Annotated in this window: 48 protein-coding genes and 1 pseudogene (1 of these 49 cut by a window edge); 37 read left to right on the forward strand and 12 right to left on the reverse strand. The window is 58.8% G+C overall.

The window, feature by feature from the left end:
* The 3 genes from BN1189_RS09745 to BN1189_RS09755 all read left to right on the forward strand — a co-directional run.
* Positions 1-714: alanine:cation symporter family protein (locus BN1189_RS09745; RefSeq protein ID WP_040227746.1), on the forward strand; the 714-nt coding region annotated here is incomplete at its 5' end.
* A gap of 90 nt (positions 715-804) precedes the next feature.
* Positions 805-2,118, forward strand: a complete 1,314-nt coding sequence (locus BN1189_RS09750; RefSeq protein WP_040227747.1) for an NAD-dependent malic enzyme — start codon at positions 805-807, stop codon at positions 2,116-2,118.
* An 81-nt stretch (positions 2,119-2,199) separates the two neighbouring features.
* Positions 2,200-2,907: a glucosamine-6-phosphate deaminase gene (locus tag BN1189_RS09755; RefSeq protein WP_040227748.1), complete on the forward strand. Its 708-nt coding sequence runs from the start codon at positions 2,200-2,202 to the stop codon at positions 2,905-2,907.
* Positions 2,908-3,002: 95 nt separating this feature from the next.
* Here the strand turns inward: BN1189_RS09755 and BN1189_RS09760 are convergent, their stop codons facing one another.
* The 3 genes from BN1189_RS09760 to secA2 all read right to left on the reverse strand — a co-directional run bounded on the left by BN1189_RS09760 (position 3,003) and on the right by secA2 (position 7,191).
* Complete coding sequence (locus BN1189_RS09760) at positions 3,003-3,656, reverse strand: hypothetical protein (RefSeq protein ID WP_040227749.1); 654 nt, start codon at positions 3,654-3,656, stop codon at positions 3,003-3,005.
* A gap of 287 nt (positions 3,657-3,943) precedes the next feature.
* Positions 3,944-4,837, reverse strand: coding sequence for an accessory Sec system S-layer assembly protein (locus BN1189_RS09765; protein WP_040227750.1), 894 nt, complete (start codon positions 4,835-4,837; stop codon positions 3,944-3,946).
* Entirely contained in the window at positions 4,834-7,191 is a 2,358-nt protein-coding gene (gene secA2 / locus BN1189_RS09770) for an accessory Sec system translocase SecA2 (protein ID WP_040227751.1), read from the reverse strand. Before secA2 ends, BN1189_RS09765 begins: the two co-directional genes overlap by 4 nt.
* Positions 7,192-7,463: 272 nt before the next feature.
* On the opposite strand from secA2, the gene BN1189_RS09775 reads away from it, so the two are divergent.
* On the forward strand, positions 7,464-8,504 hold the full coding sequence (locus BN1189_RS09775; protein WP_040227752.1) for a glycosyltransferase family 4 protein: 1,041 nt from the start codon (positions 7,464-7,466) through the stop codon (positions 8,502-8,504).
* A gap of 924 nt (positions 8,505-9,428) precedes the next feature.
* Here BN1189_RS09775 and BN1189_RS09780 read toward each other — a convergent pair.
* Both BN1189_RS09780 and BN1189_RS09785 read right to left on the reverse strand, forming a co-directional pair.
* Entirely contained in the window at positions 9,429-10,478 is a 1,050-nt protein-coding gene (locus BN1189_RS09780; RefSeq protein WP_040227753.1) for an LCP family protein, read from the reverse strand.
* A gap of 152 nt (positions 10,479-10,630) precedes the next feature.
* A complete protein-coding gene (locus tag BN1189_RS09785; RefSeq protein WP_040227755.1) occupies positions 10,631-11,263 on the reverse strand; it encodes a YigZ family protein in 633 nt (210 codons plus the stop codon).
* Between the two features lie 126 nt (positions 11,264-11,389).
* Here BN1189_RS09785 and BN1189_RS09790 point away from each other — a divergent pair, with 126 nt between their 5' ends.
* The 18 genes from BN1189_RS09790 to BN1189_RS09875 all read left to right on the forward strand — a co-directional run bounded on the left by BN1189_RS09790 (position 11,390) and on the right by BN1189_RS09875 (position 30,698).
* Positions 11,390-12,544 (forward strand): sensor histidine kinase, encoded by a 1,155-nt coding sequence (locus BN1189_RS09790; protein ID WP_040227756.1) that lies wholly within the window; start codon positions 11,390-11,392, stop codon positions 12,542-12,544.
* Positions 12,545-12,567: 23 nt separating this feature from the next.
* Positions 12,568-13,242, forward strand: coding sequence for a response regulator (locus tag BN1189_RS09795; RefSeq protein ID WP_040227757.1), 675 nt, complete (start codon positions 12,568-12,570; stop codon positions 13,240-13,242).
* 121 nt (positions 13,243-13,363) lie between these two features.
* Entirely contained in the window at positions 13,364-13,951 is a 588-nt protein-coding gene (locus BN1189_RS09800) for a nuclear transport factor 2 family protein (protein ID WP_040227811.1), read from the forward strand.
* A 91-nt stretch (positions 13,952-14,042) separates the two neighbouring features.
* The gene (locus BN1189_RS09805; protein WP_040227758.1) at positions 14,043-14,885 is read left to right on the forward strand and encodes a DegV family protein; all 843 of its coding nucleotides are present in this window, start codon (positions 14,043-14,045) and stop codon (positions 14,883-14,885) included.
* A gap of 78 nt (positions 14,886-14,963) precedes the next feature.
* On the forward strand, positions 14,964-16,349 hold the full coding sequence (locus tag BN1189_RS09810; protein WP_257125412.1) for a DEAD/DEAH box helicase: 1,386 nt from the start codon (positions 14,964-14,966) through the stop codon (positions 16,347-16,349).
* The gene (locus tag BN1189_RS09815; RefSeq protein ID WP_040227759.1) at positions 16,327-16,956 is read left to right on the forward strand and encodes a ComF family protein; all 630 of its coding nucleotides are present in this window, start codon (positions 16,327-16,329) and stop codon (positions 16,954-16,956) included. Before BN1189_RS09810 ends, BN1189_RS09815 begins: the two co-directional genes overlap by 23 nt.
* A gap of 184 nt (positions 16,957-17,140) precedes the next feature.
* Positions 17,141-17,713 carry a ribosome hibernation-promoting factor, HPF/YfiA family gene (gene hpf, locus BN1189_RS09820; RefSeq protein WP_040227760.1) on the forward strand — a complete coding sequence of 191 codons (573 nt, stop codon included), beginning with the start codon at positions 17,141-17,143 and terminating at the stop codon, positions 17,711-17,713.
* A 381-nt stretch (positions 17,714-18,094) separates the two neighbouring features.
* Entirely contained in the window at positions 18,095-20,605 is a 2,511-nt protein-coding gene (gene secA, locus BN1189_RS09825) for a preprotein translocase subunit SecA (RefSeq protein WP_040227762.1), read from the forward strand.
* A gap of 69 nt (positions 20,606-20,674) precedes the next feature.
* Positions 20,675-21,776, forward strand: a protein-coding gene (gene prfB, locus BN1189_RS09830) for a peptide chain release factor 2 (RefSeq protein ID WP_098049714.1) whose coding sequence is annotated in 2 segments (ribosomal slippage) — positions 20,675-20,746 and positions 20,748-21,776 — 1,101 coding nt in all. Because the reading frame shifts where the segments join, the coding sequence is not laid out codon by codon here.
* A gap of 247 nt (positions 21,777-22,023) precedes the next feature.
* Complete coding sequence (cccB, locus tag BN1189_RS09835) at positions 22,024-22,410, forward strand: cytochrome c551 (protein WP_040227763.1); 387 nt, start codon at positions 22,024-22,026, stop codon at positions 22,408-22,410.
* 599 nt (positions 22,411-23,009) lie between these two features.
* The gene (ftsE, locus tag BN1189_RS09840; protein WP_040227765.1) at positions 23,010-23,696 is read left to right on the forward strand and encodes a cell division ATP-binding protein FtsE; all 687 of its coding nucleotides are present in this window, start codon (positions 23,010-23,012) and stop codon (positions 23,694-23,696) included.
* Positions 23,686-24,570, forward strand: a complete 885-nt coding sequence (ftsX, locus tag BN1189_RS09845; protein WP_040227767.1) for a permease-like cell division protein FtsX — start codon at positions 23,686-23,688, stop codon at positions 24,568-24,570. Before ftsE ends, ftsX begins: the two co-directional genes overlap by 11 nt.
* Positions 24,571-24,865: 295 nt before the next feature.
* Positions 24,866-26,233 carry a murein hydrolase activator EnvC family protein gene (locus BN1189_RS09850; RefSeq protein ID WP_040227768.1) on the forward strand — a complete coding sequence of 456 codons (1,368 nt, stop codon included), beginning with the start codon at positions 24,866-24,868 and terminating at the stop codon, positions 26,231-26,233.
* Between the two features lie 167 nt (positions 26,234-26,400).
* Entirely contained in the window at positions 26,401-27,036 is a 636-nt protein-coding gene (locus BN1189_RS09855; RefSeq protein WP_052455798.1) for a hypothetical protein, read from the forward strand.
* Positions 27,029-27,646 carry a TlpA disulfide reductase family protein gene (locus tag BN1189_RS09860; protein WP_040227769.1) on the forward strand — a complete coding sequence of 206 codons (618 nt, stop codon included), beginning with the start codon at positions 27,029-27,031 and terminating at the stop codon, positions 27,644-27,646. The genes BN1189_RS09855 and BN1189_RS09860 overlap by 8 nt, the downstream gene beginning before the upstream one ends.
* Positions 27,647-27,716: 70 nt before the next feature.
* Complete coding sequence (locus BN1189_RS09865) at positions 27,717-29,150, forward strand: S41 family peptidase (RefSeq protein ID WP_040227770.1); 1,434 nt, start codon at positions 27,717-27,719, stop codon at positions 29,148-29,150.
* A gap of 117 nt (positions 29,151-29,267) precedes the next feature.
* Positions 29,268-30,419: a PDZ domain-containing protein gene (locus BN1189_RS09870; RefSeq protein WP_040227816.1), complete on the forward strand. Its 1,152-nt coding sequence runs from the start codon at positions 29,268-29,270 to the stop codon at positions 30,417-30,419.
* 24 nt (positions 30,420-30,443) lie between these two features.
* A complete protein-coding gene (locus tag BN1189_RS09875) occupies positions 30,444-30,698 on the forward strand; it encodes a CsbA family protein (protein ID WP_040227771.1) in 255 nt (84 codons plus the stop codon).
* Between the two features lie 77 nt (positions 30,699-30,775).
* On the opposite strand, the gene BN1189_RS09880 is transcribed toward BN1189_RS09875, so the two are convergent.
* Complete coding sequence (locus BN1189_RS09880) at positions 30,776-31,087, reverse strand: AzlD domain-containing protein (protein WP_040227772.1); 312 nt, start codon at positions 31,085-31,087, stop codon at positions 30,776-30,778.
* Entirely contained in the window at positions 31,087-31,812 is a 726-nt protein-coding gene (locus tag BN1189_RS09885) for an AzlC family ABC transporter permease (protein WP_040227774.1), read from the reverse strand. The genes BN1189_RS09880 and BN1189_RS09885 overlap by 1 nt, the downstream gene beginning before the upstream one ends.
* Before the next feature lie 140 nt (positions 31,813-31,952).
* Between BN1189_RS09885 and BN1189_RS09890 the strand changes: the two genes are divergently transcribed.
* The 10 genes and pseudogenes from BN1189_RS09890 (at position 31,953) to BN1189_RS09935 (ending at position 47,139) form a co-directional block, all read left to right on the forward strand.
* Positions 31,953-32,624: a TVP38/TMEM64 family protein gene (locus BN1189_RS09890; protein ID WP_040227776.1), complete on the forward strand. Its 672-nt coding sequence runs from the start codon at positions 31,953-31,955 to the stop codon at positions 32,622-32,624.
* A 404-nt stretch (positions 32,625-33,028) separates the two neighbouring features.
* Positions 33,029-36,532, forward strand: a complete 3,504-nt coding sequence (addB, locus tag BN1189_RS09895; protein ID WP_040227777.1) for a helicase-exonuclease AddAB subunit AddB — start codon at positions 33,029-33,031, stop codon at positions 36,530-36,532.
* Positions 36,507-38,675, forward strand: a pseudogene (gene addA, locus BN1189_RS16550) (helicase-exonuclease AddAB subunit AddA); the annotation flags it as partial. The gene addB and the pseudogene addA (BN1189_RS16550), both read left to right, overlap by 26 nt.
* A 41-nt stretch (positions 38,676-38,716) precedes the next feature.
* The gene (addA, locus tag BN1189_RS09905; RefSeq protein WP_257125447.1) at positions 38,717-41,200 is read left to right on the forward strand and encodes a helicase-exonuclease AddAB subunit AddA; all 2,484 of its coding nucleotides are present in this window, start codon (positions 38,717-38,719) and stop codon (positions 41,198-41,200) included.
* Positions 41,169-42,338, forward strand: a complete 1,170-nt coding sequence (locus tag BN1189_RS09910) for a DUF418 domain-containing protein (protein WP_040227779.1) — start codon at positions 41,169-41,171, stop codon at positions 42,336-42,338. Before addA (BN1189_RS09905) ends, BN1189_RS09910 begins: the two co-directional genes overlap by 32 nt.
* A 70-nt stretch (positions 42,339-42,408) precedes the next feature.
* Positions 42,409-43,311, forward strand: a complete 903-nt coding sequence (locus BN1189_RS09915; protein WP_040227780.1) for a fumarylacetoacetate hydrolase family protein — start codon at positions 42,409-42,411, stop codon at positions 43,309-43,311.
* Between the two features lie 72 nt (positions 43,312-43,383).
* The gene (locus BN1189_RS09920; RefSeq protein ID WP_373604618.1) at positions 43,384-43,755 is read left to right on the forward strand and encodes a YisL family protein; all 372 of its coding nucleotides are present in this window, start codon (positions 43,384-43,386) and stop codon (positions 43,753-43,755) included.
* Positions 43,756-43,916: 161 nt separating this feature from the next.
* Positions 43,917-44,192: a helix-turn-helix domain-containing protein gene (locus BN1189_RS09925; protein WP_040224721.1), complete on the forward strand. Its 276-nt coding sequence runs from the start codon at positions 43,917-43,919 to the stop codon at positions 44,190-44,192.
* Positions 44,186-45,064, forward strand: a complete 879-nt coding sequence (locus tag BN1189_RS09930; RefSeq protein ID WP_052455554.1) for an IS3 family transposase — start codon at positions 44,186-44,188, stop codon at positions 45,062-45,064. Before BN1189_RS09925 ends, BN1189_RS09930 begins: the two co-directional genes overlap by 7 nt.
* Before the next feature lie 626 nt (positions 45,065-45,690).
* Positions 45,691-47,139: an alpha-amylase family glycosyl hydrolase gene (locus BN1189_RS09935; protein WP_040227783.1), complete on the forward strand. Its 1,449-nt coding sequence runs from the start codon at positions 45,691-45,693 to the stop codon at positions 47,137-47,139.
* Between the two features lie 117 nt (positions 47,140-47,256).
* Here the strand turns inward: BN1189_RS09935 and BN1189_RS09940 are convergent, their stop codons facing one another.
* The 4 genes from BN1189_RS09940 to BN1189_RS09955 form a co-directional block, all read right to left on the reverse strand.
* Positions 47,257-48,606 carry an FAD-dependent oxidoreductase gene (locus tag BN1189_RS09940; protein WP_040227785.1) on the reverse strand — a complete coding sequence of 450 codons (1,350 nt, stop codon included), beginning with the start codon at positions 48,604-48,606 and terminating at the stop codon, positions 47,257-47,259.
* A 6-nt stretch (positions 48,607-48,612) separates the two neighbouring features.
* Positions 48,613-49,629, reverse strand: coding sequence for an NAD(P)/FAD-dependent oxidoreductase (locus BN1189_RS09945; RefSeq protein WP_052455801.1), 1,017 nt, complete (start codon positions 49,627-49,629; stop codon positions 48,613-48,615).
* A gap of 6 nt (positions 49,630-49,635) precedes the next feature.
* Entirely contained in the window at positions 49,636-50,511 is an 876-nt protein-coding gene (locus tag BN1189_RS09950; protein ID WP_040227786.1) for a DegV family protein, read from the reverse strand.
* 12 nt (positions 50,512-50,523) lie between these two features.
* On the reverse strand, positions 50,524-51,348 hold the full coding sequence (locus BN1189_RS09955; RefSeq protein WP_040227787.1) for a Cof-type HAD-IIB family hydrolase: 825 nt from the start codon (positions 51,346-51,348) through the stop codon (positions 50,524-50,526).
* 136 nt (positions 51,349-51,484) lie between these two features.
* On the opposite strand from BN1189_RS09955, the gene BN1189_RS09960 reads away from it, so the two are divergent.
* The 3 genes from BN1189_RS09960 to BN1189_RS09970 all read left to right on the forward strand — a co-directional run bounded on the left by BN1189_RS09960 (position 51,485) and on the right by BN1189_RS09970 (position 55,079).
* On the forward strand, positions 51,485-52,261 hold the full coding sequence (locus BN1189_RS09960) for an alpha/beta fold hydrolase (protein ID WP_040227788.1): 777 nt from the start codon (positions 51,485-51,487) through the stop codon (positions 52,259-52,261).
* Positions 52,262-52,298: 37 nt separating this feature from the next.
* Positions 52,299-52,607: a metal-sulfur cluster assembly factor gene (locus BN1189_RS09965; protein WP_040227789.1), complete on the forward strand. Its 309-nt coding sequence runs from the start codon at positions 52,299-52,301 to the stop codon at positions 52,605-52,607.
* A 342-nt stretch (positions 52,608-52,949) separates the two neighbouring features.
* Positions 52,950-55,079: an ATP-dependent Clp protease ATP-binding subunit gene (locus BN1189_RS09970; protein WP_082194230.1), complete on the forward strand. Its 2,130-nt coding sequence runs from the start codon at positions 52,950-52,952 to the stop codon at positions 55,077-55,079.
* 59 nt (positions 55,080-55,138) lie between these two features.
* Here the strand turns inward: BN1189_RS09970 and BN1189_RS09975 are convergent, their stop codons facing one another.
* Positions 55,139-55,327, reverse strand: a complete 189-nt coding sequence (locus tag BN1189_RS09975) for a YjzD family protein (RefSeq protein ID WP_040227790.1) — start codon at positions 55,325-55,327, stop codon at positions 55,139-55,141.
* A gap of 186 nt (positions 55,328-55,513) precedes the next feature.
* On the opposite strand from BN1189_RS09975, the gene BN1189_RS09980 reads away from it, so the two are divergent.
* Both BN1189_RS09980 and fabF read left to right on the forward strand, forming a co-directional pair.
* Positions 55,514-56,446, forward strand: a complete 933-nt coding sequence (locus BN1189_RS09980) for a beta-ketoacyl-ACP synthase III (protein WP_040227791.1) — start codon at positions 55,514-55,516, stop codon at positions 56,444-56,446.
* A gap of 79 nt (positions 56,447-56,525) precedes the next feature.
* Positions 56,526-57,671 carry the 5' portion of a beta-ketoacyl-ACP synthase II gene (gene fabF, locus BN1189_RS09985; RefSeq protein WP_040227792.1) on the forward strand. 99 nt of this gene lie beyond the right edge of the window, so 1,146 of the gene's 1,245 nt are visible here — the first part of the coding sequence; its start codon is at positions 56,526-56,528; its stop codon lies off the right edge, out of view.

Raw genomic sequence — 57,671 nt, forward strand, 5'->3', positions numbered from 1 at the left:
CCCGCCATGATCAAGCTGATCTTCCAGGAAGCGTTCGGCCTCCGGGAAGCGGCCGGCGGGGCGGTCGGCGTCGCCATCATGCAGGGGGTCCGCAGAGGGCTCTTCTCGAACGAAGCGGGGATGGGGAGCGTGCCGAACGCCGCTGCGACGGCGTCCGTCTCCCATCCGGCCAAGCAGGGGCTTGTGCAGAGTCTCGGCGTGTTCTTCGATACGATCATCATCTGCTCGGCGACCGCGTTCATGATCATCCTCGCCGGCGTCTACAACACCACCGAGCAGGAGGGCATCATCCTGACGCAGGCATCCTTGTCCGAGCTCGTCGGAACTTGGGCGCCGTACTTCATCGCCGTGTCGATCTTCTTCTTCGCCTTCAGCTCGATCATCGGGAACTATTACTACGGCGAATCCAACATTGAATTCATCCGAGCGCATCCCGCCTGGCTCACCCTCTACCGGTTCGGCGTGCTGGCGATGGTCATGTTCGGTTCGCTCGCACAGGTCCAGGTCGTCTGGGACATGGCGGACCTGTTCATGGGCTCGATGGCCGTCATCAACCTCGTCGTCATCTTCCTGCTCGGAAAAGTGGCGTTCAAGGTGCTGGATGACTTCATGGATCAGCGGAAGCGGGGGCTCAATCCGGACTTCCGGGCATCGACCATTCCGGGACTCAAAGGAGCCGAATGCTGGGAGGACGAAGCACGGAACGGGAAGTGAAGTAGGATGTCGGACAACTTCTATTTACGGTCATGCTTTCAAAGTAGTACAATCAAATAGCATAGAGAGACCGCAGGAGGGAACGAATCCATGGAATATAGCATTTTACGAAATCTGATCGTTGAAATTCCGCAGATGCCGGGGAACTTTGCCAAAGTCGCTTCGGTGATCGGCGCTGAAGGAGCGGACATCGGCGATATCGAGACACTGAAGATCGGCACCCACACGACGATCCGGGACATTTCCGTCCAGTTCGAGACGAAGGAGCACGTTGACCGGGTTGTCGAAAAGATCCGCGAGATCGGCGACGGCATCGTCATCCACGCCATCTCGGACGATGTGATGAAAGCACACGAAGGCGGGAAGATCCACATGTCCAGCCGCCGCGGCATCCGGTCGCTCGGCGATCTGCGCCGCGTGTACACGCCGGGAGTCGCGAACATTTGCGAGATCATCCACCAGGACCCGGAACAGGCCGACTACTTCACAAGCATCGGCAACAGCGTCGCCATCGTGACGGACGGCACGGCCATCCTCGGACTCGGCAACATCGGCCCGGTTGCCGGCATGCCGGTCATGGAAGGGAAGGCCGTCCTGTTCGACCAGTTCGTCGGCATCAGCGGCATTCCGATCCTGCTGGATACGAGCGATCCGGACGAAGTAGTCGCAACCGTCAAGCATATCCACAAGGCGTACGGCGGCATCCTGCTCGAGGACATCGGCTCGCCGCACTGCTTTGAGATCGAAGAACGGCTGAAGGCGGAGCTCGACATTCCGGTCATGCACGACGATCAGCACGGCACGGCGGTCGTGACGCTCGCCGCCATCCTGTCCGCTTGCCGGACGGCCGGCGTGGAACTTTCCAAGGCGAAAGTCGGCCAGATCGGACTCGGCGCGGCAGGACTTGCGATCTGCAAGATGCTCATGGAGTACGGTGTCGAGGAAATGTACGGTTCCGACTTGAACGAAGCGGCAAAGGACCGGCTTCGCGAGAGCGGCGGCACGGTGCTCGATTCGATTGATGAGCTGATGGAGAAAAGCGACATCGTCGTCGCAACGACCGGCGTGCAGGGGCTCATCAAGAAGGAAATGGTCCGCAAAGGCCAGATCATCCTCGCGCTCTCGAACCCGCATCCGGAAATCACGGCGGACGACGCACTGGAAGCCGGCGCGGCATTCGCTGCCGACGGCCGGCTCGTGAACAACGTGCTCGGCTTCCCGGGCATCTTCCGCGGTGCGCTGAACGCGCGGGCGAAGAAAATCACGTATCCGATGCTGATCGCGGCCGCCCAGGCGATCGTGGACAGCACGAAACCGGGCGACCTCGTCCCGCATCCGCTTGACCCGAATGTTCACGTGGCCGTCACGGAAGCGGTAGAACAGGTGGCCGGCGACCAGCAGTGAACCGGCCCGCCGTTGTGACGGCGCTGTACATCCGGTAAAATGAAGGCAGAGAACTTATGACATCGTGAAGGACGTGAAATAATGCAAAATGTTCGGTATGTGAAGGTAGGCAGCAAGGAAGAGGCGGCATCCGTCGTCCTCGACAGAGTACGGAAAGAACTGGATGACGGCCTGAACGTTCTTGGGCTGGCAACCGGCAGCACGATGATTCCGATCTACAAGTCATGGAGCGATTCGGATCTCGACTTTTCCGGCGTGACTTCATTCAATCTCGACGAATACGCAGGACTCGGGAAAGACAATCCGAACAGCTACGCATGGTTCATGAATCATCACTTGTTCAGCCATAAGCCGTTCAAGGAGACGTACATTCCGGACGGCACGGCCGAAGACCTGACGGCGGAATGCGAGGAATACGAGGCGCTGCTCCGCGACGCGGAAATCGACCTCCAGTTCCTCGGAGTCGGCGAGAACGGGCATATCGCGTTCAACGAGCCGGGCACTCCGTTCAGCTCGACGACCCATGTGACCCAATTGACCGACTCGACACTCGGCGTGAACAGCCAGTATTTCGAAGATGAATCGGCGATTCCGAAAACGGCGCTCACGATGGGCATCGCCTCGATCCTGTCCGCCAAAAAGATCCTTCTTCTCGCGTTCGGCGAGAAAAAACGCTTTGCGCTGGAGCAGCTCGTGAAAGGGGAGCGCACGACCGAATTCCCGATCACCGCGCTGCTCGATCACCCGGACGTGACGATCATCACCGATCTGGACGGCATTACCGGATAACCAACATTAAAAAACCGCTGTGCGGGATCTGCGTGATCCCTGCACAGCGGTTTTTGGTTTGCTTCATTTAATAGCGGCGGGCGGATGTGGCTCGATCAGATCGGTCTGTGGCCGGCGTCGCCGAACGGTTCCGGCGGGCCATCGGAAGAGGTGTCATCGAGGAAGTCCTGTACGGGTTCCTGCTCCTCGTAGCGGGCTTGCCGCTCCTCCTCGTCCAGCGGATCCGCTTCGTTCCCGTCATAGCGGCCGATCGGATCGCCGTACGCGACGTCAGTTCCGCCGTTGCCCGGGATGCCTCCGGATTCCATGCTCTCCATGTCCGCTCCGTCGGCTGCGCTTTCGGTGAAGTCCTCAACCGGTTCCTGTTCTTCGTAACGGGAAGATCGGGACTCGCCGCTTGCGACGCCTTCCATCTCGACCTGGCCTGCAAACTGGTTCGGCGCCGCCGGTTTCTGTGAATCGGGGATTTGGCCGAATTCGCCGGAAGCCGGCTTTGCATCCGCCCGCACATCGGTGCCCGCGTCAAACGTCGGAATGCCGCCGAATTCCGTCATGCTGTTTTCTTTCCGTTGCGGGTTGCGCTCGTTGTATTCGTATTCCCCTGCGGCCTTTGCCCGTTCCGGCCCGTCATCGCTCTTATTCTTGTTCTCCGTTTCTTCCGCCCACTGATCGATTTTATTCATCGCCATGTCTGCAGCCTTGCCGATGGTCCCCTTCGCTTTATCGAAAAAGCCGGAGTCTTTGTCCATCATGATGCCTCCTTCGTGTATTTATCTATTTGTTCCCTCGCTTGCGAAAGGGTAAACGGGGAAGAGGCGGATCGGCAGTAGGGAAAAGGAGCGGCAGCGGGGATAAAGATAACGTTTGGTCGGATAAAGATAACGCTCCGCCGGATAAAGATAACGCTCGGCTCGATAAAGATAACGTTTCGCCCGATAAAGATCACGCTCCCGCAAAAATCAGTCCGATCCCTGTCCCGCGGGGCAAATCAAAACCGGCCGGGCATGACGCCGGGCCGGTTGGTTTCAGATGTGAATTATCTCGGAACGCGGGCCGTCCAGCGGGACAGGTCCGGATTTTGTTTCTGGACGACTTCTTTCGGGAAGACGAACGTCCACGGAGTGGTCGTGTTGGCGGATACCGTCAGAGGCGGCAGCGTGAATGTGCCTTTGCAGATGACGTCTCCCGCCGCGTCAACGACTTCAAGCGGCAGCTGCTCCAGGTTGATCTTACGGGAGTAGCCGTTGCGGACGAGCAATGCGATGGCGAGGCCTCCGTCGTCCTGCGGACGTGCCTGGAAACCAGTCATGTTGAGCTCGCGCGGACGCAGTGCCGGCAGGCTTTCGACGAGTTCCTCGAGCGCTTTTTTCTGTTCATCGTCGAGGCTGTTTTCCCATTCGGGCTTCAGTTCGAGCTTGTGCGGCGCGAGGGACTGGACGTTGAAGTTGAGCGTCCAGCCTTCCTCGGGCGCTTCTTTCAGGAACTGGTCCTGCTTGTCGAACACGAACACCCACGGACGGGCGGTTTCCGGTTCGATCGAGCCGAGTTCCTGCATGTCGAATTCCTTCGACGCGGCGAGTTTGCCGTCTTGCGTGACGAGCAACAGCTCAACAGGGCCCATCTGCACCGGCTGCGGCACGGACGAACGGAAGAACGCCTTGACGAGCCATTGTCCGTTCCGCTCGTCCACGTCGATGTCGATCCCGGCAAGCGAGAGCTGGTAAGGCTTCAGCGGCTCGAGTTCATTCGCGAGGAACCGGAATACATATTCCTGCTCCTGGGGCACCTGCCACTCGGGATGGATGCTGAGCGTCGTGTCGATGAGCTCGGCGCCTTCGCGGCCCTGGCCGCTTTCGGTCAATTCATCGGAAGAGACCGTGCTGTCGGCCCCTTTTCTGTCGGTTTTCTTGAACATGGAAAAGAAGTTCATTGTTCCGCCTCCTCTAGTTGGTTGATCAAGCTGATGAGGTCATTCAGGATGAATTTCCTCATCTCCTGGTAATGCTTGCCGAACAGTTCCAGCCCTTCCCGCTGGTAGATCCGCATCGGGTCTTCCTGCTGGTAGCGCCGGAGTCCGATGCCTTCCTTCATGCGGGTCATCGCCTCGAGATGGCGGACCCACATCGTGTCGATCCGGCTCAGCATGTTGCGCTGGGCCGCGTCGCGGAACAGTTCATTTTCAAAAGCGGTGTGGATCTGCTCCTTGAAAGAGGCGATGGTGTCCTCAAGCTCTTTCCGGACATCTTTCTGCCGGGTGAGCTCCGGATCAAATTCCGGCACGTCCGGGAGAATGGCGGCGAGCGAACGCTTCAAGGCGTCAAGATTCCATTCATCCTGCGAGCCGGAGCCCGGCGCGTAATCCTCCAGCTCAAAGGATACCGTATCGTCGACAAGCCCGTCGGCCGTTTCGGCGAGGCGGTCTTCTTCGAGCACGCGGTTCCGGAAGGAGAACACGACGCCGCGCTGGTCGTTGATGACGTCATCGAGCTTCAGGTTGTATTCGCGCTGCGAGAAGTGGACGCCTTCGACGATCCGCTGGGTCCGCTCGGTCAGCTCATCGATGTTCTTGTTCAGGACGAGCCCGTCGTCATCCGTCTGTGCGGCGGCGACGGCCTTTTCGGTTTCTTCTTTCGCAAAGCGGCGGAACATATCATCTTCCAGGGAAATGAAGAACCGGCTTTCGCCCGGGTCGCCCTGACGTCCGGATCGGCCGCGGAGCTGGTTGTCGATCCGCCGGCTTTCGTGCTTTTCGGTACCGAGCACGAACAGGCCGCCCGTCTCGGCCACGCCTTCGCCGAGCTGGATGTCGGTGCCCCGGCCGGCCATGTTCGTCGCGACGGTGATTGTGCCGTACTGCCCGGCATCCGCGATGAGCTGGATCTCCTGCTCGACGGACTTGGCGTTCAGAAGGTGGTAGGGGAGCTTGTACTTGTCGAGATACTTGACCACTTCTTCCGACTGGAGGATCGAGGTTGTCCCGACGAGCACCGGCTGCCCTTTTGCATGGCGCTCCTTCACTTCGCGGGCGACGGCTTCGTACTTGTCCTCGATCGTCAAGTACACGCGGTCCGGCTGGTCGATGCGCTGCTTCGGCCGGTTCGTCGGCACTTGCACGACCTGCATGCCGTACACTTCGCGGAATTCCTTTTCCTGTGTCTTCGCGGTCCCTGTCATGCCGCAGAGGCCCGGGTACATCCGGAAGTAGTTCTGGATCGTGATCTGGGACTGCGCCTTGTTTTCATCGGTGATCTCCAGGCCTTCTTTCGCTTCGATCGCCTGGTGGAGGCCGTCGGACAAGGTGCGGCCTTCCATGATCCGCCCGGTGAACATGTCGACGAGCGCAATCTCGTCTTTATCATTGACGATGTAATCGACGTCCCGCTTGAAGATGACGTGCGCGCGGACGCCCTGGATGACGTAATGGTAGAGGGTCTGGTGATCGGCTTCATACAGATTGTCAACGCCGAACGCCTTTTCGACTTTGTCGATCCCTTCATCGGTGAGGGAGACGGCCTTCGTTTCCGGGTCGAACTCGTAGTCCCGGTCCTGCTCGAACCGCTTCATGAGAAGGGCGGAGATCCGGTGCAGCTCTGCGGCTGGCGGCATCTTGCCGGCGATGATGAGCGGCGTCTTCGCTTCATCGATCAGGACGCTGTCGACTTCATCGATGATGGCGAAGTGGTACGGACGCTGCACTTTCTGCGACGGATGCGAGACGAGATTATCCCGGAGGTAATCAAATCCAAACTCGGTCCCGACGCCGTATGTAATATCCGCACGGTAGGCGGCCTGCTTGGCGTCCGGCTCCATCATCGGGACGTTGAGGCCGGTCGTGAGCCCGAGGAATTGGTGGATCTGCCCGATCTGCTCAAAGTCGCGGCGGGCGAGGTAATCGTTCACCGTGATGACGTGGACGCCTTCACCGGTCAGGGCCTGTACATAGGAAGGAAGGGAAGCGACGAGCGTTTTCCCCTCACCGGTCGCCATCTCGGCGATATTGCCCTCGGTCATGACGAGTCCGCCGATGAGCTGGACATCGAAATGACGCATGCCGAGCACACGCTTCGAGGCTTCTCGGACGACCGCAAATGCATCGGGAACGATGTCCGCAAGTTTCGTCCCGTCCTGGAGCCGGCTGCGGAATTCTTCCGTCATGCCGGCAAGCTCGGAGTCTGACATTTTTTCGTATTTTTCTTCCAATGCATTGATGCGGTCGGTGATCTTTGTATATTTTTTCAGCTGCCGCGGCGTGGTGGCGGCAGATTTCTTGAATATGGATAGCATGGATTGACGCTCCTTTGATAAAGTCCGTCTTCGGACACTCTCCTATTTTATCAAAAAGCTTTGGAAAAGACTACTTGTGCCGAAACTTCCCGAATCGTTGCGCGTCCCATTATTTAGAGCTGTTTCAGTTGTGCGTGTTGGGGAATGGTATGAGTACGAAGGACCGTTTTTGAAGGTAAAAGTGTTTTGTTCAATCAATCATGCTATAATACAGTAGACCAAAAATGCGGTGGACCCAAAATAGAGTAGGCAATATTGGTAGGAGGAAGGACATGACATTCCTGACGATGATCGTCGCATTCATTGCATCGATCTTGCTGACACCGATTGTCAAGCGACTGGCGGTCCGGCTCGGCGCCGTCGACCGCCCGAATCATAGAAAAGTACATTCACGCATCATGCCGCGCATGGGAGGGCTCGCCATCTACGGAGCCTTCCTCATCGGATATTTCATTCTCAGGCCGGAAAGCGAATTCGCAACGTCCATCCTGATCGGATCCGCAATCATTGTGCTGATCGGACTGCTGGATGACCTGACCGAACTCAGCGCCAAGGCGAAACTCGCCGGCCAGCTTCTCGCAGCGGGCATCGTCGTCTTCTACGGCGGGCTCGACATCGACTTCATCAACCTGCCGTTCGGCGGACAGATCGACTTCGGATACTTGAGCATCCCGCTCACGCTTCTCTGGATCGTGGGCGTCACGAACGCGATCAACCTGATCGACGGGCTCGACGGCCTGGCCGCCGGCGTCTCGACGATCGCGCTCATCACGCTCGCCGTCATGGCTTCGTTCATGGATAACATGTTCGTCGTCGCGGTCGCCGCCATCCTCGCCGCATCGTGCGCCGGATTCCTCATCTTCAACTTCCATCCGGCAAAAATCTTCATGGGCGATGTCGGTTCGCTGTTCCTCGGGTTCATGATCTCGGTCCTGGCCCTTCTCGGATTCAAGAACGTCACGATGATCTCGCTCATCATCCCGATTATCATCCTCGGCGTCCCGCTGTCCGATACATTCTTCGCCATCGTTCGCAGGATCCGGATGAAACAGCCGATCTCGGCACCGGACAAATCGCATCTTCACCACTGCCTGCTGCGGGCCGGATTCAGCCACCGGCAGTCGGTGCTGATCATCTACGCGATTGCCGCCCTGTTTGGCCTGGCCGCCATCCTATTCTCCCAGGCGACCATCTGGGGCGCCTTTCTGATCATCGGCATCCTGCTCCTCGCCATCGAGCTGTTTGTCGAAGCAATCGGCCTCGCCGGCCAAAACTACAAACCGCTCCTCAACCTGGTGCGAACACGAAAATAGCAGAAAAAATAACAACCCGCACGCCGGAAGGAAACTTCGGCGGAGCGGGTTGTTTTTTGATTGGGGGCGGGGGAGGAGATGTGTTAATAAAGGGCGAGTGTTAATTGAGGGAAGGTGAGTGTTAATTGAGGGAGTGTGAGTGTTAATCAAGGGAGGTCGAGTGTTAACCGAGAGAGGTCGAGTGTTAACATTCGAGGGATGAGTGTCAACTAAGCGAGCGGTGGGCTATTATTTGGCAGGGGCCGTCGGAGATTTAAACGATCCAACCCAGATACATAACGTCTCAACTGAGATACGCAACGTTTCAGCTAAGATCAACAACGTTTCAACTGAGATACGTAACGTTTGCGATTGTGTAGAGAGATAATTGCAGACGGTTGCCAAAAGAGGAGGGGGGGAGGGGAACTCACAGGACACGCCTCTGAATCAATGCCGTGCGCCTTTGGAATTCTCAGGCTGCGAAACGCGCCTTCGAACTCGATGATCACGGCTTTGAATCGCTCCCACACGCCTTTGAAAAAACGGGCGGCCCAATCGCGCCTCCGAAAACACACTACGCGCCTTTGAATTCCTCCTGTTCGCCTTCGAAAAACTTACTAATGAAATCGCGCCTCTGAATCGACGCCGTGCGCCTTTGAAATTATCAAGCTGCGAAACGCGCCTCCGAACTCGATGATCGCGCCTTTGAATCACTCTCACGCGCCTTTGAAAAACCCGGTTGTCCAATCGCGCCTTCGAAAACGCACGACGCGCCTTTGAATTCCTCCTGTTCGCCTTCGAAAAATATACTAATGATCTCGCGCCATCAAATCACTCTCCCGCGCTTTCGAAAAACCGGCGGCCCAATCCCCCATGTGAAACACCCCACACACTCCCGTCTCCACACACTAAAAAACCCCCGCAGATGCTCTGCGGGGGTTCGGTTCATTCTTGGTGTTCGGCTTCGGTGGCGTATTCGATCTCGCTTTCGGTTCCGGAGGCATCGGACATGTTCGAGGTGTCGCGCTTTAGGCCGAGGTGGCTTTTCAGGATGTCCTGGACGTTTTCGAGGTTTTCTTCGTCGAGGATCCAGTAGTAGATGCCGGTCGACATGTCGTCGGTTCCTTCGAGATTGATCATGTCCATCTTCGGTTTTCCGTCTTTCACGTAGCCGAGGAAGGATTTCATATCTTCAAACGTCATATTCGTTTTCATGTTTTTGCCGAGTGCGTCGATCACGTCGCCGTACTTGGAGATCGAGGAGATGTTGGTCGCTTTGTCGACGATTGCTTCCATGATCATCTGCTGGCGCTTGCCGCGTTCGATATCATTATCGAGCTTGCGGGTACGGGCGAGTGCGAGTGCGTGTTGGCCGTCCAGTTTCTGGAATCCTGGCTTCAGCTGGATCGTATATTGGTCGAACTCGTCTTTTTCGAGCCGCTCGTACGGGACATCCACTTCGATGCCGCCGAGCGCATCCACGACCTCAATGAACGCATTGAAGTTCATTTCCACATAGTAGTCGACCGGGATGTCGAGCATTTCCTCGACGGCATCGATCGATCCGCGTGTTCCGTCGAATGCGTGGGCATGCGTGATTTTATCTTTGTAGCCGACTTTGTCGATGTAGACGAGCGAGTCCCGGGGGATGCTCACAAGCTTGACGGTTTTGTCATCCTTGTTGAGAGTGGCGAGGACGAGCGCATCGGAACGGCTTTCTTCCATGCTCTCGCCGCGCGTGTCGGTGCCGTCGACGCCGATGAACAGCACGGAGACGTCATGGGTCAGCGGTTTTACTTTTTCCGCTCTCAGTTCGGATTTCTCGCGGTCGACGGATTCGAATGCGCCGTCCGCTGCCTGTTCGGCTTTTTTCATGAGAAAGACGCCGTAGGCTGCGACGAATAACACGACGGACAGGGAGAGGATCAGGGACACCTTCATGACCGTTTTCCTCTTGGCGGACTGTCTTTTCTTCCGATAGTCTGTTCTTTTCATATATACGCTCCTCCGGTACAGGGTCCGGGCCTGCTGTGGCCTCGCCCCTCTCTATGGGACGCAATGCCATTCATCAGGTTTCATATTCCCTTTTGACCACAATCCTACTCATTATACTACCTTGAGCCCGGTCCGTAAAACAGAAAAGTGTTTCATCTGTCGAATTCCAGGAACTCGGCCCTGACTTCGCCGATTTTTGCCTGTCCGTTCGTCAGGTCCGCCATCCAGTCCCGGAATTTGTCTTCTTCGGCGAGGGGGACATAGATAAATAGCGAAACTTCGTCTGCATAGTCCATATGATCAAGCGGGTAGGGCGACAGGCGCACCTCGTTTTCGACTTTTCCGAGCCATGTGTAGTCGACTGTCGCTTTCATGAGCAGATGAAGCCGCCGTTCGACGGTGCCTGTCGATTTCAATACTTCGGAAACGGCGCTTCCGTATGCACGGATGAGGCCGCCGCCTCCGAGCTTGATCCCGCCGAAATAGCGCGTCACGACGACCGCCGTGTCTTTCAGTCCCTGCTTTTTCAGGACGTCCAGCATCGGGAACCCTGCCGTCCCGCTCGGCTCGCCGTCGTCATTCGCCTTCTGGACCTCGTCATGCTCCCCGATCAGATAGGCCGAGCAGTTGTGCGTCGCGGAGTGGTGGGCCTTTTTCACTTCCGCAATGAAGTCCAGTGCCTCCTGCTCGGTCTCCGCGCGGGTGACCCGGGCGATGAACCGGGACTTCTTGATGACGATCTCCGTTTCTCCGGGCCCCTTCACTGTCCGGTAATCAGCTCGCATAGCAGAATCCCTCCTGTCTGGCTGTAATGTATTTTTAATATATTTTGCTGATTGTAATGCTATAATAAACACAGTTTAAACTCAAATGCCGGATTAACCGGACCCGGGTTGATGAGGAGATGGACAATGCCTGTAGATCGAGTGGATATTCACGCGCTGGATTCCATCTTCCATTCGATGGTCCAGTCGATGAATGAATCAAAAAATGATATTTACATTATCAATGAAGAAAGCCGGCGGCAGCTGGAGAGCCTGAGGGAAGAACTCCGGGAAACGGAAGAAAGCATTTCCCGGGCAATAACCGAAGGGGAAAATCTTCATAAAGCGGCAATCGAGGCGCGGGAGAAACTGCAGCACGTCTCCATCTATTTCTCTGATTACACGAAAGAGGAAGTCAGCGAGGCGTATGACTCCGCGCATGAAGTCCAGTTGGCGTTCATGCTGAACAGCACGAAAATCCGCCAGCTTGAAGAAGTGAAGACCCAGCTCGAGAACCGGATCGCCACTTATGAAGAATCGATCCGCAGGTCCGACCAGCTGGCGAGCCATGTTAATGTCGTCATGAAATATCTCGCTTCGGAGCTGAAGGACGTCGGCCCGGCGCTTGAGACCGCTAAGATGAGGAAGCATATGAGCATGCGGGTGCTCGAGGCTCAGGAAGAGGAACGCAAGCGGCTCGCCCGGGAGATCCATGACGGACCGGCGCAGATGATGGCGAATCTTGTCATGCAGCTAGGGCTCGTTGAACGGGTTTTCCAGGACAAGGGAATGGATCCGGGCCTCGAACATCTCGGGTTCACGAAGGAACTCGCCCGCAGCACGCTGTCCGAAGTGCGCCGGATCATCCATGACCTGCGTCCGATGGTGCTGGATGACTTCGGCCTCATTCCCGCGCTCCGTAAGTATGTGGAGCGGACCGCCACCTATAATGAGGGCATCCGTTTCAGCTTTAAGGCGGAAGGGGTCTCGGTCCGTCCGAGTCCGAACGTGGAAGTGGGCGTCTTCCGTCTCGTGCAGGAGGCGATGGCGAATGCGATCAAGCACAGCGGCGCACGCAACGTTGATGTCCGCGTGCTGACGTGCAAGGACATGATCCGGGCAACCGTGAGAGACGACGGCCGCGGATTCAATCCGTCCGAGAAGCCGGATGCTTCTTTCGGAATCCAGGGAATGTACGAGCGGGCCGCCCTTCTGCAGGGAGAGCTTGAAATCCGGACGGCGAAAGGGAAAGGGACCGAGGTGATCCTCGTCCTGCCTCACGGCCAGCAATTCGACAAGTAGACTATGAGCAGGGGGAATACGGGATGACAAACATCATTATCATTGACGATCACCAATTGTTCCGGGAAGGAGTCAAGCGGATCCTGGACTTTGAAGAGACCTTCAATGTGGTTGCCGAAGGGTCTGACGGCGACGAAGTGCTGGCACTCTATGAACAGTACAATCCGGATGTCGTGCTCATGGACATCAACATGCCGGGCAAAAGCGGGATCGAGGCGACGTCTGATCTGATCGCCGCACATCCGGAAGCGAAAATCATCATCCTGTCCATCCATGACGACGAGTCGTATGTGACCCATGCGATGAAGACGGGGGCGCTCGGCTACATGCTGAAGGAGATGGACGCCGATGCAATCGTCCAGGCGATCAAAGTCGTCGCCACAGGCGGTTCGTATCTCCATCCGAAAGTGACGCGGAACCTCGTGTCGGAATTCCGCCGGCTGAGCGACAAGGAAAACGTCGGATCCTTCCACCAGACGGAGATCCGCAGGCCGTTCCACCTGCTCACGAAGCGGGAATGCGAAGTGCTGCAGCTGCTGACGGACGGCCAGAGCAACCGGTCCATCGGGGAGTCGCTCTACATCTCCGAAAAGACGGTCAAGAACCATGTCTCCAGCATTCTCCAGAAAATGCGTGTCAGCGACCGGACCCAGGCGGTCGTGAACGCGATCAAGAACGGCTGGGTGGAAGTGCGCTGAACAAAAACGGAAAAGTCTGCTTCGGGCAGGCTTTTTCTTTCGCCCGGAAATCCTTGCGGCGAACCAAACCGTTGCAGAAACGTTCCGGTATATGACAAACTGTCACGGGAGGGAATCAATGATGAAAATGAAATGGCTCATCCCGGCCGTCCTGGCCGCGCTCGTACTCGGGGCGTGCAACGACGACGCGGGGAATAATGAAAATACAGCCGATGACGGAACGGCGCCTTCCGGCGAGAATTCCGCGGTCGGCCACGGCGTGGAAGACGGTGAATTGGAAACAGACGAAGAGGGCATCGGCTTCAGCATGTCGGACGGCTCGATCGAGGAAGCAACGGGCATTCCGGAAGAGGAAAAAACGGCGATCCTCGAAGCGTTCAACGGATATATGGAAACATTCAACAACGAGGATCCGGATGCGTATGCGGAGACGCTCGTTCCCGGCGAAGACGGCTTTGATATTGAAGCCGAAAAGCAGGCCATGCAGGAACTGTTCGCACAGTTCGATGTCGAACGATCGGCGGAAGATGAAACGATCGTTTCCTACAAAGACGGCGAGGCGCAGCTGTTTTCGAACCTGACCACGAAGATGACCGCCAAGGATTCCGGCGAGGAACATACGGAAAAGGGCCGGCAAGTGACCGTCCTGACGAAAACGGACGGAACGTGGAAAGTGAAGGAAATCTATTACATCGGAGATGCGGCTTGATATCCGGATGGCGGGATCCGGCGGAAAGGTTCCGTTTCTGATTCCTATTTGCTTCCGGATTTAGTATGATGGGAAGACGGAGGTTGATAGAATGAAAACGGCGATTGTGACCGACAGTACCGCCTATCTTCCGGAGCCGCTGCGGAACGAGCTCGGCATCCGGATGATTCCGCTCAGCGTGACGATCGACGGTACGACATATGAAGAGGAATCGGAACTCTCCGGCGGCCGGTTCTATGACATGGTCCGCGGCGGGGAGCTGCCGAAAACCTCACAGCCTCCGGTCGGAATGTTCGCCGAGTGCTACAGGGAACTTGCGGAGGAAGGCTATGGCGCCGCGATTGTCGTCACCTTGTCCAGCGGGATCAGCGGCACGTATGCATCCGCCATGCAGGCAGGAAATCTGGCCGAAGGCATCGAAGTCCGCGTGTTCGACTCAGAGATCTCCTGCATGATGCAAGGATTCTACGCCGTGCGGGCTGCGAAAATGGCGCTTGCGGGCGCCGGTCCGGACGAAATCATGGAAGAGCTTGCGGGCATGCAGAAGACGATGGACGCCTATTTCATGGTGGACGACCTCGGCCATCTGCAGCGCGGCGGACGGCTGTCCGGCGCCCAGGCGCTGATCGGCGGCCTTCTGCAAGTGAAGCCGCTGCTTCATTTCAAGGACAAGGTGATCGTGCCGTTCGAAAAAATCCGGACCCGCAAAAAAGCGATGGCCCGGATCGAGCAGCTGCTCGGCATGGCGGTGGAAGCCGAGGGTCCGCTTGAGGCGGCGATCATCCATGCCAACCGGCCCGAAGAGGCGGAAGCCTGGCGGGAAACGCTCCAGGACAAGTACCCGGATGTCGACTTCACGATCAGCTATTTTGGCCCCGTGATCGGCACTCATCTCGGGGAAGGCTCGATGGGACTCGGCTGGGTTAAAAAGTGACCGTGCTGGAAGGCGGTCGCTTTTTTCTCAACCTCTTGGTTCAGAATATTTAGTTTAAAGGAGGCGTTCAGATTAGGAGTGAATGAATCGATCCGTGACTTCTTGCAGGGGAGGCTCTGGCTGAAGGAGCTCCTTCCATTTCCGGAGGAAGAAGTGGCAGAGGGGCTTGAAAGGGGATGGATCGGCGTACTGCCCGGAATCCACCGGCAGAACAGGCGGTTTCTGCCGGACCGGCTCCGCTGCAACCGCTGCCTGTCGACGGAGTCTGCGTCGTTCGCCTCGTTTGACTGCGCCAGATGCGGGAAGGTCTGCCAATATTGCCGGCACTGCATCCGGATGGGCAGGGTCGCGTCTTGTGATGAGCTCGTTTACTGGGCAGGTCCGGAGCGGCCGTCCGATCCGCCTCCCGGACTTTCATGGGCAGGCCGGCTCACTCCCGCCCAGCAGAAGGCGTCGGAAGAGATCCTGGAAAGCCTCCGTCTCGGCAGGCCTCATCTGCTGCATGCGGTGTGCGGAGCGGGGAAGACGGAGATCCTGTTCCGCCCGGTGCATTCGCTTCTTGAGGAAGGGAAGCGGGTCTGCATCGCCACGCCGCGGACCGATGTCGTACTGGAGCTGCTGCCGAGGTTCCGGGCGGCATTCGGCGACGCGACGGTCCACGGCCTTTACGGCGGATCCGGTCCGGGGGAGGGATTCGCGCCGCTCGTCATTGCGACCACCCATCAGCTGTACCGCTTCCGGCACGCGTTCGATGTGATCTTCGTCGACGAGGCCGATGCGTTCCCGTATTCGTTTGACCGGACGCTGCGGGATGCCGTCAAAAAAGCGGCCAAACCGGGCGGATCGGCGGTGTTCGTGACGGCCACCCCGTCCGCTGTGATGCTGGCCGAAACGGAGGGGGGCGGCCGGTCCGTCATCCGCCGGCGCTTCCACGGCCATCCGCTTCCCGTGCCGAGGTTCGAAGCCCTCTGGAATTACAGAAAGCAGATTGCGGCGGGCCGCCTGCCGAAGCGACTTTCCGAGTGGATCGCAGAGCGCCTGTCATCGGGGGATCCGTTCCTCGTATTTTTCCCGTCGGTCCGGCTGATGGAACAGAGCCTGCCCCTGTTCAATGAACTCGACGGCCGGATCGGGGCGGTCCACGCTTCCAGCAGAGAACGGCGGGAACTCGTCCGGGCACTGCGGGACGGGAAGGTGCCGGGGCTTCTGACGACGACCATTCTGGAGCGGGGCATCACGATACCAGGACTCCAGGCGGCGGTGCTCGGAGCCGAGGACTCGGTGTTCAGCCGATCGGCGATCATCCAGATCGGCGGCCGGGTCGGTCGGAGCGCAGACCGGCCGGACGGTGATGTCGTCCTGTTCCATCACGGAATCACGCCTGAGATGGATGATGCAGTCCGGGAGATCCGGAAGCTGAACCGGGAGGAGGAGGTGCCGGATGGACTGCCTGCTGTGCGGTGAGCCGGCCGGGGACCGGGCCGGCTGGCGTGCGCTGTTCACGGACAGGGGCCGGCCGGTCGTCTGCAGGTCCTGCCGCGACGGATTCGTTCTTTCCAACGATCCGCCGCCCCTCTCCGACTGGGCCGGAACGCAATATGAAGGGATGCTCGATGGCGCGGTCTCGCTGTATGCCTATAATGAACCGATGAAGGACTTCCTCCACCGGTATAAATTCATGAAGGATGTGGCGCTGGCCCGGGTGTTTGCCGAGAAAGTGGCGGATGCCGTGTCTGAGGCGGGCGGGACGATCGTTCCGATTCCGGTCCATCCCGGCCGGCTGAAGGAGCGGACGTTTTCCCATGTGGATGAACTGCTCAAGTGTGCGGGCGTCCCGTTCGGGCAGATGCTCGACAAGACGGCTGCGGTCACGCTCGGCAAGATGAACCGGCGGGAGCGCATGGCTGCCGAGCCGCTGTTCCGCATCCGGGCAGGCATAAACGGAGCGCCCGGTGAGTATGTTCTTTTCGACGATCTCTACACGACCGGCACGACCCTTCACCACGCGGCGGCTGCGCTGAAACAGGCCGGCGCCCGCCGGGTCACGGCCGTGACGCTCATCCGGGCATAGAGGGGAAATCACCGGCGGCGGGCTTGCAGGACTCATTCCGCAGACGAGTGTATGTTGGCGGCTGCCGGTCCGGAGCTGCAGGGACGCAATCCGACAAAAGTTGCAAACTGCCGTGTTTTTTAAAGGGTTTTCAAGGGAAGATGAAGAAATGAACCTATAGAGTTAGATCAAAGGAGGAGTTCATATGCTGACTTTCAACATCCGCGGGGAGAACATCGAGGTAACTCCGGCAATCCGGGACTACGTGGAAAAAAAGATTCAGAAGCTTGAACGCTACTTCACTGACGAGGTGAACGCAACGGCCCACGTCAACCTGAAGGTGTACAGCGACAAGCAGACGAAAGTCGAAGTGACCATCCCGATGAAAAACCTCACCCTCCGGGCAGAAGAACGGAACTCCGATATGTACGCTGCCGTAGACCTGATTTCCGATAAACTGGAACGCCAGATCCGCAAATACAAAACGAGGGTCAACCGCAAGTTCCGAGAGCGCGAAGGTGTGGCGTCGTTCTTCAACTCATTCAGCGACGAGAACAGCGCGACCACCGAAACCGGCGCCGACCAGGACCAGGAATTTGAAGTCGTCCGGACCAAGCAGTTCAGCCTGAAGCCGATGGACCAAGAAGAAGCAATCCTCCAGATGAACATGCTCGGCCACTCGTTCTATATCTTCACCGACGCGGAATCCAACGGAACGAACATCGTCTACAAACGAAAAGACGGAAAATACGGCCTCATCGAAACCGAAATTCAATGATGAAGCCAAGCCAAGAAGCCTGCCCCTGCGGCAGGCTTCTTTTCATTTGAAAGAAGTGGGCTGAGAGAGCGGGTATTCGGAGTAAGGGAGGGGAATTCGGAGTATGGCAGAAAAAACGGTCTGGCGTTCAGTTTTCTCTGTATAAATCCATCTGCGTGTCCGCCGAAACTTTGCGTAGCCGAGGCGTTCCCCGCCCCTCTTCGAAAACAGAATCCTGCACCGCATCAGACCGATTCGCTAAACGCCGCCCTGACACGGCCCGACCCTGCCGGCAATCAGAGAAACCGGTCGCCGGGCCGGTGAGTCTCTTCCGTTTGCAAGGTTTGCAGTGAGGGTGGGGCGATGTTAAAATAGTGTGGATACCAGTGAGGAAGTGACAACATGCTAGGCGCTTTAAATAAACTGTTTGACCCGACCAAACGTGATTTGAAAAGACTTGAAAAAGTTGCCGACTCTGTGGAAGCACTGGCCGACGACATGGAAAAGCTGTCGGATGCCGAGCTCCAGGCGAAGACGGACGAGTTCCGCAACCGCATTGCAGACGGGGAATCGCTTGACCGGATCCAGCCGGAGGCCTTCGCCGTTGTCCGGGAAGCCGCCCGCCGCGTGACCGGCATGTATCCGTTCCGCGTCCAGATCATCGGTGCGGCCGCCCTCCACGACGGCAACATCGCCGAGATGAAGACCGGTGAGGGGAAGACGCTCACCTCCACGATGTCCGTCTACTTGAATGCGCTTGAAGGAAAAGGCGCACATGTCGTGACGGTCAACGAATATCTGGCCAGCCGGGATGCCACCGAAATGGGGCAGATCTATGAATTCCTCGGCCTGACCGTCGGACTCAACCTGAACTCCATGACGAAGGAAGAAAAACGGGAAGCCTACCTGGCCGATGTGACGTACAGCACGAACAACGAGCTCGGCTTTGATTACCTCCGTGACAATATGGTCCTCTACAAAGAAGACCGCGTCCAGCGTCCGCTGCACTATGCGGTCATTGACGAAGTCGACTCCATCCTGATCGACGAAGCGCGGACGCCGCTCATCATTTCTGGCCAGGCGGAGAAGAACGCGATGCTCTATATCCAGACGAACGCGTTCGTCCGCATGCTGAAAAAGGAAGAAGACTATACGTACGACGAGCAGACGAAAGGCGTCGTCCTGACCGAATCGGGGATTGAAAAGGCGGAAAAGGCCTTCTCGATCGACAACCTGTTCGATCTGACGCACGTCCGTCTGAACCATGCAATCAACCAGTCGCTCAAGGCTCATGCGAGCATGCACCTGGACGTCGACTATGTCATTGAAGACGGCAAAGTCGTGATCGTCGATTCATTCACCGGCCGCCTCATGAAAGGCCGCCGGTACAGCGACGGGCTTCACCAGGCGATCGAGGCGAAGGAAGGCCTTGAGATCCAGAACGAGTCGATGACGATGGCGACGATCACGTTCCAGAACTTCTTCCGGATGTATGACAAGCTGTCCGGGATGACCGGTACGGCGAAAACCGAGGAAGAAGAATTCCGCAACATCTACAACATGAACGTCATCGTCATTCCGACGAACCGGCCGATCGTCCGGGATGACCGGGCCGACCTCATTTACGCTTCGATGGAAGGAAAATTCAAGGCGGTCGCCAACGACATCAAGGAACGGCACGAGAAAGGCCAGCCGGTCCTCGTCGGCACAGTGGCAATCGAGACGTCCGAGATCATCTCCGATTTCCTGAAGAAGTACGGGGTTCCGCACAGCGTCCTGAACGCGAAGAACCATGAAAGCGAAGCAGAGATCATCACCGGAGCCGGCAAGCCGGGCGCCGTGACGATTGCGACGAACATGGCCGGCCGCGGTACCGACATCAAGCTCGGCGAAGGGGTCCGCGAAGTCGGCGGCCTCGCCGTCATCGGGACGGAGCGGCATGAATCCCGCCGGATCGACAACCAGCTGCGCGGACGTTCCGGACGGCAGGGTGACCCCGGCGTCACGCAGTTCTACCTGTCGCTCGAAGACGAGCTCATGCGGCGGTTCGGCTCCGACAGCATGAAGGGCATGATGGCGAAGCTCGGCATGGATGACACGCAGCCGATCCAGTCCAGGATGGTGTCCCGGGCGGTCGAATCGGCCCAGAAACGCGTGGAAGGGAACAACTTCGACTCCCGGAAACGGCTTCTCCAATACGACGATGTCCTGCGCCAGCAGCGCGAAATCATCTACGGCGAACGGAACCAGGTGCTCGACACGGATGACATGCGTGCCCTCGTCGAGTCGATGATCGAGGATGTCATCGCCCGTTCTGTGCCATCCTATACAGCGGACGAAGATCCGGAAAAATGGAACCTGAAAGGGCTGGAGGATTTCCTGAACGCCAACCTGCTGCCTGAAGGCACGTTCAGGGCGGAAGACTTCAGAGGCAAAACACGGGAAGAGATCTCCGGCATGATTTCTGAAGCCGTCAAAAAACGCTATGATGAAAAGGAAGCAGAACTCACCCCCGAACGGATGCGCGAGTTCGAAAAGGTCGTCCTTCTCCGGTCGATCGATACGAAATGGATCGATCACATCGATATGATGGACCAGCTCCGGCAGGGGATCCACCTGCGGGCATACGGCCAGACCGATCCGCTCCGCGAATACCAGAACGAAGGGTTCTCGGCATTTGAGGAAATGGTGGATGCGATCCGCGATGACGTCGCCAAGTATGCGATGAAGGCGGAGATCCGACACAACCTCGAGCGCGAGGAAGTCGCAAAAGGCGAGGCCGTCAATCCGAAGGAAGAAGGCGGCGGCGAAGTGAAGAGAAAGCCGATCCGCCGGAAAGAAACGGTTGGACGGAACGAACCGTGCCCTTGCGGCAGCGGCAAGAAGTTCAAAAACTGCCACGGAACGGCCTGAACGCCGTGACAGGACACCCGCACGCCGTGTAAAATGGAGTGCACCCAACTTGAGGAGGACATTTTTATGATGGAACTTGCAGAAGCACGCAACACGCTCGACAAAACAGCCGGGAAACTGGCGGACTTCAGGGGGTCTCTTTGACTTAGAAAACAAAGAGGCACGGATCCAGGAACTGGACGAGCGCATGCTCGAGCCGGGGTTCTGGGATAATCAGGACGAAGCCCAGAAAGTGATTTCCGAGGCGAACGGCCTGAAAGACATCGTCAATGAATACAATAAGCTGGTCGACACCCAGGAGAACCTGGAGATGACGCTCGAACTGCTGAAGGAAGAGGATGACCCCGATCTCCATGCGGAACTCGGAGACGAGCTCGACTCCTTCAGCGGCGAGCTTGCGGACTTTGAGCTGCAGCTTCTGCTGAGCGAACCGTACGACAAGAACAACGCCATCCTCGAGCTCCACGCGGGCGCGGGCGGCACCGAGTCCCAGGACTGGGCGTCGATGCTGCTCCGCATGTACACCCGGTGGGCAGAAAAACGCGGCTTCAAAGTGGCGACGCTCGATTATCTTGCGGGCGACGAGGCGGGCGTCAAGTCCGTCACGATCAGCATCAAAGGCCATAATGCCTACGGTTACCTGAAGGCGGAAAAAGGCGTGCACCGGCTCGTCCGGATCTCGCCGTTCGATTCGTCCGGCCGACGGCACACTTCGTTTGTTTCATGCGAAGTGATGCCGGAGTTCGACAACGAGATCGAGCTCGACATCCGTTCCGAGGATCTGAAAATCGATACGTACCGCTCGAGCGGCGCCGGCGGGCAGCACGTCAACACGACGGACTCCGCCGTCCGGATCACCCACCTTCCGACGAACACGGTCGTCACCTGCCAGTCGGAACGTTCGCAGATCAAAAACCGCGAACAGGCGATGGGACTGCTGAAAGCGAAACTCTATCAGCTGAAAATCGAGGAGCAGGAAAAAGAACTTCTCGAAATCCGGGGAGAACAAAAGGAAATCGGCTGGGGGAGCCAGATCCGTTCCTATGTATTCCACCCGTACTCGATGGTCAAAGATCACCGGACCGACACGGAAACCGGAAACGTCCAGAACGTCATGGACGGGGACATCGACATGTTCATCAATGCCTATCTCCGTTCCCGTCTGTCCTGACTCAGCAAAGCGTATGCATCCGCATGCGCTTTTTGCATGTGTGCTCATCTTTCATAAAAAGTCGGATCCCTATGAAAAGGTGCGGCTTTTCAAAAAAAGAGAGTAAAAAATAGAGTTAAACGAGCCTTTTTTAGCACTATTTTACATGACGATTTGTCGACAAATGCCGGTCGGATGTTTCAAAACACGAGGGTTTGGTATACTAATGGAGAACACACTACATCTGAACAATCAGGAGGGAAAGCGCATGAAGAGAAAACTCATGATGTTGCTGTTCGGTTCTGCGCTTGTCCTCGGTGCCTGCGGCGGCAACGACGACAATGCGGACGACAACACAACCGACACGGGCAACGACAATGCGACTGAAGAAACGACAGACAACAACACGGATACGGGTGGCGGCGAAACGGCCGGCGTCGATCCGGAAAAAGTCGTACAGCAGAAGTGCATTTCCTGCCACGGTGAAAATCTCGAAGGACAAGGGAACTTCCCTGAGCTTGATAATGTAGGCTCCCGTCTTTCCGAAGAAGAGATCCACGATACAATCGAGAACGGCCGCGGCGGCATGCCTGGCGGACTCATCGAAGGCGATGAGCTCGACGCAGTAGCCCACTGGCTCTCCGAAAAGAAATAATCAGCACGGCCGGCCCGTCCCGGGGGAACTTCCCTCGGACGGGCTTTTTTTGTCTGTTGAGCGTTCCGGCCCGGCTGGTGGCACAGATTCGCAACGTTTCAGCCCGGATAAACAACGTTCCCTCGCAGATACACAACGTTTCCGCGCAGATACACAACGTTCCGGCCGAGATACACAACGTTTGATGTGAATCGATCAGCCGCTTCCCTAAGTTGACACTCAACCGGCGGAAGTTCACACCCGCTTTGCGAAAGTTGACATTCATTCCACCGAAGTTGACACTCGCCGCCTCTAAGTTGACATTCGTTCTGAGGGACCCGTTGTCCATATCAAAATCCGCATAAAGAACTGGACGCTTCCACCTTTTTGTCATTATTCTGTTCTTTCTGCTTGCCCGGCACAAATGCCGCTGCATGTGTCGAAATACTTTTCAAAAGTTGCATCCTGCACGTTCTGTATTGTCGAAACACTAGGTATGTCAACGTTTCTGCTCGTAATAAAATGAAATATAACTGTAATAGTATACGAGTTTAATAATGCTATAATGGGCATGCCGGAAAAAAACAGGCCCGTATCGGGCAATCAGGTGATTTGCTTAAATGATAGAAATGAAAGATGTTTACAAACAATATGCGAATGGTGTCGTTGCGGCAAACGGCTTGAACGTGAAGATCGAAAAAGGGGAATTCGTGTATGTCGTCGGGCCGAGCGGTGCAGGCAAATCGACATTCATCAAGATGATGTACCGGGAGGAAAAGCCGACATCCGGCGACATCCTCATCAATGATACGAGTCTTCCCAAACTGAAAAACCGGGAAGTTCCTCTTCTGAGAAGGCAGATCGGCGTCGTCTTCCAGGACTTCAAGCTGTTGCCGAAGCTCACTGTCTATGAAAATGTGGCATTTGCCCTTGAAGTCATCGAGGAACCCGTCGACAATATCCGGCCAAGAGTGACGGAAGTTCTCGATCTGGTCGGCCTCAAACAGAAGGCCCGCATGCTTCCGACCGAGCTGTCTGGCGGAGAGCAGCAGCGCGTGTCGATCGCGCGCTCGATCGTGAACCGGCCGAAAGTCGTCATCGCGGACGAACCGACCGGAAACCTCGATCCGGAAACGTCCTGGGGGATCATGAACGTGTTCGAAGAGATCAACCAGCGCGGCACGACGATCGTCATGGCCACCCATAACAAGGACATCGTCAACCGGAGCCGTCACCGGGTCATCGCCATCGAAGGCGGTCTGATCGTGCGTGATGAACAGGGAGGGGGCTACGGATATGAAATTTAGGACGGTCCGCCGCCACTTCCGCGAAAGCTTCAAGACCCTCGGCCGGAACGGCTGGATGACATTCGCCTCTGTCAGTGCCGTCACAGTGACCCTGCTGCTCGTCGGCGTGTTCGTGTCCATCATGCTCAACTTGAACAAGGTGGCCGAAGACCTCGAAAAGGACGTCGAGATGAAAGTCTACGTGGAGCTGGCCGCGGATGAAGCCGCGACACGGGCGCTCGAAGATCAGATCCGGGAGACCCCGGGCGTTGCAGAAGTCGTTTATTCCACGCGCAACGATGAACTGGACAAGATGGTGAAGGACTTCGGGGAAGACTTGAAACTCTATGAGCAAAGCAACCCTTTGCGGGAAGCCTTCTATGTCAAGGCGACCGAGCCCCAGCAGACGGCGAAAGTCGCCAAGGCGATCGATGAATATCCGAATACATACGAAGTCGTTTACGGCCAGGGGAAAGTCGAAAAGCTGTTCAGCTTCCTGAACCTCGGCCGAAATGTGGGCCTCGTGCTCATCCTGGCTCTTCTGTTTACGGCGATGTTCCTCATCGCCAACACGATTCGGATCACGATCGTCGCGAGAAAAACCGAAATCGGCATCATGAAACTTGTCGGTGCCACGAACAGCTTTGTCCGGATCCCGTTCGTCCTCGAGGGAATCTGGCTCGGCATCCTCGGAGCGATCATCCCGATGATCGCCATCACCTGGGGATACATCGAGTTCTATGACTATGCCGAACCGCGGCTCCGCGGGGAAATGATCCAGATTCTCGGCCCGCTGCCGTTCCTCTACATCGTCAACGGCCTCGTGCTGTTCATGGGCATCTTCATCGGAGCCTGGGGCAGCTTCATGTCCGTACGGAAGTTCCTGAAAGTCTAAAGAAAAGCGGAGCGGGCCGTTCAGACCTGACAGGCATAAGATCGACGGCGGCGCGAAGCCTGCTTCGCAGAGCCGGCGGACTTATGATCCCGAGGGTCTGGCCCGCGCAGCTGGACAAAGAAAAGCGGAGCGGGCCGTTCAGACCTGACAGGCATAAGATCGACGGCGGCGCGAAGCCTGCTTCGCAGAGCCAGCGGACTTATGACCCTGAGGGTCTGGCCCGCGCAGCTGGACAATAAAGAAAACCATCAAAACAGATAAAAACCGTTTAGTCTCTGAAAGGGGAAATGAGAAGTTGAAGCAGTCCAAGCCACTGATCGCCTCGGTCGCTGCCACCATGCTCCTAAGCTTCGGGCTCGGTGCCGGCAATGCGAGCGCAACCGCACTGGATGATCTGAAGAATGAGCAAAAGCAACTGGAACAGAAAAAGCAGAACCTTGACCAGAACATCAATAAGACCAAAACGGAGATCCAGCTGAAGTCCGCTGAGATGGACAAGCTTCTCGGTCAAATCACAGAACTTCACGGAAAAATCGATGAAACACAAGGCAAGATCGAAGCGCTTCAAGAAGAGATCAATGTGACGAAGAGCGAGATTGAAGCTCTGCGCGCCTCGATTGCAGAACTCGAACGCAAGATCGCCGAACGTGACGCCCTTCTTCGCGACCGGGTCCGTGCGATGCAGGTGACCGGCGGTTCGACGAGCTACCTCGACGTCCTTCTCGGAGCGAACAGCTTCTCGGACTTCATTGACCGGGTTTCGGCCGTCAACACGCTGAGGGAAGCTGACCGCGAGATCATCCGCGAGCAGAAGGCGGACAAGGAACAGCTGGAAGCACAGAAGCAGATGGTGGAGCAGAAGCTCGCCGAACAGGAACAGAACAAGAAGAGGCTCGAGGAGCAGAAAGCCCAGCTTGATGCCCAGAAGAAAGAGCTTGACGGCCTTGTGACGAAGCTGGAGGAAGAGCAGTCCCGCCTCGAGAAGGAACAGGCCAGCATGGAAGCCGAGTACGATCACGTCCATGAAGTGAGCGAAGAAGTGACGCAGAAGATCGTCGCGGAACAGAACCGTCTTGCGGAAATCGCCCGCAAAGCGGAAGAAGAGCGCAAGCGGAAAGCGGCGGCTGAAGCCGAAGCCCGCCGTCAGGCAGCCGCGAAAGCTGCTTCCAGCCAGAAAGCTTCCTCTTCTTCGTCGGCATCGGGCAGCAGCTCGGCCACCCATTCGTCCAGCAGCAACACGGCAGTGAGCCAGCCGGCCGTTTCGAGCGGTGCCTGGACACGTCCGGCAAGCGGCCGGATCTCGTCGACATTCGGATACCGTCCGATCGGCTGGGCATCTTCGAACCATGCCGGCGTTGATATTGCGAACGGCATCGGCACGCCAATCGTTTCGGCTGCGGACGGCGTCGTCTCGTTCGCCGGACAGTTCGGCACATACGGCAACGTCGTCATGGTGACGCACTCGATCAACGGCACGATCTACACGACGCTGTATGCCCATATGTCCGGATTCAATGTGGGAACCGGCCAGCACGTCGGCAAAGGCCAGCAGATCGGCCGGATCGGCGTCACCGGACGGACGAGCGGACCGCACTTGCACTTTGAACTCCATATCGGAAGCTACGGCAACCCGGTCAACCCGATGCGCTATGTTCCGATTTAAACCGATTCATCCAAGCCCGCCGTTTGTCGGCGGGCTTTTCCTATGGACTGTGTCCATCGTTAAAAAACAGACACAACCTCCACTCAAACAGGTGCGGAAGTGTAGACGGGAGCGGGGTCCATCCACTACCCTTGATACAAGAGCAAGCGGGTCGGGAGGCTGCAGGAATGCCGGTGACGAAGTGGATCTTAATCTTAAATCTGACGGTGCCGTCCTCGTGGATCGCCGTGCTCGCCGCGATGGCGGTTGCCTACGGGGCAGTCCGGATCCGGAAGGGGAAGGAATCGGCCGGGCTGTATGCGGACGCGGCGTTCTGGTTTGTCCTCGTCTGGAAGTTTTCCTACTTGCTGACGCATTTCGGGATCTTCCTGAAGTCGCCGCTTTCCGTCCTTTATTACAACGGAGGTTTTTTCGGGGCTGTCCTCGGATTGCTTGCGGTGCTAGCCTTTCTTTACTTCAAGGGGGCGGGGGCCGAAGGATGGCTGCTCCTGGCGGCGGTCGTCACGCAGTCGGTGTACCAGCTGGCGATGGTCTTCCTGAACGAGGGCGGGCTGTTGCCGAAATTCGTGACGGCGGCCGGATTTGCCGTTCTTCTGCTGCTCGTCTTCCTGAAAGGCAGGCTGGAGGGGGGATGGGCGGTCCAGCTGGCGGTGCTGATGGCTGCAGTCCATCTGCTGGCAGCCGCGGTGCAGCCGGGGGGCCTTACGGGATTCCCGCTGCTTGCGACGGTTGTGTTCAGCATTTATTTCCTATCGTTAAATAGAATGACATCATTACAAAACGGGAGGCACTCGCATGAATAAGAAGGTGTTCGGTTCGGTGGTGGCGCTGCTGATCATCGGCGCGCTCGTCGCTATCATGGTCAGGGACGCGACGGGGGATGAGTTCAGCGGCCGCAAAGAGCAGTTGAAGCGGGAGATGGAAGAGTCCGCTCAGACAGAAACGGCATCGGACGCGCCTGAAGTCGGAATCGGCCAGGGCCAGCTCGCGCCGGACTTCACGCTCAAGACGCTCGACGGAGGGGAGATGACTTTGTCCGACCTGCGCGGCAAAAAAGTCATCCTGAACTTCTGGGCTTCCTGGTGCGGTCCGTGCCGTGCGGAAATGCCGCATATGGAGAAGTTCTTCACCGATGAGGCGGAGGAGGCGGGCGTCGAGATCGTCGCCGTCAACTTGTCGGCGTCCGAGCGGGGCAATGATGAAAAAGTGATGTCGAACATCACCGGGTTCGTCGAGGAGTTCGGCATGACATTCCCGGTCCTGCTCGACTCGGACGGGCAGCAGGGGGAAACGTACAAGGTGATCGCCGTGCCGACCACCTACTTCCTAGACGCGTCCGGAATCATCCGCCAGGTCGTCCGCGGGCCGATGGATGAAGCGCTGATGCGGGACGTGGCAGCGAGCATCGACTGATCGGAAATGCCGGTTCATGTGTCGTATGACCTTCCGGCCGTTCATACAATTGGACGGAGGAGGGGTGCATATGCGCATGAGCCGGTTTTTGCTGTTTGCCGCGGTTGCCGCGGCGGCCGGCGGGCTCGCTTATTTCATCTTGAACGGAAAGGAAGGGGCCGGGGAGCCGGTCAGCGAGAAGAAGCCGATCGACGAGGCGTACGGCATCATTCAGGAACGGGCGGTCCACCAGGTCGGAACGGACGAGCTCGTGGAAGGGGCGCTGAGGGGGATGGCGGATGTGCTGGGCGATCCGTACAGTACATACTTGACCCGGGAAGAAGCGGCCGAGCACGAGGAATCGCTCTCGGATGAACGAGTGGGGATCGGCGCGGAAATCACGGAATCCCGGGGCCGGTTCATCATCGTCGCACCGGTTCGGAATTCGCCGGCGGAGAAGGCGGGCATCCTGCCGTACGACGAGATCATCCGGGTGGACGAGGAGCGGATGGAGGGCCGGACGATGAAGGATCTGCTCCGGCTCATCCGTGGAAAGGAAGGGACCGACGTCTCCCTCACGGTGTACCGTCCGGACGAGGAGCGGCATCTTGAGATCACCGTGAAGCGGGCGGCGATCCCGCAGAAGACCGTCGAAAGCCGGCTGATCGAAAAAGACGGTTTCACGATCGGCTATATCGGATTGTCGATGTTCGGGGAAAAGACGGCGGAAGAGTGGGAGACCCATACGAAAAAACTGATCAAAGGCGGTGCGGACGGGTTCATCGTGGACGTCCGGGGCAATCCGGGCGGTTATCTGAGGAGTGTCGGCCAGGTCGCGGGGTCGCTGCTCCGGCCGGGGACGGTGTTCGCCTACATGGAAGACGCCGGGGGGGCGAAGGAGCCGCTGGAGACCGAGGCGCCGGAAGACGGGGCTTACGCCGAGTCGATGCGCGGCATGAAAACCGTCCTGCTCCAGGACAAGGGGAGCGCTTCTGCGAGCGAGGTGCTCAGCGGCGCGCTCCGGGACAACGGCCGGGCATTCATCGTCGGGACGGTCAGCTTCGGGAAGGGGACCGTCCAGGAGACGCTGCCGCTTTCAAACGGCGGGGAAATGAAGCTGTCGACGCATAAGTGGCTCACGCCAGCGGGCACCTGGATCCACGGGAAAGGCATCGAGCCGGACCTTGAATCCGAACAGGGACCGCTGTACGGCTTGCCTTCGATGCCGGTCGACGGTCGGTACGAGCCGGGGGATTACGGGGAGGATGTCGGCTATGCGCAGCGGGTGCTCGGCGCGCTCGGCTTCGACGTGGCCCGGTCGGACGGCTATTATGACGAGACGACGACGAAGGCGGTCGAGGAATTCAGGGACGAAGAGGACCTCGATCCGGGCCTTGCCATGGACAGCGCCTTTTTCCGGGCGCTCCGGACGAGGATCGCCGATCATCAGGCAAGCGAGGCAAATGACAAGCAGCTCCAGCTCGCCCTCGGCTACTTGAAGCACGCGCTCCGGTCGGGGAATTAAAAAAGGGTGCCCGACCCGGCCGAAAAGCGTTTCTATCCCACCCGGCGTTTGATAGAATGGAAGGAAGCTGTACGTTCTATCAGGGATGGTGAGTAGTCGATGATCCAGGAGATTTTGTTGGAATTGCTGAAAGCGGCGGGCCGGTTTTTCCTGAACCCGCTGTTCTATATCGTCCTGCTGTTCTCGGTTCTCCTCGGGTACGCCCGGGTGAAGCGCGAGCGGCGGGACTTTCGCGTGCGTGTGGATGAGGGGTTCACCGAACTGCGGAGGGTGCTGAAGGAGTCGTGGGTCCACGCCCTCGTCCTGTCTGCCGTCATCGGGCTCGCCGGGCTCACGGTTCCCCGCGGATGGCTCGTGCTGCTCTGCGCGGCGATGCTAATCGTCGTCCTGTCGTTCCAATATGCGCTCGCTGCGCCTGTCTACGCGGCCGGAGCGGCGACGCTCGCTTATTGGCTTCTCGGCCGATTCGGCGTGCCGACCGATCTGCCGGTGATCGGCTGGTCCTACGACGGTCTTCCGGACGGCATGGCGGTTACCGTGCCGCTCATTGCCGGTCTCCTGACCGCGGCCGAAGGACTGCTCGTCCGCCGGCATGCCGCCGAGCACGCTTCGCCGATGATCATGAAGACGGCGAGGGGGCTCCACGGGGCGGCTTACCGGACGAAGCGCCTCTGGCTGCTGCCGCTGCTGTTCGTCCTGCCGGGGAATGCAATCGCCGAAGCGGTTCCGTACTGGCCTCAGTTCACGCTCGGCGGGACGGCCTTCACACTGATCGTCATCCCGGCCGTCATCGGGTTCCGCCAGACGGCAAAGCACACGATGCCGGAAAACCTTCTTCCGCCGCTCGGCAACCGCATCCTCTGGACCGGGGTTCTCACGGCGGCGGCTTCATTCCTCGCCCTGTGGGAACCGGCCGCGGGCTGGATCGTGCTCGGTGCGGCCGTCGTCGTGCGCGCCCTGTTGTCCGGATGGACCGCCTCCCGGGAGAAAAAAGGCAACTTCGCCGTTTCCCCACGGAGCGAAGGCGTGACGGTCGCGGCCGTCCTGCCGGGTTCCCCCGCCGACAAAATGGGCATCCTTCCCGGCGAAACGATCCGGAAAGTGAACGGCATCTCGGTCTCCGACGAACGGGAATTATATGAAGCCATCCAGGTGAACGCCGCCCATTGCCGGGTCGAAGTCGTGAACCGGGACGGCGAGCTCCGGCTTTGCCAGCATGTCATCTTCCGCCACGACCACCACCGCATCGGCCTGCTCGTCATCCGCTGATTGCGACCACAGGAGGGACGAACCATGCTTGAATCGTATGTGATGAAAATCATCCTTGCCTTATTTCTTCCCGGGCTTCTCGTCGTATTGCTCACGCGGATCACGTACCATCATGTGGTCGGCCTCGTCCTGACCGTCGCGCTCATCGCGGCCTCGGTCTATGCGGGCTACACCCACACATGGCTGCTGTACGCGGTCGATGCCCTTTCGCTCACCGTCGGCTTTTACTATGCCGGCCGGATGATCCGGAACGCCCGGAAAGGCCCGAAGGAAGAATGAATGAAAGAATGAAAGACGCCCTGCACAACCGGTTCCGGCCGGGGATGCAGGGCGTTTTTTGTAGTCCGGCAGGTTGTTCAGCCGAACAGCAGACTGTAGACCGCCAGTATCGCAATCGTCCCGAGAACGGTCCCCATCACACCGCCGCCGAACCAGGCGATCCCCACGGCCGCCGCCAGTCCGATAGCGCCGAACAGCAGATCCGTCTCCTGCGCGTAGAGGACGGCGGGGAAGATCAGCGCGCCGAGGACGGCATACGGAATGTTTCGGAGCACGCCGGAGACAACCGGCGGCAGCTCGCGCCCTTCCAGAAAAGTGAGCGGGATGGCGCGCGGGATATAAGTCACCGCCGCCATGCCGAGGATCATCCACCAGTACCAGCTGCCCATCACGATCCCTCCTTCTGCCCGGCCGCATGCCGGATCAGGGCCCCGCGGCGGGTGTAAATCATTTCCACGATGATCGCGGAGGCAAGCGTCGACACCATGATCGCCCAGCCGGTCGACAGCAGCTTCGTCCAGAAAAAGAACCCGTTCAGCGCAGCCGCTGTCAGCGCCAGCAGGACGACTTTCCGGTTCCCTTTCATCGACGGGACGAGGAGCGCGACGAACATCGCATAAAGTGCGATCGACATGGCGGCCTGCAGGAACAGCGGCAGGTTCGCGCCGATCACATGGCCGATGCCGGTGAAGACGACCCAGCTGCCGTATGCCATGAGAATGACGCCCGCACCGAACGAAGTCTTCACGCGGCCTTCCCCGTGCGTCGAGATGACGGAAAATGTCTCGTCCGTCACGCCGAACGCATAGACCGCTTTTTTCCAGCGGGGGGCCGGCTGCATCTTTTCATTGAGTGAAGCCGTCATAAGAAAATGCCGGATGTTGACGATGAACGTGTTGAGCACGATCACGATCGGATCGACATGCTTGGCGATCAGGCCGAGTGCGATGTACTGCGAAGCGCCGGCGAACACGAACAGGCTCATTCCGACCGCTTCGATGATCGACAGGCCGGTCGTTTTGGCCAGGAGGCCGAATGTCAGGGCGATCGGAAAATAGCCGATCGCAATCATGGAGCCGGCCTTCACGCCGGCTTTGAATCCGTCTTGCTGCATATGACCCCAGCTTTCTGATTGAATAGTATGAGATATTATACTACAAGAGAACGCGACGGGGGCGGAGGATTTTCAGCAGGAGGCTAACTGTCGTAAAATAAGGGAAAGAACATATTGGACACACGGCGGAGGTTGGACTGATGGAGGACTTTTTTGATATCGATACAATAATCGAAATAAGCCGGCACTACCGGGCGCTCGGCCCGCTTCTCGGATTTTTGCTGCCGTTCGTCGAAGCGTTCCTGCCGTTTCTGCCGCTGTTTGTGTTCGTCATCGCGAACGCAACCGCTTACGGATTTTTCTTCGGGTTCCTGCTCAGCTGGGCGGGAACGGTGGCAGGTTCGTACATGGTGTTTCTGCTCATCCGGAGATTCGGGGAGACCCGGCCGTTCCGCTTCCTGACGAAAAGCGCAAAAGTGCGGAAACTGATCCACTGGGTGGAGCGCAACAGCTTCGGGCCGCTGTTCGTCCTCCTGTGCCTCCCGTTCACCCCGTCTTCGCTCGTGAACCTCGTCGCGGGTCTTTCGAATATGAAAAGGAAAGTATACCTGGTGACGCTCATGGCCGGGAAGTTCGTCATGATCGGAACGGCGAGCTTCATCGGCTATGACCTGAAGGCCCTGTTCACGCAGCCGGTCCGGACGGCCATCGTGGTCGTCGTCATCATCATCCTCTGGTACGCCGGCAAGCACCTCGAAGCCCGGCTCAACCGGAAAGTCGAAGCCGACTTCCGCGAAATCTCCGAACAGCAGGCCGCCGCGTCCGCGCAGCAGAATGCGGAGAAAAAGGACAAGCCCCGCGGAGACAAATGATGACGGAATCCCGCCGACCGAGCAGGCCCCCTCTCGTTTTCCTTCCCGCTCACCCTTCGGTACAATGAAGGAAGCGGGATCTTTTAATTTCTATTGGAGAAACGTTGTGTATCTAAGGGGAAACGTTGTGTATCTTGGGCGAAGCGTTTCGTATCTAAGGAGAAACGTTGTGTATCTAAGAGGAAACGTTAATTAGCTGAGGCGAAACGTTAATTAGCTAGGGTGAGACGTTAATTAGCTAAGATGAAACGTTAATTAGCCAAAGCGAAACGTTAATTAGCTAAGCCTAAACGTTCATTATCTCCCTCTCGCTGCCCGTTCCCGGACACGCGAAGGGGAACGTTTGTTCTAATTCGCTCTATCAATTATAATAAAGGTTCAAAGACGGAAAGGGAGGGGCAGCGATGTCATTCAGATTGATCACGGGGCGGGCGGGCTCCGGCAAGACGACGAGGATCCGGCGGGAGATTGCGGAGCGGCTGCAGGATGATCCGCTCGGGCCGCCGATTTTCGTCATCGTGCCCGACCAGATGTCATTCTCGATGGAAAAAAGCCTGTCCGCGGAGTTCGGGCTGAATGGGACGATCCGTGCGCAGGTGGCGACGTTCAAGCGGCTGGCGTGGAGGATCCTGCAGGAGACGGGCGGGATCACCCGGACCGAGGTGAACGGGTTCGGTTACCGGATGCTCATCCGGAGCCTGCTTGCGGAAAACCGGGATGAATTCAAGCTGTTCCGGCAGGCGGCCGACAAGCGCGGATTCACCGAGCAGGTGGAGGATCTGTTGAAAGAGTTCAGCCGCTATTGCCTCGACTGCACGAAAATGACGGACATGCACGGGGAGCTCGAGAAAGCCGGCGCTCCGCGGGCGCTTCTCGACAAGGCGGATGACCTGGAGCTTCTCATGCAGAAGATTGAAGACCGGCTCGGCACCGCCTACGTGGACAGCGAAGGATATTTGGCGCTTCTCGCGTCACAGATCCATTTTTCGGAGCTGATCCAATACGCGGATATTTACATCGACGGGTTCGTCACGTTCACGACGCGGGAGCTTGAAATCGTCGAGGAGCTGATGAAGCATGCGAGGCGGCTGACCGTCGTCCTGCCGATGGAGGACCCGTACGGCTCGGCGTCCGGTTCGCAGCTCTTCTTCAACGCGGCGGGCAGTGCGGCCCGTCTGTTCGATGCGGCGAAGCGCAACGGGGTGGAGAACGAGGAGACGGTCCACCAGTATGAGCCGTTGCGGTTCAAGAGCCGGGCGCTTGCCCATCTCGAGGAGGAGTTCGACCGGTATCCGGCCGGGCAGTCGTCGTCCGGCGGCGACGTGGAGATCATCCGGGCGGCCGATGCGCGTGCGGAAGTGCATGCGGTGGCGCGCCGGATCCGCAGGCTCATGATGTCCGGGATGCGGTACCGGGACATGGCAATCCTGTACCGCCAGCCGGAGGTGTATGATGAGCTCATCGAAACGGTGTTTCCGCTGTACGATGTCCCGGTGTTCATCAGTCGCAAGAAGCCGATGCTGCACCATCCGCTCATCGAGTTCAGCCGCTCAGTCCTCGAGGCAGTGGCGGACGGCTGGGAGTACGAGGACATTTTCAGGGCGGTGAAGACCGACCTGCTGTTCCCGCATGGAGCAGATATTCCCGAGTGGCGGGACCGGGCCGACCGGCTGGAGAACTTCGTCCTGGCGAACGGCATCCGCGGCGACCGGTGGTTTGACGAAGACAGATGGAAAGTGAAGCGGTACCGCGGGCTCGAGTTCCATACGAACGTCCAGACCGACGAGGAAAAGGCGATGGAGGCGGATCTCCATCTCGTCCGGAATGCGGTCCGGGAACCGCTCGCCAACTTCGAGGCCCGGCTGAGAAGGGGGCGGACCGGACGCGACGTCGCGGCCACTTTGTTCACGTTCATGGAAGACCTGGACGTGTTCGATAAGATCGTCGACCTCCGCAAGAAGGAAGAAGAGGCCGGCCGGCTGTTCGAAGCGGCGGAGCATGACCAGGCGTGGAACACATGGATCGAAGTGCTCGACCAGTTCGTCCTCATGTTCGGCGATCAGGAACGGCCGCTCGGAGAGTTCATCAAAATCCTCGATGAAGGGTTCGACACGCTCGAGTTCGCCCGCATCCCGCCTTCGGTCGATGAAGTGACGGTGACGACGATCGACATCTCCCGCCTCATGGATATCGAAGCGGTGTTCGTGATCGGCGTGAACGACGGCGTGCTGCCGAAGCGGATCGATCAGGAAGGGCTCCTGTCCGACCGGGAGCGGGAGTGGTTCATGGAGATCGGATTCGAACTGGCCCCGACGACGAAGATGCGGCTCATGGACGAGCAGTACATGGCGTACCGGGCGTTCACGACCGCTTCTTCCAAGCTGTTCATCTCCTACCCGGCGGCGGACGCCGAAGGGAAGGCGCTCATCCCGTCGCTTTACATCAAACGGATCGGCCAGCTTCTTCCGGACACTCCGGAAGAGACCGTGCTCAACGATCCGGCCGGCGTGCCGGACGAGGAGAGCTGGCGTGAATACATCAGCCATCCGAGGGCCACGCTCAGGCACGCCTCGATGCAGATGCGGCTCGCCGAACACGGCGGGGAGTTGTCCGCGCCGTGGCAGGCGATGATTGATTATTATCTCCGGGACGCCTACTGGTCGCCGATCGTCGGGCGGATCCTGCGGCCGGCGACGGGCAGAAAGCGGACGGAGAACCTGGAGCCGGACGTCACGTCCGGCCTGTACGGGGAAGAAATCGCGTCGAGCGTGTCGCGCGTCGAGTCGTATTTCAGCTGCCCGTTCCAGCATTTCGCGAATTTCGGCCTGAAGCTGAAAGAACGCGGCGAGTTCACGCTTGATCCGCCGGCTGTCGGGGACCTGTTCCACGCGGCGCTGAAGTGGATTGCGGATGAGACGGAGCGGACCGGAAAGGCATGGGGCGCGCTCAGTGCGACGGAATGCCTGACGCTTGCCCGCGACGCGGTCGAATCGATTAGCCCGTATTTCTTCAATCAGATCCTGCTCTCTTCAAGCCGCTATGACTACATCAAGCGGAAGATCACCCGGATCATGCAGCGGACGATGCTGTCCCTGTCCAGGCAGGCATCGGCATCCGGCTTCAGGCCGGTCGCAATCGAAGCGGCGTTCGGGCCGGGAGAGGCATTCCCGCCGCTCCGCATCCCGCTGCGCCGGGGACGGGCGATGCAGCTGCGCGGACGGATTGACCGGGTGGACGCCGCGGAGATCGACGGAACGCCGTATCTCCGGGTCGTCGACTATAAATCGTCCCCGCGCGCGCTCGACCTGACCGAAGTGTACTACGGCCTGTCGCTCCAGATGCTCACGTATCTTGACGTGGCCCTGCTTCATTCGGAAGAGTGGCTCGGCACGGAGGCGCTCCCGGCGGGTGTGCTCTACATGCACGTCCACAACCCGATGATCCGGGCGGAAGGCAGCGTCATGGAAGAAGCGGAGATCCGGGCGGAAGCGATGAAATCGTACCGGATGCGCGGCTATGTGGTCGACAATCCGGACGTCGTCCTGGAGATGGACCGGAATCTGGAAGGATCTTCGGAATCGCTTCCGGTCCGGATGAACAAGAACGGCACATTCTCGAAAACATCCAAAGTGCTGAACCCGGACAGCATCGGGCTCATGCGTTCATTTGTCCGCCAAAAGCACCGGGAGGCGGGGGATTCGATGATCGCGGGGGACACCCGCGTGCTGCCGTACCGGCTGAAGGACCGGATGCCGTGCCAGACATGCGCGTTCCGGTCGGTCTGCCAGTTCGATCCGACCGACCCGGCACAGACCTACAAGCATCTGCATCCGCTGTCGCCCGAAGACTCGGTCGGCCGCATGAAGAAGGAGGTTGGAAACGATGAACATACCGGCGAAACCGACTGATGCCACCTGGACGGACGCCCAGTGGCGGGCGATCCACGCAACCGGGAGCGATGTGCTCGTTTCCGCCGCCGCAGGCTCCGGAAAGACCGCGGTCCTCATCAACCGGCTCATCGGGAAAGTGACGGACCCGAAAAGCCCGATCGACGTCGACGAACTGCTCGTCGTCACATTCACGAACGCGGCCGCCGCGGAGATGCGGCACCGGATGGCATCGGCGCTCGAGGAAGCCATTGCCGAAAGTCCGGATTCGTCCCGTCTGCGCCGGCAGCTGAGCCTGCTCAACAAGGCCCAGATCTCGACGCTGCACTCGTTCTGCCTGAACGTCGTCCGCCAGTACGCCTATATCCTGGATATCGACCCGGGCTTCCGGATTGCGGACACGGCGGAGGCGGCGCTCCTCCGGGATGACGTCGTCGGCCGCGTGCTGGAAGAGGCCTACGGTTCGGACGATCCGGAACCGGTGTACCGGCTCGCCGACAGCTTCACGTCCGACCGGGACGACCAGGCGATCGAAGTGCTCATCGACCGGCTCTATGACTATTCGCGCGTCCATCCGCAGCCGGAGGAATGGCTGCGCTCGATCCCGCGCCAATACCATCTGCCCGAAGGAGCCGACATCGACCATCTGCCGTTCATCGGCCCGCTGAAGGAAGCGATCCGCCACCGGCTGGAAGAGGCGTCGGCGATGGCCGGGGAAGTCGGCCGGATTGCCCGGATGCCGGACGGGCCGGCACCGCTCGCCGTGACGGCGGAGGAAGACCTCGCTGTCATTTCCGTCCTGCTGCGCGTGCTCACCGAAGGGACCTGGGCCGAGACATATGAGGCCTTTTCGGCTCTCCGCTGGTCAACCGCGGCATCGATCAAAAAAGACAGCTGCGACGAGGAGCTCGCGGCACGCGCGAAGAAAAAGCGCAATGACGTGAAGAAGATCGTCAACGACCTGAAAGATTCCTACTTCATCCGGCCCCCCGGCCGGCTGCTGGACGAAATGCGGCTCATGGCGCCGATGATGGACACGCTCATCGAACTGACGATCCGGTTCGGGCGACGCTATTCGGAAGTGAAGAATGACCGGGGCATCGTCGACTTCTCGGACCTCGAGCACCTGGCGCTCGCCGTGCTTTCGGAAGAGGAGGACGGCCGGCTCGTCCCGTCCGCCATCGCCCGGGATTTCGGGGAGCGGTTCAAGGAAGTGCTCGTCGACGAGTACCAGGACACGAACCGGCTTCAGGAGACAATCATCGGCCTCGTCAAGCAGGGCGGCAACGCGGACGGCAATCTGTTCATGGTCGGCGACGTGAAGCAGTCGATCTACCGGTTCAGGCTCGCCGAACCGATGTTGTTCCTCGGCAAATATTTGAGGTTCGATGAAAAAGCGGACGGCACCGGACTGAAGATCGACTTGAACGCGAACTTCCGGAGCCGCAACCAGGTACTGAAAGCGACGAACTATTTGTTCTCCCAGGTGATGGGCGCGCGCGTCGGCGAAATCGACTACGACGAGGCGGCCGCGCTGAAGCCGGGCGCCCCGTATCCGGAAGGCGGCCGGGCGACGGCGCTCACGGTGATCCACGAACCGCCGGCCGATGAAGAAGAGGCGGACATCGAATCCGCCGATCATCTCGTCCCCGGCGAATCGATCAAACAGTCCCAGGCGGAAGCGCGGGCGATGATCCGGGAGATCCGCCGGCTCATCGATTCCGGCGCGACGGTGACCGATCCGTGGAGCGGGGAGCAGCGTCCGCTCGGCTACCGGGACATCGTCATCCTGCTCCGGTCGATGACCTGGTCCGGAGAGATCGCCGACGAGTTCCGGCTCGCCGGGATCCCGGTTTACGCCGAGACGTCCGGCGGCTATTTCGATGCGCTCGAAGTGATGATCATGCTGAACACGCTCCGGGTCATCGACAATCCGTACCAGGACATCCCGTTCGCATCCGTCCTGCGGGCACCGTTCATCGGGCTCGGGGAAAACGAACTGGCGAAGATCCGGCTCGCCGCTCCGGACGAGCCGTTCTACGAGGCGCTGAAGCAGTTCGTGCGAAACAGCGCCGCAACGGGACTGCCGGCCGAAACCGAGGAGAAGATCCGCCGGTTCTACATCCATTTCGAGAACTGGCGGGACCTCGCGCGCCGCGGNTCGTCGACGAGTACCAGGACACGAACCGGCTTCAGGAGACAATCATCGGCCTCGTCAAGCAGGGCGGCAACGCGGACGGCAATCTGTTCATGGTCGGCGACGTGAAGCAGTCGATCTACCGGTTCAGGCTCGCCGAACCGATGTTGTTCCTCGGCAAATATTTGAGGTTCGATGAAAAAGCGGACGGCACCGGACTGAAGATCGACTTGAACGCGAACTTCCGGAGCCGCAACCAGGTACTGAAAGCGACGAACTATTTGTTCTCCCAGGTGATGGGCGCGCGCGTCGGCGAAATCGACTACGACGAGGCGGCCGCGCTGAAGCCGGGCGCCCCGTATCCGGAAGGCGGCCGGGCGACGGCGCTCACGGTGATCCACGAACCGCCGGCCGATGAAGAAGAGGCGGACATCGAATCCGCCGATCATCTCGTCCCCGGCGAATCGATCAAACAGTCCCAGGCGGAAGCGCGGGCGATGATCCGGGAGATCCGCCGGCTCATCGATTCCGGCGCGACGGTGACCGATCCGTGGAGCGGGGAGCAGCGTCCGCTCGGCTACCGGGACATCGTCATCCTGCTCCGGTCGATGACCTGGTCCGGAGAGATCGCCGACGAGTTCCGGCTCGCCGGGATCCCGGTTTACGCCGAGACGTCCGGCGGCTATTTCGATGCGCTCGAAGTGATGATCATGCTGAACACGCTCCGGGTCATCGACAATCCGTACCAGGACATCCCGTTCGCATCCGTCCTGCGGGCACCGTTCATCGGGCTCGGGGAAAACGAACTGGCGAAGATCCGGCTCGCCGCTCCGGACGAGCCGTTCTACGAGGCGCTGAAGCAGTTCGTGCGAAACAGCGCCGCAACGGGACTGCCGGCCGAAACCGAGGAGAAGATCCGCCGGTTCTACATCCATTTCGAGAACTGGCGGGACCTCGCGCGCCGCGGATCGTTGGCGGACCTGATCTGGCGGGTGTATCTCGATACCCATTATTACGAGATGGTCGGGGCGATGCCGAACGGCAAACAGCGCCAGGCCAACCTCCGGGCGCTCCACGACCGGGCGATCCAGTATGAGAACACGTCATTCCGCGGCCTGTTCCGCTTTCTCCGCTTCATCGACCGGATGCGCAGGCGCGGGGACGACATGGGAACCGCGCGCGCAGTCGGCGAGCGGGATGAGGTCGTCCGGATCATGACGATCCACTCATCGAAGGGGCTCGAGTTCCCGCATGTGTTCGTCGCGGGCATCGGCCGTTCATTCAATAAGATGGACTTCAACCAGCCGTATTTGTTCGACCAGCATTTCGGGCTTGCCGTAAAGGCGGTCGACCCGGACAAGCGGATTCAGTACACGTCGCTTCCGTTCCTCGCGATCCGCGAGAAAAAGGAGCTGGAGATGCGGGCGGAGGAGATGCGGATCTTGTATGTCGCGATGACCCGGGCGAAGGAGGGGCTCCACCTCGTCGGTTCCGTGAAGGATCTGCAGGCCGCGATGATGAAATGGCAGGAGGGCCAGCTCACGCCTCCGGACGGCATGCTTCCCGAATACGTCCGTTCGCGGGCTGCGGGCTATCTCGACTGGATCGGCCCGTCCGTCGCCCGGCACCGGGACTTCGCCGGTTATGGCGTGCTGCCCGGTGCCAGTCTCATCGACGATCCGTCGGAGTGGCACATCGAATTCATCCCGTCGGCCGAGCTGGCGGGAGAAGAGGCGGTGGCCGAAGAAGCGCTCGCCGAACAGGCGGCGGACCGGGCGGATACCGGGGAGGAACGGGCGGCCGCGGCACGTGTGAAGGACATGTTTGAATATGCGTATCCGCATGCTTCATCCATCTTGAAGCGGTCCAAGCAGTCGGTGAGCGAGGTGAAGCGGATGTGGCTCCTGGAAAACGCCGAGGAACCGGATCCGTTCATGACCCGGTCGGATGAGATCCGTCCGGTCTACATGCACGAACGGCCGGAATTCATGCAGGAACGCACGCTGTCCGCGGCAGAAATCGGGACGGCGGTCCACGCCATCATGCAGCATGCGGACCTGTCGAAGCCGCAGAACGTCCGGGACATCCAGAAGCTCATCACCCTTCTCACAGACCGGGAGATCATCACGCCCGCTGAAGCGAGGGAAGTCGACGCGACGGCGATCGCCCGGTTCTTCACGACCCCGCTTTACGAACGGCTCCGGAAATCCCCGGATGTCCGCCGGGAAGTCCCGTTCACGTACGGCTATGACGCCGGGGACGGGGACCGCCAGATCATCCAGGGGATCGTGGACTGCGTGTTCCGGGAAAAGGACGGCTGGGTGCTGCTCGACTACAAAACCGACAAGACCTGGAAGTTCGGGTCGGAGGAAGCGCTTGAGGCCGAGATGGAAAACCGCTATGCGGTCCAGCTGTCGCTGTATGCCCGTGCCCTCCGGGACATCCTGAAAATCGAAATTAAAGAGAAGCTCCTCTATCTGTTTGACGGGGAGCGGGCCATCAACATCCGGGGGGATCATTTTGACGACTTTGAAACCGATCCGATCGGCTGATCGGATCGACGCGCTTGATTACCTGAGAGGGTTCGCCCTGCTCGGCATCTTCGTTGCCAATATGCTGTTTTTCCATACACCGTACGTCTACGTCGATCCGTACACGTGGTTTCCGACGATCTCGGATGAACTTTCGCATATGTGGGTCGATATCCTGTTTCAGAGCAGCTTCTATCCGCTGTTCGCGATGCTGTTCGGCTACGGGATGAACATGCAATATGAAAAGGCGCTCGCGACGGGCAGCCGCTTCATCCCGACCGTTTCGAGGCGGATGGCGGTGCTGCTGATGTTCGGCATCATCCATGCGTTCCTCATCTGGCCGGGGGATATCCTGATCACCTACGCGCTCATGGGCTTCATCCTCATGCTGCTCCTCCGGCTGCCGGCGGGGGCGCTTGCGGGCATCGCCTCCGCGCTTTATATCATTCCGCTCGGCGGCCTGACGGTTCTCGTGTTCCTCGGCGAGCTGCTGAGTCCCGGGGGCTCGCTCGCCGAGTTCGTGGACATTACGAGCATCAACAACTCGATCGCGGCTTATTCGGCGGGAACGTTCGGGGAAGTCACCGCGCAGCGGGCCGCGGACTGGATCTATATGAACAGCTCGTCCATTCCGCTCGCCCCGTTCATGATCCTGCCGCTCTTCATGATCGGCGCGGCGGCCGGCAAGTGGAAGCTGATCGAGCGGGCGGGGGACCGGTGGAAGCGCTGGATCCTTCCGGCGGTCGTCGGCCTCGCGGGCGGACTGGCCGTGAAGGCCCTGCCGTATTTCACGGATCTCCGCTTTACGGCGGCGATGGTCCAGGACGCGTTCGGCGGACCGCTCCTCACCGTCGGCTACGTCGGGCTGATCATCCTCCTGCTCCGGTCGAAGCTGTTTTGCAATGTGTTCCGGCCGGTCCGCATGGCGGGCCGGATGTCGCTGACGGTGTACATCACACAGTCGCTGATCGCCACGCTCATCTTTTATTCGTATGGCCTCGGCTTCTACGGGAAGATCAGCGTGAGCACCGGAACGTGGCTCGCGGTCGGGATCTTCGCGGTCCAGGCCATTCTGGCCGACCTGTATTTGCAGAAATTCCGGCAGGGCCCGCTTGAGGCCGTATGGCGCAGACTGACATACGGGAAGTCCGGCAATTAAAAAGGGTTTCCGCCGTCCGGTGTCGTACTTTATCAGAATACTAGAATCCATGATGAAAGGATGGCCAACCATGAAACTATTGTCGTTCCGCTACGGCGGGGAGCAGCTGTTCGGTCCGAAAGTGAAAAAGGAGGAGGCGGTCTGGGATGTGGCCGCCATCCATGAGGAACTCGGCGAAGGAGATTCATTCCCGCGCCATCTGATCGACGGTGTTGCGGGCGGCATGGAATTCGTCGAGCAGATCCGCCGGCTCGTCAGCCGGGCGGAAGCCTCCGAGCGGCCGGAAACGTTCAAGCGCTCGTTCGATGAGATCGAATGGACCGCTCCGATTCCGCGGACGCCGAAAAACGTCATCTGCATCGGAAAGAATTATGCAGATCATGCGGCTGAAATGGGCGCCGAACGTCCGCCGGAAAAGCTCGTCGTCTTCACGAAAGTCCCGACCGCCATCGCGGCTGATGAAGAGGAGCTGCCCGTGCATGCGGATATCACCGAAAGCTACGACTACGAAGGCGAGCTGGCCGTCATCATCGGCAAGGGCGGACGGGGGATCAACAAAGCCCTCGCATACGACCACATTTTCGGTTATTCGATCGCAAACGACCTCACCGCGCGGGACGTCCAGGCCGCCCATCAGCAATTCTTCCTCGGCAAGAGCCTGGATAAATCCTGTCCGGTCGGACCGTATATCGTGACGAAAGATGAGATTCCGGATCCCCATCAGCTTTCCCTCGTCACGAAAGTGAATGACGAGGTCCGCCAGAACGGACATACCGGCGACATGATTTTCCGGATCGACGACCTGATCGCCCAAGTGTCGACTTATGTCACGCTCGAGCCCGGCGACATCATTCTGACAGGGACGCCTGCAGGGGTCGGGAAGGGCATGAATCCGTCCGCGTTCCTCAAGGCGGGAGACACGGTGAAAGTGTCGATCGAGGGAATTGGCACACTTTCAAACAAATTTGCCTGACCATGCGGCGTGAACGCGCCGTATGGCTATGGTAGGATAGAAGAGCAATCATAGAAAATGAGGTGAATAAGTTTGGGTATGTTTACGGATACGACGCATCTGCACATCTTCACTTGGGTGGTCGGCATCATCCTGTTCGTCATTGCCGCCGTCATGGCGAAAGGGTCGAAAGGCCGGAAAATCGCGCATATGATTCTGCGCCTGTTCTACATTCTGATCATCATCACCGGCGCCTTCCTGTTCTTCAAATGGTCAAGTTCGGACGCGATGCTGTACGGCATCAAGTTCCTCATGGGGATCGTCACCATCGGCCTCATGGAAATGACCCTCATCCGACAGAACAAAAACAAGCCGGCCACCGTCATGGTCGTGCTGTTCATCATCAGCCTCCTCGTGACGATGTTCCTCGGCTTCAAACTGCCTGTGGGCATGCAATTCTTTTGATTGAATACGAAACAGCCGGGAGCGGACAACCATCCGCTTCCGGCTGTTTTTATTTGCGCCCGGGCCGCGGCGGTGAGTCGTCCGCATTCGCTGATATGGTCCCCTTAGAGTTTACACCTTGATTCTGTCACACTAGGAGTAACGAAAAGGGGTGCCGAAAAATGAACCAGAAGCGGGATTACGATATAAAAGTGAAAGCAGTGGAGGAATTTTTTGAAGGCTCTTCCACTGAGGAGTTGGCTCTTTCGTACAATGTCTCGGATCGGACGATCCGACGCTGGGTCGAAAAAGTGGAGATGGATGGCTTCGAGGCTTTGCATGACGCCAGGGGCAAGAATGGCCGGAAACCGTCGGATGAGAAGGATGCTCTGATTGAACTGCAGAAGGCGGAGATCCTCCTCTTAAAAAAGCTCTTGGATCTGAAAAGGGGGTGTTAAGCAAACAAGATAGTTTCCTGTTCATCGACCTGAATAAGGACACCTTTTCGGTCTCCCTCCTCGCGGAGGCGTCGGATGTCTCCCGGCAGGGTTATGCCAAGTGGAAGAAGCGGCAGGATCACTCTGCCCAGGATCTCAAGGATGAGCAGATGTTTCACTATATCTCCAAGGTGTTCGCCAAGTCCCGGGGAACCTATGGGCGACGCCGGATCAAGCTGGCGCTCCAGAGAGAGTTCGGGCTCACCGTCAATATCAAGCGAATCTCCAGAATCATGCGCCGATATGGGCTCAAATGTCGGATTCGCCGCAAAGGGTACCGTCACGGCGGTACAGAGGGGAAGGTGGCGCAGAACCTCTTGAAGCGTAACTTTAAAGCCACGAAGCCGATGAAGAAATTCTCGGTGGATATCACATACGTGCGCGCTTTCGTTCCTACGGAACACTGGACCTATCTGTGCGCCATTAAGGACCTGTACGACGACTCGATCGTAGCATTCGCCTACGGGCCGAACCAGGACACCGGCCTGGTCCTGGAAGCGCTCGAGATGCTGGAGAAGGTGAAAGGGAACCGGAAGAAGGCCATTATCCACAGCGACCAGGGCAGCCAGTTTATGAGCCTGAGATACCAGAAACGCCTTCAGTCGATGAACCTGACACCGTCCATGTCACGGCGCGGCAACTGTTGGGATAATGCATGCATCGAGAGCTTTTTCAGTCACTTCAAAACTGAGATTGCCTGCTTTGGCGACCCTCGGTCTCTTGAGGAGCTTCGGATTGCCATCGAGGAATATATCTACTTTTATAACCACGAACGCCTCCAGCTCAAGCACGGCGTGCCTCCTGCCGAGGTCGGAAGTGTGTTGGCTGCCTGAATCTTTATCGGACAGAATCAACTGTAAACTTGACAGGGACCAGACCACGCTTCTGAGTCGTCCGCATTCGGCCCCGAGTCGTCCAGGTTTATTTTTACATCGGTGAGTCGTCCGCATTCGCCTCTGAGTCGTCCGCACCCGGCCCCGAGTCGTCCAGGTTTATTTTTCCATCGGTGAGTCGTCCACGTTCGCCCTTGAGTCGGACGCATTTCGTCTCGAGTCGTCCGCATCCGGCCCCGAGTCGTCCAGGTTTATTTTTCCATCGGTGAGTCGTCCGCGTTCGCACCCGAGTCGTCCGCATCCGGTGCCGAGTCGTCCGGGTTTATTTTTCCATCAGTGAGTCGTCCGCATTCGCCTCTGAGTCGTCCGCATTTCGCCTTGAGTCGTCCGCATCCGGCCCCGAGTCGTCCAGGTTTATTTTTCCATCGGTGAGTCGTCCGCATTCGCCCTTGAGTCGTCCGCTTTCGGCTCCGAGTCATCCACATTCGCCCCCGAGTCGTCCAGGAGTGTTCTTCACATTTCGGACGAAATTCGCCGAAAAACCGTCGGAGCGCGGGAATTCCTGTCGCCGGCCGGTCCGGGGAGTGTTAAAATAACGGGTGATGGCAACAGAGGAGGCACTTGGTTTGATCAAAAAAACATTCGCGGCATTATCCGCAGCAATTTTAATCGGGACCGCCGCCTGGGTGCCGGGGGCATCGGCAGCCGATGGTCAGGTCCTCGACAGCAGCATCTATGATGTGCTCGTCGACCGCTTCTTCAACGGGGACCCGAACAACGACCAGGATGCCGATCCGGCTGACCCGAAGGCATTCTCCGGCGGGGACTTCCAGGGACTCATGAAAAAACGGGATTATATCCAGTCGATGGGGTTCAAGGCGGTATCGATCGGCTCCGTGTTCTCCACCGAAACTTATGACGGATGGGGCGTGCTTGACTACGGGACGATCGAGGACCGGTTCGGCACCGAAGAGGAGCTGCTCGAGCTGATCGGCGATTATCACAAGCATGAGATGGCAGTCTATGCGGACTTTCCGGTCGGGGAAGTGAGCGTAAGCCACGTCTGGACGACCGACCATGACGACTGGGCAATCCGGTCGGAGGACAACACGGTCAGCTGGGATCTCGCCAATCCGGAAGTCCGGGATGCGCTGATTGATGCGGCCGTGGGCTTCGTGAAAAAGACAGGCGTCGACGGCATCCGGCTCATCCGGTTCGGTGAAGCCGATGATGCGTTCCTGAATGACCTGATCGGCGCCCTGAAAAAGGAAAAGTCGGATCTCGTCGTCCTGTCGGATGCTCCGTCGGATGCCGACTTCGACCTGATCTTCAACACCGAAGAAAACCAAATCCTGCGGCAGGCGTTCTCCGAAATGGATCCGGACTCGTCTGGCATGGAAGACGTGCAGATGACCGAACCGCCGAGCCTGCTGTTCTTCGATGAACTGTCCGGGGACCGGTTCACTGCTGAAATGGTCGAAAAGCGGATGTTCCCGCCGACCCGCTGGAAAGTGGCGGCCACCGCACTGTTCACGCTTCCGGGGGTGCCGCTCATGACATACGGCTCCGAAGTCGCCGTCGCGGGCACGGGCCTGCATGGCAATCACCCGAACCATGACTTCAAGGCCGATGAGGAACTCCATGACCACATCGCCAACGTCAACGAGCTCCGCAACCAGTCGGAAACACTCCGCACGGGCAAATTCGAGCTGCTTCACAATGAAGACGGCATGATCGTCTACCGGCGATACACCGATGACGAAACATGGATCATCGTGCTGAACAACACGAGTGAGACGCAGCGCGTCGATATTCCCGAAAAGAAGGTCGGCGGCAGCGGCAAGACGCTCCGGGCGCTGTTCGGCAACGATCTCGTGCGGCAGTCCGACAGCGGCGACTACCGGATCGTGCTCGACCGCGAGACGCCCGACATGTTCATCGTCGAAGAGGACCGGGGGCTGAACATCCCGTATATCATCGCTTCCATCCTCGTGTATTCAATCTTCATCCTGTTCATCTGGCAAGTCTGGCGGAAAGGGCGCCAGCGCCGGGCGGACGAAGCGAAAAAGAAATAACTTGTCGAAGGCTTCCGTGCTCATGCAGCCGGAAGCCTTTTTGCGTCTCGGGGGAAGCGGACGTTCTGACGCACGCAAAAAAGCATCCGGCCGCTTGGCTGGCCGGATGCTTCCTTCTTATTCCTGTTGTTTTCCCGGGCGCTCCATCGACTTGTACCCTGCCATGTTCACGGGATCTTTCGGCGAACTGTACGCAGGGGAGTAGGCGATTTCAAGGGCGGCGAGATCGTCCATCGTCAGGCGTCCGCGGATGGCGGTGGCGATGATGTCGATCCGCTTGTCCGCGCCTTTTTCGCCGACGGCCTGCGCGCCGAGGATGGCCCGGGTGTCCGGGTCATAATGGATTTTCAGGCGCAGCTTCCCGTTGTCCGGATAATACCCGGCGTTCGACCGGCTTTCGTGGACGATCGTCTCATACGGCATCTTTTCCTCGTTCAGCATCTTTTCCGCCATCCCGGTCATCCCGGCGGTGAGGGAAAACAGCTTCGTGATCGAGGTGCCGAGGAGTCCGTCCATCTCGGTCTTGCCGCCGGCGATGTGGCTTGCGGCGATGAACGCCTCGCGGTGGGCGGCCCAGGCGAGGGGCACCCGCTTCGGCTTGCCGGTGAACCAGTCCCGTCCTTCCGCTGCGTCCCCGATCGCATAGATGTCCGGGTCGCTCGTCCTCATGAAACGGTCGGTCCCGATCCCGCCCGTCGGCCCGATCCCGAGGCCCGCCTGTTCGGCGAGGTCCGTGTTCGGCTCCAGTCCGACCGCCGCCGCGATGAAATCTGCGCGGATCTCCGTGCCGTCGTCCAGCACGATCCGGTCGCCGTCAAGTGTGTCCACTTCCCGGCCGAGATGGAGGACGACCCCGTTTTTCTCCATTTCCTCTTCGAGCAGGACGCTCATGTCCGGGTCGGCGATCGGCATGACATGTCCGTTGTGCTCGACGAGTTCTGTGCGGATGCCGAGATGCCTGAAATTCTCCGCAAGCTCGACGCCGATGAAGCCGCCGCCGATGACGAGCCCCCGCTGCGGGCGTTCCTTTTTCAAGTATTCCTCGAAATTCACCATATCGTCAAAGTGGCGGAGCGTGAAGATCGGGATGGACGGGGAGCCCGGGATTTCCGGTTTTCTGGCCGTGCCGCCCGGCGACAGGACCAGTTTGTCGTAGTAAAGGGATTCGGTGCGCCCCGTGCCGAGTTCCCGGACGAGGACCTGTTTGTCCACGCGGTCGATCCGGATCGATTCGAATCCGAGCCGGACATCGATCGATTTCTGTTCGGCAAACAGTTCCGGCGTAACCGAGACGAGGGAATCCATGCTGTCGACGAGGCCGCCGAGCACATATGGCATCCCGCAAGTGGCGAACCCCATCCGGCTGTCCCTGCCGATGACGGTGATGTTGGCATCAGGCAGGAATCTTCTCAGCTGGGAAGAAACGGTCGCACCGCCCGCGACCGCTCCGATAACGACGATGTCCATTCAGATTCACCCTTTCTCCGCTTGTCCGGAATCTTGATCCAAGTCCTGGAAAAACAGCGCGATCGTGCCGGGGCCCGCATGAGAGCCGATCACCGAACCGATCATGTAAATTTCAACCGATTCAGGATGGTGCGCTTCTTCGATCAGTGATTTCAGCAGAAGGGCGGCTTCCTCATCATCCCCGTGGCTGATGGCGATTTTCTGCCNCGGGTCGCTCGTCCTCATGAAACGGTCGGTCCCGATCCCGCCCGTCGGCCCGATCCCGAGGCCCGCCTGTTCGGCGAGGTCCGTGTTCGGCTCCAGTCCGACCGCCGCCGCGATGAAATCTGCGCGGATCTCCGTGCCGTCGTCCAGCACGATCCGGTCGCCGTCAAGTGTGTCCACTTCCCGGCCGAGATGGAGGACGACCCCGTTTTTCTCCATTTCCTCTTCGAGCAGGACGCTCATGTCCGGGTCGGCGATCGGCATGACATGTCCGTTGTGCTCGACGAGTTCTGTGCGGATGCCGAGATGCCTGAAATTCTCCGCAAGCTCGACGCCGATGAAGCCGCCGCCGATGACGAGCCCCCGCTGCGGGCGTTCCTTTTTCAAGTATTCCTCGAAATTCACCATATCGTCAAAGTGGCGGAGCGTGAAGATCGGGATGGACGGGGAGCCCGGGATTTCCGGTTTTCTGGCCGTGCCGCCCGGCGACAGGACCAGTTTGTCGTAGTAAAGGGATTCGGTGCGCCCCGTGCCGAGTTCCCGGACGAGGACCTGTTTGTCCACGCGGTCGATCCGGATCGATTCGAATCCGAGCCGGACATCGATCGATTTCTGTTCGGCAAACAGTTCCGGCGTAACCGAGACGAGGGAATCCATGCTGTCGACGAGGCCGCCGAGCACATATGGCATCCCGCAAGTGGCGAACCCCATCCGGCTGTCCCTGCCGATGACGGTGATGTTGGCATCAGGCAGGAATCTTCTCAGCTGGGAAGAAACGGTCGCACCGCCCGCGACCGCTCCGATAACGACGATGTCCATTCAGATTCACCCTTTCTCCGCTTGTCCGGAATCTTGATCCAAGTCCTGGAAAAACAGCGCGATCGTGCCGGGGCCCGCATGAGAGCCGATCACCGAACCGATCATGTAAATTTCAACCGATTCAGGATGGTGCGCTTCTTCGATCAGTGATTTCAGCAGAAGGGCGGCTTCCTCATCATCCCCGTGGCTGATGGCGATTTTCTGCCGCGACAGGCCGCTGCCCCGTTCGTTCATCAAGTCGATCATCCGCTGGAACACTTTTTTCCGGCCCCTATGCTTTTCAAGCGGAACGAGCTTTCCGTCTTCCACGTGGAGAAGGGGCTTGATGTTCAGAAGGCCTCCGATAAAGGCGCTTGCCTTCGACAGCCTGCCGCCCTTGGCCAGGTAGTCGAGGTCTTCGACGGTGAACAGATGCACCATGCGGCCGGCCATTTTCCGGATGTGTTCAGCGATTTCGTCACGGCCGAGCCCTTCGTCGCGCAGCCGGACCGCCTCCATCACGAGCAGGCCGTATCCGAGCGAAGCGCACTTCGTGTCGATGACGACGAGGTCGAGTTCCGGATGTTCCTCCTGCATCTGTCTGCACATGGCGGCACCGGTCGAATAAGTGCCCGACAGCTCGGAGGAGAAGGCGATATAGAGTCCTTGTTCGCCGGTTTTTGCGAGTTTTTCCCATTCCTTCTCGAAGAGTTCCGGAGAGACCTGGGATGTTTTCGGCCGCTCGCCTTTGCGGATCCGCCGGAACACTTCTTTGGAATTGATTTCCACGATATCATCATATGACCCGTCCCCGATTTCCACTCGGAGCGGGAGGAGCGTCACGTCATGCTTCCCGAAAAAGTCGAGAGGCAGGTCGGTCGCACTATCCGCAAACAGTTTCATTTCATTTCCTCCTCAGATCCGGGTCCCCGTCTTGAGTTTCAGGCGCTCTTCCAGGATGTCGGCGATCCCGTCCTCGTTGTTTGTGCCGGTCACTTCGTCGGCAAGTGTCTTGAGTCCGTCGATCGCATTGCCCATCGCCACGCCGGTGCCGGCATATTCAATCATTTCAAAGTCATTGTCCTCATCGCCGAACGCGATGATCCGCTCCTGCGGGATGCCGACCCACTCGGCGACCGCCGAAATGCCCACCGCTTTGTTGAGGCCGTGGCGGATGATCTCGATGACATGCCACGGTGCACCCCAGCGGCGATGATCCACGACTTCCGCGTGGACTTCGCCGAGATGGTCCCGGATCCGGTCCGCATCGGCGGCGTCCGGGTGGATGAGCAGGCTCGTCGGATTGTCCTTCAGATAAGATCGGAGGTCTCCGATGGTCACTTGCGGATTGCCCATCGTGAAGATGTTCATGAGCTTTTCGTCGTGCTGATTGATATAGACGTCGTCTTGCACTTCCGCAACGATGTTGTGGAACCGGTATCCCTCGAGCGACTCGATCACATCGCTCACGACGGGCAGGCTGATCGGTTCGTGGATCGTCTTCCACGAGCGGTCCGCCGGGTGATGCACGAACGCACCGTTGAAATTGACGATCGGCAGGTCCAGGCCGAGCTGCCGGTAATACGGCTCGCTTGCGCGGTAAGGGCGGCCGGTCGCGATCATGACGAGGTGGCCGTCCTCCTTGGCGGTTTTCAGTGCCTGTTCGGTTTTGGGCGAAATGACCTTCTCATCCGTCAGCAACGTCCCGTCCAGGTCAAGTACGATCAAATGCTGTTTCATCTGTGCATTCCCCCTTCATTATATTGAGTGTAGCCTTCCCCTTTCTCCCAAGTCAAAAAAATGTCACATCCGGCGGCCCGGTTTGTTTTTTACTGCGGGTCTGTTAGGATAAAAGAAAAAACAGGAAGTGCTGCAGATGCTCATCAAAGAAGAACAATGGGCGGGAATCCCGCTTTTGCATGTATACCCGGAAAACGGAGAGGATTCCGCTCCGGTCGCCATTTTCCTGCACGGATTTACGAGTGGGAAAGAGCATAATCTTCATTATGCCTTCAATCTGGCAAAGCGCGGCGTCCGCGTACTGCTCCCGGATGCGCATCTTCACGGTGTGCGGGAGGAAGGGCTCGATGAGGTCCAGCTGAGCCTGCGGTTCTGGGAAACGGTTCTCACGACGATCGAAGAAGTCGGAATGCTGAAAGAGGAGCTGGCGGTTCGGTTCCCGGATGCCCGGAAATTCGGCCTTGCCGGCACATCGATGGGCGGGATCGAAACGCTCGGCTGCCTGAAGGCGTACGACTGGATCGACGCGGCAGGCGTGATGATGGGGACGCCGGGATACGTCAAGCTCGCCAAGGCCCAGATGTCGCAGTATGAGAGCCGCGGCTTTGAAATCCCGCTGACGAAAGAAGAACGGGATGCGCTCTTTGAAACGCTCGGCCGGTTCGACCTGACGAAAGACCGGAAAGCGCTCGCGCAGCGGCCGGTCTATTTCTGGCACGGGATGAACGACGAAACCGTGCCGTTCAAGCCGACCGCGAATTTCATCGAGGCCTGCCGGGCAGATTATGAAGAAGTGCCGGAGCGGCTGAAATTCACGGCGGACCGCCAAGCGGGGCACGCCGTGTCGCGCACCGGCATGCTGGAATGCACCGACTGGCTTGCAACTCATTTGAACGGGGACATGCCGGTCTGATATGATGGAGTCAATACGGAACGGAAGGGGAATCACGATGGATCAGGAGATGAAAGACAGCCTCATGGGCGCACTCGAGAACGTCATCGATCCCGAGCTCGGCATCGATATCGTCAACCTCGGCCTCGTCTACGAAGTCGAGATGGATGATGCCGGGAAAGTGGACGTCACGATGACCCTCACGTCGCTCGGATGCCCGCTTGGACCGATGATCGTCGACAACATCAAGCGCGAACTCGCCGAACTGCCGGAAGTGAAAGAAACCGAAGTGCACATCATCTGGAGCCCGCCTTGGTCGAAAGACATGATGTCCCGCTACGCGAAGATCGCACTCGGCGTGCGCTGATATTTTTAAATAAACCCGCGGATCCGCTCAGTTTGTGGATCCGCGGGTTTTTTGTCGCTGGGAGTGTGGGGTGGGTGTGTGCGGGTGTGAGAGGGGAGTTCGGGTGAGTCGTCCGCATTCGGCCTCGAGTCGTCCGCATCTGGCGTCGAGTCGTCCAGGTTTTTATTTCCAGCCTTCCAGCCCCCCACCTCCCGCCCCCTCTCCAGGAATGAACCCGCCCTCAAACCTCCTTTACCCAAGCGTTTTGCTTTACCGTCCTTAGGGAAAACAGTATACTGGTAATAGTCAAAGAAAGTCAAAGTCAATCAAGGTCAAACAACAGGGGTGAACCACTTTATGCAAATGAATATGCAGCAGGAAGATCAGCGGAGCCCGCTTGAGCAGTTCGGCCGGAATTTGATCGAGCAGGTGAAGGAAGGGAAGATGGATCCGGTTATCGGGCGTGATCAGGAGATCCGCGATGTGATTCGGATTCTTTCGAGGAAGACGAAAAACAACCCGGTCCTGATTGGGGAGCCGGGTGTCGGGAAGACGGCGATCGTTGAGGGGCTGGCGCAGCGGATCGTGAAGAAGGATGTGCCGGAAGGCCTGAAGAACCGGGAGTTGTATGAGCTGGACATGAGTGCGCTCGTGGCCGGCGCGAAATACAGGGGGGAATTCGAGGAGCGTCTGAAGGGCGTGCTGAAGCAGGTGAAGGACAGCGACGGGCAGATCATCCTGTTCATCGATGAACTTCATACGATTGTCGGTGCGGGCCGGACGGAAGGTTCGATGGATGCGGGCAATATGCTGAAGCCGATGCTCGCTCGCGGAGAGCTTCACTGCATCGGGGCGACGACGCTGGATGAGTACCGGATGTACATTGAGAAGGATCCGGCACTTGAGCGCCGGTTCCAGCAGGTGTACGTCCAGGAGCCGACGGTTGAAGATACGATTTCCATCCTTCGCGGGCTGAAGGAGCGGTTCGAACTCCACCACGGGGTCCGCATCCATGACCGGGCGCTCGTTGCGGCGGCGGCCCTTTCCGACCGGTATCTCACCGAGCGGTTCCTGCCGGACAAGGCGATCGACTTGGTGGACGAGGCAAGCGCCCTCATCCGGACCGAGATCGATTCGATGCCGCAGGAGCTCGATGAAGTGACGCGGCGCATCATGCAGCTGGAGATCGAAGAGCAGGCGCTCATGATGGAGAAAGACGAGCGGAGCCAGGCGCGGCTTGAAAGCCTGCGGGCCGAATTGGAGGAGCTCCGCAGTTCGACGGCGGACATGCGCGAACGGTGGGAGAAAGAGAAGGAGTCGATCCGGGAGATCCAGGCGAAGCGAGAGGAGCTCGATCGTTACCGCCGGGAACTGGAAGACGCGGAAAATCGCTATGATCTGAATAAGGCGGCGGAACTCCGGCACGGCCGCATTCCTCAGGCCGAAAAAGAGCTGGAGGCGCTTGAAGCCCCGCTCACGGACGAGGAGAACCGGCTTCTCCGGGAAGAAGTGACGGAAGAAGAGATTTCGGAAATCGTCGGCAGATGGACCGGCATCCCGGTTGCGAAACTCGTGGAAGGGGAGCGCGAGAAGCTGCTCCGCCTGCGCGAGACGCTCGAGAAGCGGGTGATCGGACAGGACGATGCGGTCCGTCTCGTGACGGAGGCGGTCTGGCGGGCGAGGTCCGGCATCAAGGATCCGAACCGTCCGATCGGGTCGTTCCTGTTCCTCGGACCGACCGGTGTCGGGAAGACCGAGCTGGCGAAGACGATCGCGGCGACGCTCTTTGATTCCGAAACGCACTTCATCCGGATCGATATGTCCGAGTACATGGAAAAGCACTCCGTGTCCCGGCTCGTCGGAGCGCCTCCGGGATACATCGGGTATGAGGAAGGCGGCCAGCTGACGGAAGCCGTCCGGCGAAATCCGTACTCGGTCGTCCTCCTCGACGAAATCGAGAAAGCGCACCCGGATGTGTCGAACATCCTCCTGCAGGCGCTTGACGATGGTCGGATCACCGACAGCCAGGGCCGGAACGTCGACTTCACGAACACGATCATCATCATGACTTCAAACATCGGCTCCTCGCTGCTTCTCCAGATGGGCGGGGAGGAAGAGCATGCGACGGAAGATCTGGTCATGGCTGAGCTGAAGCGGCACTTCAAGCCGGAACTGCTCAACCGGATGGATGATATCGTCATCTTCCATTCATTGAAAGACGAAGATTTCCGCCGGATCGCCCGGAAGATGCTCGATGATCTTGCCGTCAGGGTCGCCGAGCAGGGCATCACGCTGACGTACGGCGACGGGCTCATCGACTGGATCGTCCGGGAAGGGACGGATCCCGATTTCGGAGCCCGCCCGCTCAAGCGGTTCATCCAGCGCCACGTCGAGACCGCGGTCGCCCACGGACTCATCCAGGGCGGCTATGCGGAAGGCGATACGATCGAGGCCGTTCTCGAAGACGGCCGGATTGAAATCCGCAAGCTTTGATGAACAACAAAAAACCGTTCTCTGCAGACGAGCAGGGAACGGTTTTTCTGCGTTTCTGTTCAAACATCGTAGTCCGGTGTGGACTCGTCCGGCAGGATTGCCGAGATGATGAAGACCAGGACGGAAATGACAAGAGAGACGATGACGCCGAGGCCGAAATCAAACGGCACGGCGTTGATCGAGCTGACGACATAGTTCAGCATCGTGATCAGTAAGAACGACCAGACGAAAGTCAAAATATATTGCATGATTTCACCTCTGCACGGAATTTTCCTGTTTCATCATATCATACCCCGCGAGCATGGGGAAAGCATGATTCTCCAGTTCGGCCTGCACGCTCACTTTAATTTGCCACCAAGTTGTCAAACAGACGCTCCATGTGATAAATTATCACCAGGTACTAATAGATGATTATAAAGAAAAGGGGTTACGGAATGGGCGTAGGAATGATCGGAATCGGGAAATGTGTTCCGGAACATGTGCTGACGAATGCGGATCTGGAGCAGCGGCTCGACACGTCCGACGAATGGATCCGGACAAGGACCGGGATTCAGGAGCGCCGGATTGCCGGGGATGACATGGATACGTCCGATATGGCATACCGGGCCGCAAAGGAAGCAATCAGGGATTCGGGAGTCTCGCCGGAAGAGATCGGCCTCATCATCGTCGCAACGGTGACGCCTGACCGGCCGTTCCCGAGCGTAGCCACCCAGCTGCAGGAGCGGCTCGGTGCGACAAATGCGGCCGCGATGGATATTTCCGCCGCCTGCGCCGGTTTCATGTACGGCACGGCGACGGCGATGCAGTTCATCGAATCGGGCACGTACGAACATATCCTCGTCGTCGGCGTTGAGAAGCTGTCCAAGATCACCGACTGGGAAGATCGCAACACAGCCGTCTTGTTCGGCGACGGGGCGGGCGCCGCGGTGATCGGGAAAGTGCCGGAAGGAAAAGGCATCCTGGCATTCGAACTCGGAGCGGACGGCAGCGGCGGGAAACATCTGTACCAGGATGAATACCTCATCATGAACGGCCGCGAAGTGTTCAAGTTCGCCGTCCGGCAAATGGGCGAATCGGCGCTTGCCGTCCTGGAAAAAGCCGGTCTCACGAAGGAAGACGCAGATTACCTCATCCCGCACCAGGCGAACATCCGGATCATGGAATCCGCACGGGAACGGCTCGGCCTCCCTCCGGAGAAGATGTCGAGGCGGATCCACAAATATGGCAACACCTCGTCAGCCTCGATTCCGATCGCCCTCTGCGACGAAGTCGAGGCAGGGAACGTGAAAGACGGCGATGTCATCGTGCTCGTCGGCTTCGGCGGCGGCCTCACATGGGGCGCCCTCGCCATCCGCTGGGGGAAGTGACCTCCGGCGCGTGACTTTTTAATCTCGGCAGTTGATCATAAAAGATACGAATCGTTCGATAGAAGGAAGGGGAAAGAAGATGGAGAAAAGACGGGTTGTAATCACGGGGGTCGGGGCGATCAGTCCGGTCGGCAATGACGCGGCCACCGCCTGGAAGTCGGTCAAGGAAGGCAAGTCGGGGGTCGGGCCTCTGACGCGTCTCGACGCGGACCTGTTCCCGGCGAAAGTCGCGGCTGAAGTGAAGGACTTTGACATCGAGGCGTACATTCCGAAAAAAGAGGCGCGCAAAATGGACCGGTTCACCCATTACGCGCTGGCGGCGGCTTTCGAGGCGCTGGAAGATGCAGGGCTGCCCCGCAGGCTGGATGACGAGACCGCACTCCGTACGGGAGTCTGGATCGGTTCGGGCATCGGCGGCATGGAAACCCACGAGCAACAGTTCAAGACATTCCAGGAGCGCGGATACCGGCGGGTGAGCCCGTTCTTCGTGCCGATGATGATCCCGGACATGGCGGCAGGCCAGGTCTCGATCTACACGAACGCAAAAGGCATCAACTCCTGCACGGTGACGGCATGCGCATCCGGTGCAAACTCGATCGGCGATGCCTACGAGGCGATTGCCCGCGGAGACGCCGACATGATGGTGACCGGCGGAGCGGAAGCCCCGATCACGACGATGGCGGTCGCCGGATTCTGCGCGAACACGGCCCTCACGACAAACGCGGACCCGGAGACGGCGTCACGCCCGTTCGATGCGGACCGGGACGGCTTCGTGATCGGCGAAGGTGCCGGAATCCTCATCCTGGAGGAATATGACCGGGCCAAAGAGCGCGGTGCAAAAATCTATGCCGAAATCATCGGATACGGTTCGACGGGGGATGCCCACCACATCACGGCGCCGGCTCCCGAAGGGGAAGGCGCGGCGCGTGCGATGGAGCAGGCGATCGCGAAAGCCGGCATCCGTCCCGAAGACGTGGACTACATCAACGCACACGGCACAAGCACGCCGTATAACGACGAATTCGAGACCGATGCAGTGAAGACGGTCTTCGGCGAGCATGCCTATAAACTGGCCATGAGTTCGACGAAGTCGATGACCGGCCACCTTCTCGGCGCCGCCGGCGGGATCGAGGCGGTGTTCACGGCATTCGCCCTCCGCGAAGGCATCATGCCGCCGACGACGAACTACAAGACGCCGGACCCTGCATGCGATCTCGACTACGTG

It is taken from the genome of Bhargavaea cecembensis (assembly GCF_000826125.2).
GTDB lineage: Bacteria > Bacillota > Bacilli > Bacillales_A > Planococcaceae > Bhargavaea > Bhargavaea cecembensis_B.

What these genes read in the sequence shown, in the direction of transcription:
- BN1189_RS09765 (WP_040227750.1), bottom strand. Translation starts at nt 4,837, where the DNA reads ATGAACTTCTTTTCCATGTTCAAGAAAACCGACAGAAAAGGGGCCGAC.
- BN1189_RS09760 (WP_040227749.1), bottom strand. Translation starts at nt 3,656, where the DNA reads ATGGACAAAGACTCCGGCTTTTTCGATAAAGCGAAGGGGACCATCGGC.
- BN1189_RS09875 (WP_040227771.1), top strand. Translation starts at nt 30,444, where the DNA reads ATGCTTGAATCGTATGTGATGAAAATCATCCTTGCCTTATTTCTTCCC.
- BN1189_RS09970 (WP_082194230.1), top strand. Translation starts at nt 52,950, where the DNA reads ATGAATATGCAGCAGGAAGATCAGCGGAGCCCGCTTGAGCAGTTCGGC.
- BN1189_RS09960 (WP_040227788.1), top strand. Translation starts at nt 51,485, where the DNA reads ATGCTCATCAAAGAAGAACAATGGGCGGGAATCCCGCTTTTGCATGTA.
- BN1189_RS09885 (WP_040227774.1), bottom strand. Translation starts at nt 31,812, where the DNA reads ATGCAGCAAGACGGATTCAAAGCCGGCGTGAAGGCCGGCTCCATGATT.
- BN1189_RS09790 (WP_040227756.1), top strand. Translation starts at nt 11,390, where the DNA reads ATGCCTGTAGATCGAGTGGATATTCACGCGCTGGATTCCATCTTCCAT.
- BN1189_RS09800 (WP_040227811.1), top strand. Translation starts at nt 13,364, where the DNA reads ATGAAAATGAAATGGCTCATCCCGGCCGTCCTGGCCGCGCTCGTACTC.
- BN1189_RS09780 (WP_040227753.1), bottom strand. Translation starts at nt 10,478, where the DNA reads ATGAAAAGAACAGACTATCGGAAGAAAAGACAGTCCGCCAAGAGGAAA.
- hpf (WP_040227760.1), top strand. Translation starts at nt 17,141, where the DNA reads ATGCTGACTTTCAACATCCGCGGGGAGAACATCGAGGTAACTCCGGCA.
- secA (WP_040227762.1), top strand. Translation starts at nt 18,095, where the DNA reads ATGCTAGGCGCTTTAAATAAACTGTTTGACCCGACCAAACGTGATTTG.
- BN1189_RS09750 (WP_040227747.1), top strand. Translation starts at nt 805, where the DNA reads ATGGAATATAGCATTTTACGAAATCTGATCGTTGAAATTCCGCAGATG.
- BN1189_RS09980 (WP_040227791.1), top strand. Translation starts at nt 55,514, where the DNA reads ATGGGCGTAGGAATGATCGGAATCGGGAAATGTGTTCCGGAACATGTG.
- BN1189_RS09860 (WP_040227769.1), top strand. Translation starts at nt 27,029, where the DNA reads ATGAATAAGAAGGTGTTCGGTTCGGTGGTGGCGCTGCTGATCATCGGC.
- addB (WP_040227777.1), top strand. Translation starts at nt 33,029, where the DNA reads ATGTCATTCAGATTGATCACGGGGCGGGCGGGCTCCGGCAAGACGACG.
- BN1189_RS09915 (WP_040227780.1), top strand. Translation starts at nt 42,409, where the DNA reads ATGAAACTATTGTCGTTCCGCTACGGCGGGGAGCAGCTGTTCGGTCCG.
- BN1189_RS09965 (WP_040227789.1), top strand. Translation starts at nt 52,299, where the DNA reads ATGGATCAGGAGATGAAAGACAGCCTCATGGGCGCACTCGAGAACGTC.
- ftsX (WP_040227767.1), top strand. Translation starts at nt 23,686, where the DNA reads ATGAAATTTAGGACGGTCCGCCGCCACTTCCGCGAAAGCTTCAAGACC.
- BN1189_RS09805 (WP_040227758.1), top strand. Translation starts at nt 14,043, where the DNA reads ATGAAAACGGCGATTGTGACCGACAGTACCGCCTATCTTCCGGAGCCG.
- BN1189_RS09925 (WP_040224721.1), top strand. Translation starts at nt 43,917, where the DNA reads ATGAACCAGAAGCGGGATTACGATATAAAAGTGAAAGCAGTGGAGGAA.
- secA2 (WP_040227751.1), bottom strand. Translation starts at nt 7,191, where the DNA reads ATGCTATCCATATTCAAGAAATCTGCCGCCACCACGCCGCGGCAGCTG.
- BN1189_RS09815 (WP_040227759.1), top strand. Translation starts at nt 16,327, where the DNA reads ATGGACTGCCTGCTGTGCGGTGAGCCGGCCGGGGACCGGGCCGGCTGG.
- BN1189_RS09795 (WP_040227757.1), top strand. Translation starts at nt 12,568, where the DNA reads ATGACAAACATCATTATCATTGACGATCACCAATTGTTCCGGGAAGGA.
- BN1189_RS09890 (WP_040227776.1), top strand. Translation starts at nt 31,953, where the DNA reads ATGGAGGACTTTTTTGATATCGATACAATAATCGAAATAAGCCGGCAC.
- ftsE (WP_040227765.1), top strand. Translation starts at nt 23,010, where the DNA reads ATGATAGAAATGAAAGATGTTTACAAACAATATGCGAATGGTGTCGTT.
- BN1189_RS09855 (WP_052455798.1), top strand. Translation starts at nt 26,401, where the DNA reads ATGCCGGTGACGAAGTGGATCTTAATCTTAAATCTGACGGTGCCGTCC.
- BN1189_RS09755 (WP_040227748.1), top strand. Translation starts at nt 2,200, where the DNA reads ATGCAAAATGTTCGGTATGTGAAGGTAGGCAGCAAGGAAGAGGCGGCA.
- BN1189_RS09775 (WP_040227752.1), top strand. Translation starts at nt 7,464, where the DNA reads ATGACATTCCTGACGATGATCGTCGCATTCATTGCATCGATCTTGCTG.
- BN1189_RS09975 (WP_040227790.1), bottom strand. Translation starts at nt 55,327, where the DNA reads ATGCAATATATTTTGACTTTCGTCTGGTCGTTCTTACTGATCACGATG.
- BN1189_RS09865 (WP_040227770.1), top strand. Translation starts at nt 27,717, where the DNA reads ATGCGCATGAGCCGGTTTTTGCTGTTTGCCGCGGTTGCCGCGGCGGCC.
- BN1189_RS09950 (WP_040227786.1), bottom strand. Translation starts at nt 50,511, where the DNA reads ATGAAACTGTTTGCGGATAGTGCGACCGACCTGCCTCTCGACTTTTTC.
- BN1189_RS09940 (WP_040227785.1), bottom strand. Translation starts at nt 48,606, where the DNA reads ATGGACATCGTCGTTATCGGAGCGGTCGCGGGCGGTGCGACCGTTTCT.
- BN1189_RS09880 (WP_040227772.1), bottom strand. Translation starts at nt 31,087, where the DNA reads ATGGGCAGCTGGTACTGGTGGATGATCCTCGGCATGGCGGCGGTGACT.
- BN1189_RS09955 (WP_040227787.1), bottom strand. Translation starts at nt 51,348, where the DNA reads ATGAAACAGCATTTGATCGTACTTGACCTGGACGGGACGTTGCTGACG.
- cccB (WP_040227763.1), top strand. Translation starts at nt 22,024, where the DNA reads ATGAAGAGAAAACTCATGATGTTGCTGTTCGGTTCTGCGCTTGTCCTC.
- BN1189_RS09785 (WP_040227755.1), bottom strand. Translation starts at nt 11,263, where the DNA reads ATGCGAGCTGATTACCGGACAGTGAAGGGGCCCGGAGAAACGGAGATC.